The 43,164-nt window shown below is 52.7% G+C and carries 42 protein-coding genes and 1 tRNA gene (1 of these 43 running past the window's edge); 42 read left to right on the forward strand and 1 reads right to left on the reverse strand.

Annotated features, from left to right (window positions below):
* From PHO67_04270 to glnA, 29 genes are all read left to right on the forward strand, one after another.
* A protein-coding gene (locus PHO67_04270; protein ID MDD5546359.1) for a transketolase crosses the window boundary here: on the forward strand, position 1 shows a 1-nt sliver of it. The gene continues 830 nt to the left of window position 1, outside the view; only 1 of the gene's 831 nt is visible here; the start codon falls outside the window, past its left edge; only part of the stop codon is in view: it crosses the left edge, with 1 base visible at position 1.
* Positions 2-943, forward strand: coding sequence for a transketolase family protein (locus PHO67_04275; GenBank protein MDD5546360.1), 942 nt, complete (start codon positions 2-4; stop codon positions 941-943). It begins immediately after the preceding gene.
* Positions 943-1,812: a 4-(cytidine 5'-diphospho)-2-C-methyl-D-erythritol kinase gene (ispE, locus tag PHO67_04280; GenBank protein MDD5546361.1), complete on the forward strand. Its 870-nt coding sequence runs from the start codon at positions 943-945 to the stop codon at positions 1,810-1,812. Before PHO67_04275 ends, ispE begins: the two co-directional genes overlap by 1 nt.
* A gap of 59 nt (positions 1,813-1,871) precedes the next feature.
* Positions 1,872-2,306, forward strand: coding sequence for a septation protein SpoVG family protein (locus tag PHO67_04285; GenBank protein MDD5546362.1), 435 nt, complete (start codon positions 1,872-1,874; stop codon positions 2,304-2,306).
* Between the two features lie 20 nt (positions 2,307-2,326).
* Positions 2,327-2,400, forward strand: a tRNA-Gln gene (locus PHO67_04290).
* 17 nt (positions 2,401-2,417) lie between these two features.
* Positions 2,418-3,674: an ATP-dependent Clp protease ATP-binding subunit ClpX gene (clpX, locus tag PHO67_04295; protein ID MDD5546363.1), complete on the forward strand. Its 1,257-nt coding sequence runs from the start codon at positions 2,418-2,420 to the stop codon at positions 3,672-3,674.
* 16 nt (positions 3,675-3,690) lie between these two features.
* Positions 3,691-4,962, forward strand: a complete 1,272-nt coding sequence (locus PHO67_04300; protein MDD5546364.1) for an NTP transferase domain-containing protein — start codon at positions 3,691-3,693, stop codon at positions 4,960-4,962.
* Positions 4,959-5,915 carry a ribose-phosphate pyrophosphokinase gene (locus PHO67_04305; protein ID MDD5546365.1) on the forward strand — a complete coding sequence of 319 codons (957 nt, stop codon included), beginning with the start codon at positions 4,959-4,961 and terminating at the stop codon, positions 5,913-5,915. Before PHO67_04300 ends, PHO67_04305 begins: the two co-directional genes overlap by 4 nt.
* Before the next feature lie 17 nt (positions 5,916-5,932).
* A complete protein-coding gene (locus tag PHO67_04310; GenBank protein ID MDD5546366.1) occupies positions 5,933-6,634 on the forward strand; it encodes a 50S ribosomal protein L25 in 702 nt (233 codons plus the stop codon).
* An 11-nt stretch (positions 6,635-6,645) separates the two neighbouring features.
* The gene (pth, locus tag PHO67_04315; GenBank protein ID MDD5546367.1) at positions 6,646-7,254 is read left to right on the forward strand and encodes an aminoacyl-tRNA hydrolase; all 609 of its coding nucleotides are present in this window, start codon (positions 6,646-6,648) and stop codon (positions 7,252-7,254) included.
* Positions 7,255-7,545 carry a 30S ribosomal protein S6 gene (rpsF, locus tag PHO67_04320; GenBank protein MDD5546368.1) on the forward strand — a complete coding sequence of 97 codons (291 nt, stop codon included), beginning with the start codon at positions 7,255-7,257 and terminating at the stop codon, positions 7,543-7,545.
* Between the two features lie 11 nt (positions 7,546-7,556).
* Entirely contained in the window at positions 7,557-7,970 is a 414-nt protein-coding gene (locus PHO67_04325) for a single-stranded DNA-binding protein (GenBank protein ID MDD5546369.1), read from the forward strand.
* Positions 7,971-7,998: 28 nt separating this feature from the next.
* Entirely contained in the window at positions 7,999-8,229 is a 231-nt protein-coding gene (gene rpsR / locus PHO67_04330; GenBank protein ID MDD5546370.1) for a 30S ribosomal protein S18, read from the forward strand.
* 28 nt (positions 8,230-8,257) lie between these two features.
* Positions 8,258-8,707, forward strand: coding sequence for a 50S ribosomal protein L9 (rplI, locus tag PHO67_04335; GenBank protein MDD5546371.1), 450 nt, complete (start codon positions 8,258-8,260; stop codon positions 8,705-8,707).
* A gap of 1 nt (position 8,708) precedes the next feature.
* Positions 8,709-10,070 (forward strand): replicative DNA helicase, encoded by a 1,362-nt coding sequence (gene dnaB / locus PHO67_04340; GenBank protein ID MDD5546372.1) that lies wholly within the window; start codon positions 8,709-8,711, stop codon positions 10,068-10,070.
* Positions 10,071-10,180: 110 nt separating this feature from the next.
* A complete protein-coding gene (bamA, locus tag PHO67_04345; GenBank protein ID MDD5546373.1) occupies positions 10,181-12,589 on the forward strand; it encodes an outer membrane protein assembly factor BamA in 2,409 nt (802 codons plus the stop codon).
* An 18-nt stretch (positions 12,590-12,607) separates the two neighbouring features.
* Positions 12,608-13,135, forward strand: coding sequence for an OmpH family outer membrane protein (locus tag PHO67_04350; protein MDD5546374.1), 528 nt, complete (start codon positions 12,608-12,610; stop codon positions 13,133-13,135).
* Positions 13,136-13,138: 3 nt separating this feature from the next.
* Positions 13,139-14,224, forward strand: coding sequence for a UDP-3-O-(3-hydroxymyristoyl)glucosamine N-acyltransferase (gene lpxD / locus PHO67_04355; protein ID MDD5546375.1), 1,086 nt, complete (start codon positions 13,139-13,141; stop codon positions 14,222-14,224).
* Positions 14,190-15,521 carry a bifunctional UDP-3-O-[3-hydroxymyristoyl] N-acetylglucosamine deacetylase/3-hydroxyacyl-ACP dehydratase gene (locus tag PHO67_04360; GenBank protein MDD5546376.1) on the forward strand — a complete coding sequence of 444 codons (1,332 nt, stop codon included), beginning with the start codon at positions 14,190-14,192 and terminating at the stop codon, positions 15,519-15,521. The genes lpxD and PHO67_04360 overlap by 35 nt, the downstream gene beginning before the upstream one ends.
* Before the next feature lie 55 nt (positions 15,522-15,576).
* Entirely contained in the window at positions 15,577-16,347 is a 771-nt protein-coding gene (lpxA, locus tag PHO67_04365) for an acyl-ACP--UDP-N-acetylglucosamine O-acyltransferase (GenBank protein MDD5546377.1), read from the forward strand.
* A gap of 6 nt (positions 16,348-16,353) precedes the next feature.
* Entirely contained in the window at positions 16,354-17,163 is an 810-nt protein-coding gene (gene lpxI / locus PHO67_04370) for a UDP-2,3-diacylglucosamine diphosphatase LpxI (protein ID MDD5546378.1), read from the forward strand.
* Positions 17,160-17,840 carry a response regulator transcription factor gene (locus PHO67_04375; protein MDD5546379.1) on the forward strand — a complete coding sequence of 227 codons (681 nt, stop codon included), beginning with the start codon at positions 17,160-17,162 and terminating at the stop codon, positions 17,838-17,840. Before lpxI ends, PHO67_04375 begins: the two co-directional genes overlap by 4 nt.
* Positions 17,841-18,294: 454 nt before the next feature.
* Positions 18,295-19,086 (forward strand): hypothetical protein, encoded by a 792-nt coding sequence (locus PHO67_04380; GenBank protein ID MDD5546380.1) that lies wholly within the window; start codon positions 18,295-18,297, stop codon positions 19,084-19,086.
* Positions 19,087-19,095: 9 nt separating this feature from the next.
* On the forward strand, positions 19,096-20,463 hold the full coding sequence (locus PHO67_04385; protein MDD5546381.1) for an ammonium transporter: 1,368 nt from the start codon (positions 19,096-19,098) through the stop codon (positions 20,461-20,463).
* 14 nt (positions 20,464-20,477) lie between these two features.
* A complete protein-coding gene (locus tag PHO67_04390) occupies positions 20,478-20,816 on the forward strand; it encodes a P-II family nitrogen regulator (protein ID MDD5546382.1) in 339 nt (112 codons plus the stop codon).
* A gap of 3 nt (positions 20,817-20,819) precedes the next feature.
* The gene (locus PHO67_04395; GenBank protein MDD5546383.1) at positions 20,820-20,999 is read left to right on the forward strand and encodes a helix-turn-helix domain-containing protein; all 180 of its coding nucleotides are present in this window, start codon (positions 20,820-20,822) and stop codon (positions 20,997-20,999) included.
* 62 nt (positions 21,000-21,061) lie between these two features.
* Positions 21,062-22,399 carry an ammonium transporter gene (locus tag PHO67_04400; protein MDD5546384.1) on the forward strand — a complete coding sequence of 446 codons (1,338 nt, stop codon included), beginning with the start codon at positions 21,062-21,064 and terminating at the stop codon, positions 22,397-22,399.
* A gap of 14 nt (positions 22,400-22,413) precedes the next feature.
* Positions 22,414-22,755 carry a P-II family nitrogen regulator gene (locus PHO67_04405; protein ID MDD5546385.1) on the forward strand — a complete coding sequence of 114 codons (342 nt, stop codon included), beginning with the start codon at positions 22,414-22,416 and terminating at the stop codon, positions 22,753-22,755.
* Between the two features lie 287 nt (positions 22,756-23,042).
* Positions 23,043-24,458: a type I glutamate--ammonia ligase gene (gene glnA, locus PHO67_04410; GenBank protein ID MDD5546386.1), complete on the forward strand. Its 1,416-nt coding sequence runs from the start codon at positions 23,043-23,045 to the stop codon at positions 24,456-24,458.
* 28 nt (positions 24,459-24,486) lie between these two features.
* Here the strand turns inward: glnA and PHO67_04415 are convergent, their stop codons facing one another.
* Positions 24,487-25,323, reverse strand: a complete 837-nt coding sequence (locus PHO67_04415) for a hypothetical protein (GenBank protein MDD5546387.1) — start codon at positions 25,321-25,323, stop codon at positions 24,487-24,489.
* A gap of 242 nt (positions 25,324-25,565) precedes the next feature.
* Between PHO67_04415 and PHO67_04420 the strand changes: the two genes are divergently transcribed.
* From PHO67_04420 to PHO67_04480, 13 genes are all read left to right on the forward strand, one after another.
* The gene (locus PHO67_04420) at positions 25,566-27,278 is read left to right on the forward strand and encodes an NAD+ synthase (GenBank protein ID MDD5546388.1); all 1,713 of its coding nucleotides are present in this window, start codon (positions 25,566-25,568) and stop codon (positions 27,276-27,278) included.
* Between the two features lie 15 nt (positions 27,279-27,293).
* The gene (locus PHO67_04425) at positions 27,294-28,634 is read left to right on the forward strand and encodes a glutamine synthetase family protein (GenBank protein ID MDD5546389.1); all 1,341 of its coding nucleotides are present in this window, start codon (positions 27,294-27,296) and stop codon (positions 28,632-28,634) included.
* Complete coding sequence (locus PHO67_04430; protein MDD5546390.1) at positions 28,631-29,362, forward strand: GAF domain-containing protein; 732 nt, start codon at positions 28,631-28,633, stop codon at positions 29,360-29,362. Before PHO67_04425 ends, PHO67_04430 begins: the two co-directional genes overlap by 4 nt.
* Before the next feature lie 93 nt (positions 29,363-29,455).
* On the forward strand, positions 29,456-30,139 hold the full coding sequence (locus tag PHO67_04435; GenBank protein MDD5546391.1) for a carbohydrate binding domain-containing protein: 684 nt from the start codon (positions 29,456-29,458) through the stop codon (positions 30,137-30,139).
* A gap of 6 nt (positions 30,140-30,145) precedes the next feature.
* A complete protein-coding gene (locus PHO67_04440) occupies positions 30,146-32,554 on the forward strand; it encodes a beta-galactosidase (protein MDD5546392.1) in 2,409 nt (802 codons plus the stop codon).
* Positions 32,555-32,565: 11 nt separating this feature from the next.
* Positions 32,566-34,500: a glucoamylase family protein gene (locus tag PHO67_04445; GenBank protein MDD5546393.1), complete on the forward strand. Its 1,935-nt coding sequence runs from the start codon at positions 32,566-32,568 to the stop codon at positions 34,498-34,500.
* 15 nt (positions 34,501-34,515) lie between these two features.
* Positions 34,516-35,751 (forward strand): ROK family transcriptional regulator, encoded by a 1,236-nt coding sequence (locus tag PHO67_04450; protein ID MDD5546394.1) that lies wholly within the window; start codon positions 34,516-34,518, stop codon positions 35,749-35,751.
* A gap of 18 nt (positions 35,752-35,769) precedes the next feature.
* On the forward strand, positions 35,770-37,068 hold the full coding sequence (locus PHO67_04455; GenBank protein MDD5546395.1) for a sugar ABC transporter substrate-binding protein: 1,299 nt from the start codon (positions 35,770-35,772) through the stop codon (positions 37,066-37,068).
* A 9-nt stretch (positions 37,069-37,077) separates the two neighbouring features.
* Positions 37,078-39,447, forward strand: coding sequence for a glycosyl transferase family 36 (locus PHO67_04460; GenBank protein MDD5546396.1), 2,370 nt, complete (start codon positions 37,078-37,080; stop codon positions 39,445-39,447).
* A 10-nt stretch (positions 39,448-39,457) separates the two neighbouring features.
* Complete coding sequence (locus PHO67_04465) at positions 39,458-40,855, forward strand: ABC transporter substrate-binding protein (protein MDD5546397.1); 1,398 nt, start codon at positions 39,458-39,460, stop codon at positions 40,853-40,855.
* Entirely contained in the window at positions 40,852-41,736 is an 885-nt protein-coding gene (locus tag PHO67_04470; GenBank protein MDD5546398.1) for a sugar ABC transporter permease, read from the forward strand. Before PHO67_04465 ends, PHO67_04470 begins: the two co-directional genes overlap by 4 nt.
* A 4-nt stretch (positions 41,737-41,740) precedes the next feature.
* Positions 41,741-42,892 carry a carbohydrate ABC transporter permease gene (locus tag PHO67_04475; GenBank protein MDD5546399.1) on the forward strand — a complete coding sequence of 384 codons (1,152 nt, stop codon included), beginning with the start codon at positions 41,741-41,743 and terminating at the stop codon, positions 42,890-42,892.
* An 80-nt stretch (positions 42,893-42,972) separates the two neighbouring features.
* The coding region (locus tag PHO67_04480; GenBank protein MDD5546400.1) for a hypothetical protein at positions 42,973-43,164 on the forward strand (192 nt) is incomplete at its 3' end.

The raw sequence follows: 43,164 nt of genomic DNA on the forward strand, positions 1-43,164 counted from the left end.
AATGGCTGTAATTAAACCCACGCGCGACGGATTCGGCGAGGCGCTGGTCGAGCTCGGAAAGTCCAACAAGGACGTCGTAGTATTGTCCGCGGATCTTACCGCCTCGGTGCGCGCCAATTGGTTCAGGGATAAATATCCGGAGAGGTTCTTCGATTTCGGGGTAGCCGAGCAGGATATGATATCGACTGCCGCTGGTTTCGCGTTGAGCGGCAAGGTCCCGTTCGCGTGCACGTTCGGCGTCTTCGCTTCGGGCCGCGCCTGGGACCAGATACGGCTTTCGGTCTGCTACATGAACTTAAACGTCAAGATCGCGGGCAGCCACGGCGGGATATCTGTCGGCCCGGACGGCGCCTCGCACCAGGCCCTGGAAGAGATCACATTGATGCGCGTACTGCCGAATATGACGGTTATCGTACCGTGCGATTCGGAAGAGGCGCGCCTCGCGACACTCGCGGCCGCTTCGCATCCCGGGCCGGTATACTTAAGGCTGGGGCGCGAACCTTCCCCGGTAATAACCGATTATAAGGATACTTACAAGATAGGCAAGGCTTTGCGCATGGCCGACGGTTCCGATCTCACTATAATAGGGACCGGTATTATGGTGCATGAAGCGCTGAAGGCGAGGGACGACCTCAAGAAACAGGGAGTGTCGGCCCGAGTAGTAAATCTCCATACGGTAAAGCCGATAGATAAGGAAGAGATAATAAAGGCCGCGAAGGAGACAAGGGCTATCGTCACCGCCGAGGAGCACACGGTCGCAGGCGGGATGGGCAGCGCGGTCGCCGAAGTGCTCGCCGAAAATTACCCGGTCCCGATGCGCATAGTAGGGATGAAGGACCGTTTCGGCGAATCCGGAGAGGCCCTTGAGCTCATGAAGTATTTCGGCCTTACCGCCGAGGGCATCGTGAAAGCGGCGCTTGAACTCCTTAAAACCAAAAAGTAATGCCTGTAATCAACTTAAGACCTCCCGCAAAGATAAACCTGTGCCTTAAGGTCCTGCGCAAGCGGCCCGACGGATATCACGATATAGAGACCGTCTTCGAGCGCATAGACCTCTGCGATGAGCTTACCCTGAAGCCGATACCCGAAGATATTGTGGTAAAATGCGATGACCCACAAGTGCCTTGTGATAAGCGCAACCTGATCTACAAGGCCGCGCAGATGCTCAGGGAAAAATGCGGAGTGTTGGCCGGGGTGGAGATGACCTTAAAGAAGAATATCCCGGTCGCCGCCGGGTTAGGCGGCGCCAGCTCGGATTGCGCCTACGCTTTGCGCGGCCTGAACGAGCTTTGGAACTTAAAACTTAATAAAAGTCAATTATTTGAGATAAGCGGCGCCATAGGGGCTGATGTCGCCTTCTTTTTGCTCGATTCAGGGAGGGCGATAGGCCGCGGGAGAGGCGAAATCCTCGAACCGTGCGGGGCCGGGCAGGAAAAAGACGGTTTTTGGTATCTCCTTGTGAATCCCGGGTTTCCGGTGCTGGCAAAAGAAGCCTATGAGGCCCTAAATTTGGGCTTGACTTCGGCCCCTTCTGATAGTAGAATTAACCCTGTTCGCCTCAAAGAGATAAGATTTGAGGGCCTTAAGGATCTTTTATTTAATAGCTTGGAAGTCCCGGTTGAACGTAAGTTCAGCGCCATCTCCGAGATGAAATCTGCGATAAAAGAAGCGGGGCTCAGGTTTTCGATAATGAGCGGCAGCGGACCTACTGTGTATGGGGTGGCTTCCGGTAAAGAGGAAGCTCTGGAAGCTAAGAGTAGGCTCATACTTAGGAAGGGGTGGCAGGCTTTTGTCGCGCAGACTTTGTGGTAAGCCAGTCATTCCTCGATCCCGCCGGGCGGGACTTCATCTGAGGGGGAAAGGAGCGGCAGATGCAGATCACCGAGGTCAGGGTCTTCATGAAAGAGGGTCAGGACAGGAAGCTTAAGGCTTACGCCACGGTCACTTTCGACAATGCGTTTGTCGTCAGGAATATAAAGGTCATCGAGGGGCAGAAGGGCCTCTTCGTCGCGATGCCGTCGAGGAAGATGAAGGAACCCTGCCCTAAATGCAATTTTAAGAACGTAGTGCGCTCCAAATATTGCAACAACTGCGGTTCCGGCCTGGATTGCATCACCCGTCAGGCGGCGAAGAGCCCGGAGGACGAGGCGAAGGAACGCCAGGCGGAACACAAAGACATAGCCCATCCTATCACGCTCGAATTCAGGGAGCTTATCCAGAAGAAGGTCCTGGATGCCTTTGATGCCGAGAAGAAGAAGGGTCCTGTCCCAGCCAAAGGGGCGGAGTACGCAGAAGAAGAAGACTAACCGCTAGTTTTATTTTCTTCTGCCCGGTAGTGTAAGGGTAGCACACGAGAATTTGGATCTCGGCGTTGAGGTTCGAATCCTCACCGGGCAACCAATGCGAGGCGAATCGGAATGACAGAGAGATGCTCGTTTTGCGGGAAATCCCGCGAAAAGGTCAAAAAATTGTTCTCAGGGCAGGGCGCGTACATCTGCGAGAGTTGCGTCAAGCTTTGCGGACAGATCTTGTCCGGCGATGAGGAAGAGGAGCTTAAGCAGAAACGCGAATCCCGCGTCAAGGACCTTTTAAAACCCGCCGAGATAAAGCGCCAGCTCGACCAATACATCGTCGGGCAGGAGCGCGCCAAGAGGCAGCTTTCCGTTGCCGTTTATAACCATTACAAACGCATAGTCACGCAGGTCCAGAGCCGCGACGTCGAGTTTGAGAAGTCGAATGTCCTGCTTATCGGGCCGACAGGGTCCGGTAAGACGCTTTTGGCGAGGACGCTCGCGAAGGTGCTCGATGTGCCGTTCGCGCTCTGCGACGCCACGCCGCTGACCGAGGCCGGTTACGTGGGAGAGGACGTCGAGAACGTGCTTTTGCGCCTCCTCCAGGCGTGCAATTACGACGTAAAACGCGCGCAATACGGGATAGTATATATCGATGAGATAGATAAGATAGGGAAGACCCAGGAGAACGTCTCGGTCACGAGGGATGTCTCGGGCGAAGGCGTCCAGCAGGCGCTGTTAAAGATCCTGGAAGGGACGACCGCCAATGTCCCGCCCCAGGGCGGCAGGAAGCATCCGCAGCAGGAATACATACAGGTCGATACGACCAACATACTTTTTATTTGCGGAGGGACTTTCTCTACCATCGACAAGATAATAGAGCACAGGATAGGGAAGAAGACTATTGGCTTCAGCACATATCTCGACGAGCCGCAGGCCAGCAAGGCCAAGAAGCTGGGAGACCTCCTTTCCCGCGTCGAGCCCGAGGACCTGTTGAAGTTCGGGATGATCCCGGAATTCGTCGGGCGCCTTCCGGTCGTCGCGACGCTCAACCCGCTTGACGAAAAGGACCTCGTTGAAGTCCTCATCAAGCCGAAGAATTCGCTGGTAAAGCAATATACGAAATTTTTCGAGATGGAGAACGTGAAACTTACGATCCCCGAGGATTCGCTTGTAGCGATCGCGAAAGAGGCCATGCATAAAGGCACCGGAGCGCGCGGCCTGCGTTCGATACTCGAAGAGATAATGTTCGAAGTGATGTATGATATTCCGTCGCAGAACGAGATCGCGGAGTGCGTAATCACGCCCGAATGCGTCACGCGCAAGACCATGCCCATACTCATCTCGCGCGGCGAAGACAAAGACAAACGTAAAATAGCTTAAGGGATAAGAGCACAAATTGAGCGGCTTCGGTTGTGTGGTCCTTGCCGCCGGCAAGGGAACGCGTTTCTATTCCGATATACCGAAAGTCCTGCATGACCTGCACGGGAAACCCGTCCTTCAGCATGTCCTGGACGCGGCGTCGGCATGCGGGTTCGAAAAACCGGCCGTCGTGATAGGCCGCGGGGCCGGAGAGATCGGGCGTTTCCTTAAAGGTAAGGCCAGGCCCGTCGTCCAGGAGAGGCAGCTCGGCACGGCGGACGCGGTAAAGTCCGCGAAGAAAGAATTATCGCGGTTTGATGATGTCGCGGTCCTTTACGGCGATGTTCCTCTCGTAAAAAAAGAGACCTTACGGTCTTTGGTAAAGCAGCATAAGGCTTTCGCGTCTTCCTGTACGGTCCTGACCGTCGAGATGGAAGACCCGTCCGGATACGGCAGGATCATCCGCGGGATATCAGGCGGCGTGGAGGCTATAGTTGAGGATAAGGAGGCGACGGCGGAAGAGAAGCGGGTCCGCGAGATAAACGTCGGGCTCTATTGTTTCGACCGCAAAGACCTTTTTGAAGCCATTGACAAGGTGCAGAGATCGAAGGTCAAGAAGGAATTCTACCTGACCGACGTGATCGCTATCCTTTTGGAAGACGGCAAGAAAGTCGGCGCATTCAAGACCGGCGATCCCGATGAGTCCATCGGGATCAACTCGAGGGCTGATTTGGCTAAGGCATATTCGATATTGAACCAAAGGAAGATAAAGGAACTTACCGGCGGGTCGGTCACCGTATTGGACCCGACGACGACATTCATATCGCCGGAGGCGAAGATCGGCAGGGACACGGTAATATATCCCTTTACCTTTATCGAGAAGAATGTGGTCATAGGCAAGCGCTGCTCGATAGGGCCGTTCTGCAGGTTAAGGCCCGGCACGGCCATCGGTGACGGCGCCGAGATCGGGAATTTTGTCGAGATCGTCCGTTCGAAGATCGGCTCCAAGTCGAAGGCCAAGCACCTGACCTACCTCGGCGATACCGTCGTCGGCAAAGGCGCTAACGTGGGATGCGGCACGATAACGGCCAACTACGACGGGAAGAGGAAGAGCGGGACCGTGATAGGGGATAAGGCTTTTATCGGGAGCGGCACGATACTGGTCGCCCCGGTCAAGATCGGGAACGGCGCCGCAACAGGCGCGGGAAGCGTTGTCTTAAAAAATAAAAACATCCCGGCCGGAGCTGTCGTCGTGGGAGTGCCGGCGAGGATATTGGATAAATCCAAAAAGGCAAAGGGCAAAAGATGAAGAACAATAAGGAGATACTGGTATTTTCCGGCAACGCGAATCGCGACCTGGCGAAGAAGATCTGTAATTACCTTAAAGTCCAGTTAGGCAATGCCCAGGTCGACAGGTTCAACGACGGCGAGGTAAGGATAAGGATCGCCGAGGACGTGAGGGGCCGGGACGTCTTTATCGTTCAGCCGACCTGCAATCCGGTAAACGATAATCTAATGGAATTGTTGATAATGACAGATGCCATAAGGCGCTCATCGGCGCGGCGCATCACCGCGGTCATGCCTTATTACGGGTACAGCAGGCAGGACAGGAAAGACCGGCCGCGCGTCCCGATCACGGCGAAGCTGGTCGCCAACCTCATAACCGTCGCCGGCGCGAACCGTGTCCTTACGATGGACCTGCACGCGGGCCAGATACAGGGATTTTTCGACATACCGCTCGATAACCTCTTCGCGGTAAACACTTTCATGAAATATTTCGAGAAGATGCACCTTCCCAACCTCGTCGTCGTCTCGCCGGACGTCGGCGGGATGAAGATGGCGCGCGCTTACGCTAAAAAATTCAAGGCAGGACTGGCCGTCGTGGATAAAAGGCGGATAAACGACAAGGAAGCCGAGGTAATGAACATAATGGGCGAGGTCAAGGGCAAGAACGTTTGCCTTATCGATGACCTTGTCGCTACGGCAGGGACCCTCGTCGAGGCGGTCGCTGCGCTCAAGAACGCGGGGGCAAGGAAGGTCTTTGCCGCGGCCACGCACGCCGTTTTATCAGGGCCGGCCATAGAGAGGATAGAAAATTCCGAACTGGAGGAATTGATAGTGACCGACACGATACCCATACCCAGGGAGAAGATGATCCCGCGAATAAAAGTGTTATCGGTCGGGCCGCTTTTGGGACAGGCGATAGAGAGGATACACTACGAGAAATCGATAAGCACGCTATTCGATAAAGTGTACCAATAAAAGGAGAAAGAAGTTAAATGGAACAGGTAAAACTGGAAGCTAAAGCAAGGAAGGAACTCGGTAAAGAAGTAGTAAAGCGCGAACGCGTAAAGGGGATAATCCCCGCCGTCGTCTACAGGAAGGGCGAGAAATCCATGCCGCTTTTCCTCGACAGGAAAGCGATGGATAAGGCGCTCCATACCTCGGCTGGAGAGAACGCCCTCATCAACCTCAAGATCGAGGGCGATGAGAAGGCGAAAGCCAAGACCTGCATCATAAAAGAGATCCAGCATGACCCGCTGAGCGGCCACATATTGCACGTCGATTTCAACGAGATCTCGCTTACCGAGGAGATCAAGGTGAACGTGCCTCTCGCCTCGAAGGGCGAGGCCGCCGGCGTCAAGCAGGACGGAGGCGTGCTCGAGCATCTCCTCTGGGAGATCCAGGTCGAGTGTTTGCCTACCGATATCCCGCAGAAACTTGAGGTCGATGTCAGCAACATGAAGATAGGCGATGCGCTTTTTATCAAGGATATAGTCGCGCCTAAGGGCGTCAAGATACTCAATGACCCCGAGGTCAGGATCTTCGCGGTTGAGAAACCGGTAGAGATCGTGCCTGAGGAAGTCGCTGCCGCTGCAGAAACCGCCCCGGCCGAACCCGAAGTCCTGAAGCAGAAGAAACCCGAAGAGATAGCTGCGGAAGAAGCAGCGAAGGCTAAGGAGAAAGAGAAGAAGGAATAACGGTCAACGAGATGAAAGTGATCATCGGCCTAGGGAATCCCGGGAAGAGATACGAAAAGACCCGGCACAACGTGGGTTTCATGGTCGCGTCCACGCTGGCCGGCAGCCACGGCATAAGGTTAAATACGAAGGCGTTCAATTCGCTCATTGGAAGAGGCAGGATGTTAGGGGAGGAAGTGACCATAGCGCTTCCCCAGACCTATATGAACAGGTCCGGAGAGGCTGTCAGGGCGATACTCTCGCGCAGGAAGACCGAACTTTGCGACCTGCTCGTTATCTGCGATGACGTCAACCTCTCTCTCGGGATCACGCGCATAAGGGCCGACGGCTCTGCCGGAGGCCACAACGGCCTCGCTTCAATAATAGAGCACCTCGGAAGCGGCGATTTCGCGAGGCTTAAGGTCGGCATAGGCAAGCCCCGCTCTTGCATGCAAGAGCGGAACACGGATACAGAAAGCTCCGGCCTGAGCGGATATGTCCTCTCGACTTTCAAGAAGTCCGAAGAAGCGATCCTAGGCGAAGCAATGGAAACTTCCGTCGATTGTTGCGAAACATGGCTCAAGGGCGGCGTAGAACGCGCCGCGACTCGGTTCAATCTGAAGAATAGAAAGGAAGGGTAGATGAAGAAATACGAAGGGCTTTTCATACTCAAACCTAACTTAAGCGACGAAGAATACGGGAAGCTGACCGCCGCAGTCGTAGAGGTCATCACCAAGAACGGCGGGAAGGTCGATGCTAAAGAGGAATTAGGGATCAGAGACCTCGCCTATCCCATAAAGAAAGAGAAGAAGGGCCGCTACCTTTTGGCGTATTTTACCGCCGAGCCGCAGTCGATTGTGGCGATGGAGAGGGTCTATAAGATAAACGAATCTGTCCTCAGGGCCGTCATCTTCATCCACGAGGCCCAATAAGAGAGGTATCTATGGCCAACCTTAACAAGGTATTTCTGATCGGTAATCTGACGCGGGATCCCGAACTGAGGTATATCCCGAGCGGGAGCGCGGTCACGACATTCACCGTCGCGGTCAACCGCGTCTATACGCAGCAGGGAGAGAAGAAGGAAGAGGTCTCTTTTATTAAAGTGGTCGTCTGGGCCAAGATGGCGGAGACGTGCGGCGAGTATCTTTCTAAAGGCAGCCCGGTCTTCGTCGAGGGAAGGATCCAGAGCCGCAGCTGGGAAACGCCCCAGGGCGAAAAACGCTCCGCGGTTGAGGTCATCGCCGAACGGGTGCAATTCCTGGGACGGGCCAAAGGAACCAAACAGGAGGGCGGCCCGGAGGCCGAGCCTGCCGATACGCAAACCAACGCGCCATCCGGAGAAGATGCGCCGTTTTAACCGACAGTAAGGAGAGAACAGGCAGAAGATGGAAAGAAGAGAGAAGAGGGTATACAGGAAGAAGGTCTGCAAATTCTGCGGGGAGAAGGTAAAAGCGATAGATTACAAAGACACGATGAGGATCGCGAAATTTGTGACGGAAAGGGGCAAGATCATACCGTCGCGGATATCCGGAAATTGCGCGAAACACCAGCGCATGCTCGCGAAGGCCATAAAGAAGGCCCGCCTCGCCGCGTTCATACCTTATACCTCGGTCTAAGTTTTCCAAAATATAGAGAGGGCGTTCAATGGCGACAAAATTGATATTGTTGAAGGATGTCGATAACCTCGGGAAATCCGGCGATATAATATCCGCGAGCGAAGGCTACGCCAGGAACTTCCTTTTACCGCGCGGCCTGGCCCTGGCGGCTACCGAGCAGAATATAAAGACTGCCGAAGCCAACAAGAAACAGAAGGCCGAGGCGATGGAGAAGGAGAGGCAGGAAGCGGCCAGGCTCGCCGATGCCATCTCAAAAGTCTCCTGCACCATAGCCGTAGAGGCGGGAAAGGACGACAAGTTGTTCGGTTCGGTCACGAACATCGACATACAGAAAGCGCTGGAGGCCGAGGGCATAACTGTCGACAAGAAGAGGATAGAGATCAAAGACCATATAACCCAGATAGGGATATTCCAGATCCCGATAAAACTGCACCAGGATATCACCGCTAACCTGAAACTATGGGTGGTCAAGAAATAACATGGCCCAGGTCAAAGAAGGCAAGGATATATCCCTAGAGAAACTCCCGCCGCAGGACCTCGATGCCGAGATGGCTGTCCTATGCTCTATGATGATAGAGGAAGAGGCGATATCGCATGCCGTCGAGCTGCTGAAAGAAGACGTTTTTTACAAACTGGCTCACAGGATAATATTCAACGCCATCGTAGGGCTTTACAGCAACAATAAGGCCGTCGACCTCATAACGCTAGTCGACGAACTGAAGAAGAAGGGCGAGCTCGAAGAGGCCGGCGGCATAAGCTACCTCACTTCCCTTACTACTTTCGTTCCGACCGCCGCCAACATCAGCCATTACGCGAAGATAGTAAAAGACAAGAGCATGCTCCGCAGCCTGATCACGAGCGCCACCACCATACTTTCGGCAGCATACGACGCCCAGGACGAGGCGAAAGAGATACTCGACAAGGCCGAGCGGATGATATTCGAGATAACCTCCAGGAAGGTCGAAGGGGGGTTCGTCTCGCTCAAAGAGATAATAAAAGATTCCATAGAGACCATAGATTCGCTCTACCAGAGGAAGACGAACGTGACCGGCCTGGCGACCGGGTTCGACGATTTCGACAAGATGACCTCCGGCTTGCATGAAGGCGAACTTGTAGTGGTCGCAGGAAGGCCGTCGATGGGCAAGAGCGCCCTGGCCTGCTGCATCGCCGAACACGTAGGCATAGTGCTAAAACAGGGAGTGGCTGTCTTCAGCCTGGAAATGTCAAAGGAACAGCTCGCACAGAGGATGCTTTGCTCTCACGCGAGGGTCGACGCCAGCAAGGTGAGGACCGGCTTCCTTTCCCAGACCGACTGGCCGCGCCTCGTAAACGCGGCAGGAAAATTCTCGGAAGCGCCCATATTTATAGACGATTCCTCGGCGCTTTCGGTCCTGGAGCTGAGAGGGAAGGCCAGAAGGCTTAAATCTATGCATGACATCAAGCTTATAATAGTAGACTACCTGCAGCTGCTCGAGAGCCCGTCGTTCCGGTCCGAGGGCAGGCAGCAGGAGATATCCGACATATCTCGTTCGCTGAAAGCTTTGTCCAAGGAGTTGGGTGTCCCGCTTATCGCGGTAAGCCAGCTTTCGAGGAAGCCGGAAGGAAGGGATGATAAGCGCCCGCAGCTGGCGGACTTGCGCGAATCCGGCGCTATCGAGCAGGACGCGGACCTGGTGCTTTTGTTGTTCCGCGAGGAATTTTATAACCCCACCGAAGAGAACAGGGGCATCGCGGAAGTGATGATAGCCAAGCAGCGCAACGGCCCGACCGGCCCGACGAAACTCGCGTTCCTGAAAGAATTTACGAGATTTGAGAACCTGTCAGTAAGGCAGGATATCTAATCCTAAAAGACGGACCTTCCTTTGTCATTATGGGAGGGGTCCACAATTAGCTTTACATTGTTTTTAGTGTATGTTAAATTAAACATTTAATGAGGATTCCTTATATACCTATGAAGATCTTTCCCGGGGTTATTTTCCTATCGGCCCTTTTGATCCTAAGCCTTAAACCGGTTTTTTCCGAGGAGATGGTTGCGCCCGAGCAACAGGCGCCAGCCGCAGCCGCAGAGGCGCTGGTGGGATCCGTCCCGGAATCGCCTGAAAATCCCTCCCTTGAGAATCCCGTCCCGGTCCTGGCCGCGCAGGAAAAGACGGTCGGGGGCGTATATATCACGGGAAATAAGGCGGTCTCTTCGTCCTTGATACTTTCTAAGGTAAAGAGCAAACAGGGCGAGGCGTATAAGAAGGCCACGGTCGATGAAGATATAAAGCGCATCTACGGCCTCGGATATTTCTCCGATGTGAAGGCCGAGGTGAAGGAATTTGAAAACAGCCTTGATATCACCTTTACGGTGACCGAGAAACCGCCGATAGGCCAGATAATTTTCGCCGGCAACAAGACATTCAGGGATGAAAGGCTCAAGAAAGAGCTCAAGATAAAACAGGACGAGATCCTTGACGAGCGTCAGCTCAAAGAGAGCACGAAGGTCATCAGGGAGATGTATTATAAGAAGGGGTTTACCCACGCCAAGGTGGATTACGCGATAAGGCTTGATCCTGTGACCAATAAGGCGGTCGTCACGATCCTGATAGACGAGGAGAAAAGGGTAAAGATAAACAGGATAACATTCGAGGGTAATAAGGCGTTCAAGTCAGACCAGCTCACCAGGCTTATGTCCACGAAGACGGCGTGGTGGTTCTTCAGGTCCGGCACTTTTAACGAGGATGCTTTCGAGAGCGATCTCGAAAAGATAAAAGCGTTTTATGAAAACAACGGTTACCTTGACATCAAGCTGGAACCCGACCTCAAGTACAGCGAACAGGGCGGATCCCTCTGGATCAACATAAAGGTCGATGAGGGCAAGAAATATCTCGTCAATACGCTGACGATAACCGGCCAAGCCGTCATCGCGGAGAAAGACCTGAGGAAGCCCCTTAAGATGACGGCGGGAAAGGCCTTCAGCCAGGAGGCGATGCGCAACGACGCCGACGCGATGCAGGGCCTTTACTTTGAGAAAGGGTATATATACGCTACCATAAAGCCGGAGAGTTCGCTTAATCCCGAGACTAACAATATTGACGTCAAGTACGTCATCATAGAGAACGAGCTTACATTTGTCGGCAGGATAGAGATCAAAGGTAATGTCCGTACGAAGGACAAGGTCATCAGGAGGGAGCTAAGGCTGCGTCCCGGACAGGCTTTTGACGGGAAGAAGCTCCAGCGTTCCAAGGAGAGGCTTTACAATCTCGGTTATTTTGAGGATATAACTTTCGATACAGAGAAGAGCGCTGAGCCGAACAAGGCGAACCTCATCGTGGATGTCAAGGAGACTAAGACAGGAGAGTTCTCGTTCGGCGGCGGTTTCTCGACCGTAGATAAATTGGTCGGCTTCATCCAGGTTACGCAGCGTAATTTCGACCTGTTTAATTTCCCGACCTTTACCGGCGGCGGGCAGCAACTCGCCGTTAGGGCGGAGATAGGTACCGTAAGAAGGGATTACCAGTTGAGTTTTACCGAACCCTGGGTATTCGATTATCCGTATCTTTTCGGGTTCGACCTATACCAAAACACCCACTTAAAGGCGGCGGACATAGGTTATGGTTATAGCGAGCAGAGGCAAGGAGGGGACTTAAGGCTGGGCAAAGAATTCGACGATAACGACAGGGCCGATATGATGTACAGGCTGGAGAGCGTAAAGATCTCGGATGTCGACTCAACCGCGTTGGCCGACCTCCAGAAGGAACAGGGTACCAACGTCATCTCGAGCCTGACCCTGGGATTGACGAGAGACCTGAGGGATTCGACGTTATCTCCGACCAAAGGATATGTTTTGTTCGGTTCGGTCCAGGGCGCCGGCGGACCTATCGGCGGCGACAAGAATTTTGTGAAATACTACGGTTCGTCGAGTTTTTATTTTTCGTTCATCGAAAGACAGGTTTTGCAATTGACCGCGAGAGCGGGCGCAGTAGGCGCGTTCGGGAACACCGACAGTGTCCCCATCTATGAAAGGTTTTTCATCGGAGGCGCCGATACTGTCCGCGGCTACAAAGAAAGAAGCATAGGTCCAAAAGACCCGGTCACGAACAGCCCGTTAGGAGGCAACGCCATGCTTGTCGGGAACGCCGAATATGTCTTTCCCATAGTGGAGTTTCTCAAGGGCGCGGTCTTCATGGATGCAGGCAACGTCTGGCAGAGGGAAGGCGATTTCGGCAAGGGCGGCGTTATGTATTCTGCCGGCACCGGTATCAGGGTAAAAACGCCGGTCGGGCCTGTAAAGCTGGATTATGGTTATCCGCTTAAAACCGACCCGGGCGAGAAGAAGGTTGGAAGGTTCCACTTTAGCCTGAGCAGGGCTTTTTAACACGGAAGGAGAAGAAAGATGAAGGCAATGTCCAAGTTGGTCATTTTGGCGTTTTTATTTTCGTTATCCATGGCGTCCGTAAATATGGCGCTCGCAGCCGGAGATAAGATAGGCTATATGGATCTCGGCAAGGTCTTCGATGAATACAATAAGACAAAAGACCTTGACAAGCAACTCGAGTCAAAAAGCAGCGGCAAACAGGGTGAAAGGGACAAGTTGGTTGCCGAAATAAAGAAGATGAAGGACGATCTCGACCTCGCCAAGGAATCGGATAAGGCGAAGAAGACCTCGGCGGTACAGGAGAAGTTGAATAAACTCCAGGATTTCGATAAAGAATCAAGGGACACCCTCAGGAAAGACCGCGATGACATGGCAAGGGTGATACTTAAGGAGATAAAGGATACCATAGACAATATCGGCAAGAAGGAAGGTTATAAGTATATATTCGACAGCCGGGCCGTCTTGTTCGGAAGCGACACGGACAACCTGACTAGCAGGATCCTTAAGATATTGAACGATCAATACGCCGCAAAGGGAAAGAGATAGTAAGTGCCTGAAGCGGGTTCTTCAATACATAAGACCCTCAAAGAGATCGCGCAATTAATAGACGGCGAGGTTATAGGCGACGGGAATGTCGTCATAACCGGGATAAGCGGGATAAGGGAAGCGGAAGAAGGGGACCTGACATTCCTCGCTAACCCGCGCTATGCTCCTCTGATGGATACGACTAGGGCGTCGGCGATCATAACCTCCCGGGAGACGAAGACCGCTCCCAGGCCGATGATCCGCGCGGATAACCCCTCTATGGCGTTTGCCAAGGTGATCTCCATCCTTATGCCGAACGACCAGAAGTATCCCGTCGGTATACATCCTGCCGCGGTGGTCGGGAAGAACGTAAAACTCGGGCAGGATGTCGCGCTCCAGCCGTACGTCGTGATCGACGACGACGCCGCTATAGGGGACAGGACTATAATTTACGCCGGCAGTTATATCGGCAATCGCGCGAAGATAGGAAGCGACTGCCTGATCTATCCGAACGTCGCGATACGCGATAAGGTCGAGATAGGGAACAGGGTGATAATCCATTCCGGCACGGTCATAGGCAGCGACGGGTTCGGGTTCGCGACGGTCGGCGGAGAGCATCACAAAATACCCCAGATCGGAACGGTCCTTATCGAGGACGACGTAGAGATAGGCGCCAATGTCACTATCGACAGGGCGCGGTTCGGGAAGACTGTGATAGGGAAGGGCACCAAGGTAGACAACCTTGTCCAGATAGCCCATAACGTCATAGTCGGAGAGAATTCCATAATAATAGCGCAGGCCGGAATATCCGGTTCGACGGTCATAGGCAAGAACGTCACGATCGCCGGCCAGGCGGGCCTGGTCGGACATATAACGATCGGGGATAATGCCGTGCTGGCTGCGCAGGCCGGTGTCACGAAGTCGGTCCCGGCGAATACATGTGTCTCGGGATACCCCGCAAGGCGGCACGATGAGGCGAAGAGGCTGAATGCCTTTGTCACGCGCCTGCCGCAGATCGTCGATGAACTGAAAAAACTCGAAGAAAAATTTCAACAGTTGGAGAAGAAGATAGCAGATGGAACAACAGCTGACAATAAAAAACGCGGTTGAAACCGAAGGGACCGGCCTGCATACAGGGACGAAGGTGAAAATGCGCCTTTTGCCCGCCGAACCTAATTCCGGCATAAGCTTTATCCGCGTAGACCTTCCGGATTCGCCGGTGATAAAAGCGAATACCGCCAATGTCATGGAATCCAGCCGCAAACTGAGGAGGACATCGCTTTCATGCAACGGCGTAGAAGTCCATACGGTGGAGCACCTGCTGTCGGCGCTCAGCGGGATGATGATAGACAATATCAAGGTCGAGATAAACGGCCCCGAGCTTCCCGGTTTCGACGGTTCCGCGATGCCGTTTGTCGAGCTGATAAAGAAAGCAGGCGCGCAGTCGCAGCCGGAACAGAAAAGGACCTTTACGGTAAAAGACCCGATCTGGCTCGAGGAGAACGATACGGTCCTGGCCATACTTCCCGATTCCGAATTAAAGATATCTTATATGTTGAGCTACGACCACCCGTTGCTCAGGTCCCAGTACGTCTCGGTCGTGATAACGCCTGAGACTTATGAGAAAGAGATAGCCCCGACGAGGACATTCTGCCTGGAGGCCGAGGCCGAGGAGCTGAGACGGCAGGGGCTGGGCAAAGGCGCGAACTTCGAAAACACCCTCGTTGTCGGCAAGGACGGCGTCATAAAGAATAAATTAAGGTTTAGCGATGAGTTCGCGCGCCACAAAGTCTCGGACCTTATGGGAGACCTTTACCTTTTGGGCATGCCCTTAAAAGGCCATGTGATAGCCGTAAAATCCGGGCATCCGCTCAACGTCAGGCTTTTACAGAAGATAAGGCAGCAGCAGGAGCGCATGCGCGCCGGCGCCATGGAAAGCAAAGGCCCCGGCATCGTTGGCACTCCCCTCGATATCAACGATATAAAGAAGATACTGCCTCACCGTTACCCGTTCCTGTTGGTTGACAGGGTCATAGAACTCGAGGACGACAAGAGAGCGGTGGGCATAAAGAACGTCACGATGAACGAATTTTATTTCCCGGGTCATTTTCCGAACATGCCGATAATGCCCGGAGTGCTCATAATGGAAGCGCTGGCGCAGGTCGCCGGCGTGATGATGCTCAACAAAAGGGAAAATCTCGGGAAATACGCTTTCTTCATGTCGATGGACAAGGTAAAATTCCGTAAAGCGGTCGTGCCCGGGGACCAGCTTGTCCTTGAGACCGAGGTGCTGAAACTGCGCTCCAAGACCGTCCAGGTGAAGGCTGTCGCGAGCGTCGACGGGAAAATTGTGGCCGAAGGCGAATTCATGTTCGCCCTGGTCGGCGGTGAAGAGGCTTCGGAATAAGGGGATGAACCCCGCATATACGTGTGGGGTATCAATAGAAAAGTGAAGGTGCAGGGTGCAAATCCACTCTACAGCGATCGTAGATAAAAAGGCAGAGTTGGCCGACGGAGTTGAAGTCGGCCCTTATTGTATAATCGGTCCGGACGTCAAGATCGGCAGCGGAACCGTAATAGGCGCGCACGCCGTGATCGACGGGCACACGACTATCGGCCGCGATAACAGGATATTCACCGGGGCCGTGATAGGCTCCATCACGCAGGACCTGAAATTCAAGGGCGAAAAAAGTTACGTCAAGATAGGCGACAACAATATCATTCGCGAATACGTTACCGTAAATATGGGAACGAACAAAGAGTCCTCCACCGTGATAGGCAATAAGGTCCTTTTGATGGCATATTGCCATGTGGCGCACGACTGCGTCATAAAAGACGGGGCAATCATCGCCAATTGCGGCACGTTCGCCGGTTATGTCACCGTCGAGGAGAAGGCCGATATCGGGGGCCTTACCGGCGTCCACCAGTTCGTTCGCATAGGAAAGCTCGCTATCATAGGCGGCTGTTCGAAAGTCACGCAGGACGTGGTGCCTTATTCGATGAGCGACGGCCATCCGCTGAAAGTATACGGCCTCAATACCGTCGGGCTCGAAAGGGCCGACGTCCCCCAGGCATCGCGGAATTCCCTTAAAAAAGCTTTCAAGATACTCTTTAATTCGGGGCTTACCGTCCCTCATGCGCTGGACGAGATAAAGTCGGAAGTCCCGGAATGCCCCGAAGTAGACTACCTTATAGATTTCACGGCTGCCTCTGAACGGGGCATCTCAAGATAAAATAATATGGACACCATAGGACTTATCGCGGGTAAAAGCGATTTTCCGCTGCTTTTCGCCAAAGCAGCGAGATCGAAAGGCGTGAAGGTTATCGCCGTGGGCATCGAGGGCGAGACCAGGCCCGAGGTGGAAAAGCTCGTCGACAAATTTTACTGGGTAAAACTCGGCGAACTCTCCAAGGTGCTCGAGGTCTTCAAGGCCGAAGGCGTCAAAAAAGCCGTGATGGCCGGCGGGGTCACTAAATCCAGGATATTCAACGAAGCGCTGAAGATCGACGGGTTGATGAAATCGATCCTTGTCAGGGCTCTGGACAAAAAAGACGATACCCTGTTATCGATGATCACCGCAACGCTGAAATCGGCCGGCATAGACCTGCTGGATTCGACGCTTTTCCTCGAGGACCTGCTGCCGGCAGAAGGCGTGCCGACGAAGGCGAAACCGGCACTTTCGCAAGAGGAGGATATCAGGTTCGGCGCGAGGGTCGCGAGGGAAGTGGCCGGCCTGGATATAGGGCTTTCGATATTCGTAAAAGATAAGGCCGTAATAGCGGTCGAGGATATTGAGGGGACCGACGCTATGATAAGACGCGGCGGACGGCTTGCCGGCGCGGGCGGAGTCATAATAAAAGTCGCGCGACCGAAGCAGAATATGAAATTCGACATCCCGGTCATAGGGCCTCAGACTATACGTTCGATGGTTGAGGTGAAGGCGGCCTGCCTCGCGATAGAGGCAAAGAAGACGCTTATAATAGATAAAGAAGAAACGATCGCTCTCGCGGACAATAATGGTATTTCCATAATAGCGGTAAAAATGTGAGCGGTATCCTTATATTAGGCATAGAGGACGAAGGCCTTAAGCGCGCCAAAAAAGCGCTGAAAGACGCTGATCACCAGGTCTATTCCTGCGATGAGGCCGATATAAAACCGGTCTACGAAGAGACGCTGAAGAGGCGGCCGGATGTCATAGTCCTCGATTTCGCCTCCCCCAAGAATTTCGATGCGCAGGCTGTCCTGCGCGCCTTCAAGAAAGACAGGTTCCTGAAAGATACTCCTGTCTTTGCCGTCCTGCCTGAAGACGGGATGCGGCTTCTCGATAACCTTTCAGGCATCGGCGATTTCATAATTGCCCCGTTTAACGGCGCAGAGCTTGTAGCGCGCGTCAAGGCGCTCCTCAAAAAAGTCATACCGACCGATTCCGATGACATGATAAAGATAAGCGACCTAATCATAGATGTATCAAGATACGAAGTGTCATTGAACGGCAGCAAGGTGGAGCTCACGTTCAAAGAATACGAACTCCTTAAATTCCTCGCCTCAAACAAAGGCCGCGTCTATTCCCGGGACCAGCTGCTCGACAAGATCTGGGGATACGATTACTACGGCGGTACCCGCACGGTGGATGTCCATATCCGCCGCCTCCGCAGCAAGATAGAGGACCGGAAGCATACCTTTATCGAGACCATCCGCAACATCGGCTACAAATTCATCGCTTAATCCCGTAACCTGCTTTTTACCTTGAAATTTAAGCCTCGCTCGGCCTTTCTTTATTACTCGCCTCTGCCAAATATCTACTGCGTCATAAACCGGCTCTTTGCGAGGCGTTAAATTTCAAGGCATGACACCCGCATGCAAGATTAACCAAGATTTAACGCGCATGTAATACGGATTTAACATTCGCCCGTATACTTACGGGTATGAAGATCAAAGAAGATGATCTTGAGCGGAAGTACAGGTGCGCAAAGTGCGGCTACTTAACGCAGCGGCAGGCGCCCCCCAGGAGCTGTCCGATATGCAGGGCCGGCTCCGAAGCTTTTGACGACATCGGTGTCGACAGGTCAACGGAGAAAAGGGCGGTCTTTAATCCAAGATTAATATAGGGTTAATCTGTTTGTAACATTGATAGTTATACTTGTTTGGTGAGAACATTGGGAGAAAGAGAGAAGATCAGATGTTCCGTCAAAACGTTTGGCTGGTCATATGTATCATAGGCGCGCTTTCCTTAATTACCCCCGCGGCCTGTTTCGCGACCGCAACCACCCACATCTGGGCGCCATCCACTGACGTCCAGGCGTACGGAGTCGTCCACATAACCCCGGGAGACGTGTATATTCCCGTAAACAAGGACAAATTCGGGAACAGGGTCAACGTAATAACTAACGAAGGGCTCACAGTCGGTGTTTTGCCTTTCGAGAAATTCAACATTGAGGTAGGTTTCGACAACAAGACAGGGTACGGGGAGCTGGACAATTACCCGATATATTTTAACGCAAAAGGTGGGATACCTGAAGGTGCGTTCGGTGAATGGTTCCCCGCCCTGGCTGTTGGCGCTTATGATATAGGGACGAAGGCTGACAAGACCAATAGCAACGTGCTCTACTTCAAAGGCGCAAAGACATTCAAAATTAATGATTTCAACCTCGGCCGTCTCTCAGTCGGATATTTTAACGGCAACGGCAAATTGTTACGGGGTCCGAACGGCGGAAAAGACAACGCCGACGTCTTCGGCGCCTGGGAGCGCACGATGTCAGAGATATCGGACAAGCTCTGGCTTTGCGTTGAATACCAGGGGACGAAGAGCTCCTACGGTTGCTGGAATTTCGGCGGGTCATGGAAATTCTCGGATAATGTCTCGCTGCTCGTAGGGTTCGATCATTACAACAACAGAAACTTTGCTGATACGGTTACAGTACAAGTCGATATAGATTTCGACGCGTTCAGCAATCTGTTCAAGAAGAAATAGAGGTGACCCATGTTTAAGAAAATAACGGCTTTTCTCGCGATATTCACGATAACGATAGGAGTGTCCTGCCTGGCGTTTGCCCAGGATCCCAGCGGCGCGGAGACGCTGGCGCAGAACCCGAACTCTCCGGTCGATTACGTATGGGTGCTCGTCTGCGGCTTCCTGGTATTCTTCATGCAGGCCGGGTTTGCGATGGTGGAGGCCGGTTTCTGCAGGGCCAAGAACGCCACAAACCTCATGGCAAAGAACACTATAGACTTTGTCACTGCGTCGCTTATTTTCATGGCTTTTGGCTTCGCCTTCATGATGGGAAATGACTACAACGGCATCATAGGTACTTCCGGATGGTTTCTTCACGGCCCGAACTATGATGTCGGAAGATACCTCCTGTTCTTCTGGCAGTTGGTATTTGCCGGGACCGCAGCTACGATAGTCTCCGGAGCTATCGCGGAAAGGCTGAAATTTAAAGCCTATTTCCTTTACAGTATCATGGTCACGGCCGTTATATATCCAATATATGGGCATTGGGTATGGGGTGGAGGATGGCTTTCCAAACTGCCTTTTGGGATCGGTCATGTTGATTTTGCCGGCTCCGGAGTTGTCCATGCGATAGGCGGTTTTGTAGGTCTTGCGGGTGCCATGGTCCTCGGGCCGCGTTTCGGAAAATTCAACAAGGAAAGAAAGCCAAGGGCTATACCGGGCCACAGCATAACCCTCGCCGCGCTAGGCACTTTTATCCTCTGGTTCGGATGGTTTGGGTTCAATCCCGGATCGACTTTTTCCGCTCACCAGCTCAGGATAGCGGTGATAGCCGTCAACACCAATCTCGCCGCAGCGGCCGGCGCGGCAGTTGCAATATTGCTTGTTTTCATGAAGACGAAGAAATGGGATGTCGGCATGATGCTTAACGGTTGCCTTGCAGGCCTTGTCGCTGTTACCGCACCCTGCGCTTGGATCGAGGCGTGGGCCGCGGTTGTCATAGGTGCCATCGCCGGAACGATTGTAGTCGTCGGCGTCTATTTCTGGGAGAACCGCGGTGTGGATGATCCGGTAGGCGCTGTCAGCGTCCACGGGTTAAACGGTGTCTGGGGCTTGATAAGCGTCGGGCTGTTTGCCGACGGAACATACGGTCTGGGTTCTACTTCAGCGCCTTTCGTAAAGGGCCTGTTCTATGGTGGCGGGTACGGCCAGCTGATAGCCCAGCTGATAGGCGCTGCCGTATGCGTTTCATGGGCGTTCATATTGGGCTTTATCGGGTTCAAATTGATGGATAGGTTATTCGGCATAAGAGTTTCGCCGCAGGAGGAACTCAAGGGCTTGGATATTCCTGAGCACGGGACGCCCGCTTATCCCAATTTCTATACGTATAGTAATTAGAGAGGGACAAAAAGATGAAGAAGATAGAAGCGGTTGTCCGCATAGAAAAACTGGAAGAGATCACTGAGGCCCTGGATAAGTTCGGTTATCCCGGAATGATGGTCACTCATATAGAGGGGCATGGCCGCCAGAAAGGGCTCGCGGAGCAGTTCAGGGGAAGGGAGTATAAGGTAAATTTCCTTCCTAAGATAAAGATCGAGATCGTGGTCAAGGATTCCGATGTCGAGAAGCTGGTCAAGGCGATAACCGGTATCGCGAGGACCGGCGAGATCGGAGACGGAAAGATATTCATATATGCCGTCGAAGATACAGTCAGGATACGCACCGGTGAAAAAGGCGAAAGCGCTATATAGGCCATGGTTGATAAAGAATTGATAGAGAAGATCCGCAGGCTGAAGGAGGACAGGGGCTATACTCTCTATGATCTGGCGAAAAGGGTCGACATTCAGCCGTCGACCCTTGAGCGCTGGTTCAAGACAAACCGCATAAACAGGATTTATGCCGAGACGGTAAGGGTGAGGCTGGGGATCAAGTAATTTTTTGTCGCTATTATCCCAATTGGTTACTCAGTTTGCTAAGCAAAAGAGAGGAGACGAAAATGGTAAAAATTATGAAGAGCCTGCCGTTCTGGTTCTTCGCCGCTTTCCTGTTTTTTACAGTGATCGCGACAGTTGTCGCGGCCGAGGAAGTAGCGCCTGCGGTGAAAGTCGACTCGGGCGATACGGCGTGGCTCCTTATGTCAGCTGCGCTGGTATTATTGATGACACCTGCCCTGGCATTTTTCTACGGCGGCCTCGTGCGAAGGAAGAATGTGCTTTCGATCCTGATGCAGTGTTTTATGGTGATGTGCCTGATAACAATCCAGTGGGTACTTTTTGGCTATAGCCTCGCATTCGGTCCGGATGTCAAAGGCGTCATCGGGAGCCTGGCGTGGTTCGGGTTAAAAGGCGTGGGCCTCGACCCCAATCCGGCGTATGCCGCCACGGTCCCCCACCAGGCGTTCATGATATTCCAGGGTATGTTCGCTATCATCACACCTGCCTTGATATTGGGCGCGTTCGCCGAGAGGATGAAGTTCTCGACGTTCTGCGTATTTGCGCTTGTATGGGCGACTCTTGTATATGATCCGGTCTGCCATTGGATCTGGGGTGTCGGCGGTTTCCTGAGGGCCGACGGGGCGCTTGATTTCGCGGGAGGCACGGTCGTCCACATCAATGCCGGCGTCGCAGCCCTGGCGAGCGCCCTGGTATTGGGAAAACGCAAAGGATACCCGGACAAGATATCGCCTCCGCATAACCTTCCGTTCGCGGTATTGGGCGCGGGGTTATTGTGGTTCGGGTGGTTCGGGTTCAACTCAGGCAGTGCCTTAGGCTCGGGCAGCCTGGCGACTAGCGCTTTCGTGGTTACCCACATAGGAGCCGCCTCGGCCGGACTTACGTGGGCGCTTCTGGATTGGATATTCAGTTCCCGTTCGACGGTATTGGGTATTATTACCGGCGCCGTCGCCGGACTTGTCGCGATAACCCCGGCTTCGGGTTTTGTGAACCCGGTCGGAGCGATATGGATAGGCATCGGCGTATCGGTCTTTTGCTATATGGCCGTCGCATTACTCAAGGTGAAATTCGGTTACGACGATTCCCTTGACGCTTTCGGTGTCCACGGGATCGGCGGCATGTGGGGAGCCCTGGCGACAGGCCTCTGGGCAACGAAGGCCGTAAACGCGTCCGGGAATAACGGGTTCTTCTACGGGAACCCGGCGCAATTCTTGATACAGTTCAAGGCTGTTATTATTACCGCGGTCTATTCGTTCGTCATGACCTTTGTGATACTTAAGGCGCTTAACGCGGTGATGGGCGTGCGCGCCTCCGAGCAGGATGAGCGCATCGGCCTGGACCTCACACAACATCGCGAAGCCGGATATACGGTATTGGACTAACAGGGAGAATGAAAATGAAATATATTATCGCGATAATCCAGCCTGACAGGCTCGATGAGGTACTGGCAAAGTTGGAAGAAAAAGAGATACACCTGGTCACCGTGACCGGAGTTATGGGCCGCGGCCGCCAAAAAGGCATCTCCGAGGTCTACAGGAGCCATAAGGAGGCGGGAAGCCTGCTTAAAAAGGTCAAGCTCGAGATAGCCGTAAACGACGATTTCGTCAAGCCCGCGGTGGAAGCGATAAAGTCCGGCGCCCACACCGGCCACATCGGGGACGGGAAGATATTTATTCTCGATTTGCCGGAATGTATTCGGATACGTACAGGCGAGAAAGGAAATCCCGCAATCGGATAGGTTTAAGCGGGTGACTGCCGACGGAGCCCTTGGCCCTGTTGCCCGAAGCAACAGGGACGAGGTGCTCGGCAGGCAGGACCCGCCCTAGCGAACCGATTGTTCGGGAGAGATTAAGATTTAACATTTGCGTAATATGGATTTAACATTCATTTTGTATACTTTTGGCATAAAAATAAGGGAGGTAAGCCAGCATGAAAGGGAAAGCAGTAAAGAAGGAGATAGTGGAAGTGAAGACGAAGAATCCGCTCGCGAACGGCTCGTTTGACGACAAGGCCGCGCGAGATGTGATGAAACTCATCAAAGACAAGAAGATCGATATTATCGACCTGAAGTTCAACGACCTGCCGGGGCTGTGGCAGCATTTCTCGATACCGGCATCCGAACTGCTCGAGATGGACGATATTACCCGTTCCATCTGGGTCGACGGCATCGGGTTTGACGGTTCTTCGATCCGCGGTTTCCAGAAGATACAGGAATCGGACATGATCATGATACCGGACCCGGCTACGGCGGTCATAGACCCGGTATGCGAAGTCCCGACCTTAAGCATCATCTGCGACATCTATGACCCGTTGACGCGCAAACCGTACAGCCGCGATCCACGTTATATCGCGAAGAAGGCGGAGAAATATTTGAAGGAGACCGGCATTGCCGATTCCGTATATTTCGGGCCCGAAGCCGAATTCTTCATCTTTAACGATATCCGCTTCGACCAGAACGAGAATTCGGGCTACTATTTCATCGACTCGGTCGAGGGCGACTGGAACACCGGCAAGAAAGAAGACCCGAACCTTGGGTACAAGATACGCTACAAGGAAGGGTATTTCCCTGTCCCGCCGCACGATTCGCTCCAGGACTTAAGGAGCCGCATAATCCTCAAGATGAAGGAAGCGGGAGTGAACATTGAAGTCCATCATCATGAAGTCGCCACAGCCGGCCAGTGTGAGATCGACATAAAGTTCGACAAGCTGACCAAAATGGCCGACAGCCTATTGATGTACAAATACATCATAAAGAACATGGCAAAAAAAGCCGGTATGGTCGCGACGTTCATGCCGAAACCGCTCTTCGCGGATAACGGCTCAGGCATGCATTGCCACCAGAGCCTTTGGAAGAACGGCACGAACCTTTTCTTTGACAAGAACGGCTACGCGCTCTTAAGCCAGACCGCCAAATATTATATCGGCGGACTTTTAAAGCACGCGAACAGCCTCATGGCCTTCTGCGCACCGACGACAAACTCGTACAAGAGGCTCGTCCCGGGCTACGAAGCGCCTGTCAACCTCGTCTATTCTGCGCGCAACCGTTCGGCAGCTGTCCGCATCCCGATGTACAGCGACAGCCCGAAATCCAAGAGGATCGAGTTCAGGCCTCCTGACCCGTCATGCAACGGCTACATCGCCTTCAGCGCAATGCTCATGGCCGGGTTGGACGGTATCATCAACAAGATAGACCCGGGCAAGCCGAACGACAAGGACCTCTTCGAATTAAGCGAAGAGGAAATGGCTAAAATACCCACGGTCCCGTCGTCTTTGCGCAGGGCTATCGACGCTTTGGAAGCGGACCACGAGTACCTGCTTAGAGGCGGGGTATTCACCAAGGATGTCATAGACATTTGGCTTGAATACAAGAGGAAGAAAGAGATAGATGCCGTGAGAATGCGTCCGCATCCTTACGAGTTCTACCTGTATTTCGATATTTAAGTTTATAGTAGAGGGGATCCTCTACCAGTTATTCGAGAGGCGGTTTATAAGTAGGGGCGGTTCCTAAAGGATTGGCTGGCTGCCCACCCCCAATGTTGGGCGCAGGAGCTGCCCCTTCTTCTTTTTTTGAAAATGCCAGATAACCCATCGTGAAGAGCCCTACGACGGGAATGACCGTAATAATCCCGATCCATCCTTCCTTGCCGCGCGCCAAGGCGATCTTGTACCAGAGGAGACCGAAGAGGAATAGGTAGCATAACGGCCCTAACGGCGGTATTAATCCGGAAAGGAGCAGCAACAGCCAGGTATACCGCACATTCCCGATATTGCATGCCAGGAATAAGTTTGCGATGGGTATCCAGGCCATCCATCCATTTTGGGTATCCGTTTTCCCTGCGATAACCTGAAGGCATACGGCCAAGTAGATGTAATAGATCAGGGAACCGGTTATTATGACGCCGAGAAATGCCATTAGAAACGCTATTATGACGGCTAACAAAGCCTTGCTTTCTTTATCTGATAGTTTGTTTTCAGGGTTTTTTCCTGAAGGGCCCGATATCTTTTCTTCCTGCGGCCCGCTTGGCGGCGTCGCCATCGATCCGGTCACAGGATTTGCCGCCGCCGGGACGATTTCAGCCGGAGGCACGGCAGGCTTAAATTCCACTGCCTGCCCGTTTATCTCCTGTATCTCGGAGAGGTCGTATGTCATTTCGGTAACGCCGTAAATATCGACGGTTATGGTATCGTTGGTTATCGCCTTAATATTCCCCTCGATCTTCTTTCCGGACCTGAAAGTTACCGTATCCGCCCAAGCGCTCACCGCGAACAATACGACCGCCGCGCATATGATCAACGCCTTTTTCATTACTGCCTCCTGTATGGTTAAATTGTATCCAAACTTCCCCTTGAAGGCAAGCACTTTTACTGGTATACCCTGCAATTTAACGTCTCGCGAAGAGCCGGTTTATGACGCAGTATGCTATAACTCGCTGCGAGTAATAAAGAAAGGCCGAGAGAGACTTAAATTGCAGGAAAAAGGGGCAAAATTCTTTTCTTGCATTTTTGGAAAAATTTGATATAATAAGGGGCTAAATTAGCGAGGTGAAAATGGATCCGATCCGCTTTGGCATAGCCCAAATGAACTCCACCGTGGGTGACCTTCAGGGCAACAAAGAGAAGATAATAAAATTCATAAGTGACGCAAGATCATTGGGTTGCGACATAGTAATCCTCCCGGAGCTCGCCATAACCGGTTATCCGCCCGAAGACCTCCTCCTTAAGCCCCAGTTTGCGGATGACGCCGTGAAAGCGCTTAACGAAATAGTCCACAAGACCGATAATATAATAGTTATAGTGGGTTGCCTCGACAAAGCCAAGGATGGGCTGTACAATTCAGCCGCTCTTATTCGCGACAAGGAACTTATCCACATATACCATAAGATACTCCTCCCGAATTATGGCGTATTTGACGAAAAACGCTATTTCAAGCCCGGAAACGAGTCTTTTGCCTTCAAGTTCGAAGGCCTCAAGATCGGGCTGAATATCTGCGAGGACATATGGGAATGTTGCGGCCCCGCGAGCTTTGAGGCGGTCGACATGGGCGCGCAGGTCATGATCAATATTTCGGCATCGCCTTACCACGCCGGCAAGATACAGGCGCGCGAGAAGATGCTTGTGGAGAGGGCCCAGCAGACCGCCGCTATCGTGATCTACGATAACATGGTGGGCGGCCAGGATGAGCTCGTCTTCGATGGCGGGAGCATGGTTATAGGATGGAAAGGCAGCGTTTTAACGCGCGGAAAGCAGTTCGAAGAGGATATCGCGCTCTTCGACCTCAATCCCGAAGAATATCTTAAATACAGGAAGGTCCCAAAGAGGAAGCCGGCGGTAAATAATTACAGGGTAAAGGAGTTATCGCTGAAGAGGTGCGAGGTAAAGATAAGGCCGCCTTTCCCGCCGCGCCGCCTCGAAAAATTAGGCAGCATAGAGGAGATATACAAGGCGCTTGTCCTGGGCACCAGGGATTATATGACGAAGAATGGCTTCAAGAAAGCGGTCGTCGGCGTAAGCGGGGGGATAGATTCGGCCTTGACCGCGTGCATAGCCGTCGACGCGCTCGGAAAGGATAACGTCGCCGCGGTCACGATGCCGTCCATGCATACAAAGGAAGAGACGCGCGTGGACGCCATAGCCGTCGCGAAGAATTTAGGCCTAAAGACGGCGGCCATACCCATAAATACCATCTACCAGGCATATATGCGTATGCTTAAGAAGGAATTCAAGGACGCCAAGACAGATATAACCGAAGAGAACCTGCAGGCGAGGATCCGCGGCAACATCCTCATGGCGCTTTCGAATAAATTCAACTGGCTCGTCCTGACGACCGGGAACAAGAGCGAGATGTCGACGGGTTATTGCACCCTCTACGGCGATATGGCCGGGGGATTTGCGGTCATAAAAGATGTATTAAAGACCGTCGTTTACCAGTTGGCAGAATACAGGAACGCGGTAGCCGGCAAGGAGGTCATACCGGTCACGACGATAAAGAGGGCGCCGACCGCCGAATTGAAACCCAACCAGAAAGACCAGGATACGCTTCCTCCTTACCACGTGCTGGACGATATCCTGAAGTTATATGTCGAAGAAGACAGGTCGGCGAGCGAGATCATCGCCCAGCGTTTCGACGCGAAGACGGTCAAGAAGGTCATCTCGAGGGTCGACAAGAACGAATATAAGAGGCGCCAGAGCCCGCCAGGGGTCAAGATAACCCCGAAGGCATTCGGCAAGGACCGCAGGGTCCCAATAACGAACAGATATTAACGAAAGGAGATGCAGATGGCAGCCAGATCGGTCAAAGATAAAGAATATGTATTGAAGATGGCCAAAGAGGCCAACGTCAAGTTCATCAGGTTGTGGTTTGCCGACATCCTCGGTTTCGTAAAATCCTTCGCGATAACCGTCGAGGAGCTCGAAGGAGCTCTCGAAGAGGGGATGGGATTTGACGGTTCCTCTATAGAGGGTTTCGCTCGCATAGACGAGTCGGACATGATGGCGCGGCCGGACCCGAACACATTCTGCCTACTCCCGTGGAGGCCTAAGGACGAATTCGCGGTCGCGAGGATGTTCTGCGATATCGTCCGGCCGGACGGAAGCCCGTTCGAAGGCGACCCCAGGTATATATTGAAGCAAAACCTGAAGCGCGCGGCCAAACTCGGCTTCACTTTTTATGTCGGTCCCGAGCTCGAGTTCTTCTATTTCAAGGACAATAAAGGGACCGAGCCGCTCGATGCCGGAGGGTATTTCGACCTTATACCGCCTGACCCGGCATCTGACCTCAGGAGGGATACGGTGCTTATGTTGGAGGCGATGGGAATAGGCGTCGAATACAGCCACCACGAGGTCGCGCCGAGCCAGCACGAGATAGACCTGAGATATACGGACGCGCTCACGATGGCCGACGCGGCGATGACATACCGCGTCGTAGTAAAAGAGGTCGCGCAGCGCTACGGGTTCTATGCGACATTCATGCCGAAGCCGGTCTACGGGGTAAACGGCTCGGGTATGCACGTCCACCAGTCGCTCTTCAAGGGTGACAAGAACGCCTTCTTCGAGGCGAAGGACAAGTACCATCTCTCGAAGATCGCGAAGAACTATATCGCCGGACTGCTTAAACATTCCCGCGAGATAACCTCGGTCACAAGCCAGTGGGTCAACTCATATAAGAGGCTCGTCCCGGGCTACGAGGCACCGGTCTACATCGCCTGGGCGAAGAGGAACCGGTCCACGCTTGTAAGGATACCCGAATACAAGCCCGGAAAAGAGAAGGCGACGCGCATCGAGTACCGTTCGCCGGACCCGGCATGCAACCCGTACCTGGCTTTCAGCGTCATGCTCGCGGCAGGACTTGAGGGTATCGAGAAGAATTACGAACTCATCCCGCCGACCGAAGAGAACGTCTTTGAATTGACTCCCGAAGAGAGGACGAAGCGCGGGATAAGGCCGTTGCCCGGCGACCTCTATGAGGCTATATGTGAAACAGAGAAGAGCTCTGTCGTAAGGAAAGCCCTCGGCGAACACGCTTTCCGCTCATTTATCGAGAACAAGAAGATCGAGTGGGATAAGTACAGGGCCCGGGTCACCGACTATGAGATAAAGGAATACCTCGCGATACTATGATGCGTAAACCCGCGGCTAAAAGAGCGAGATCGCGCCCGGCATACGAGAAACAAATAGAGGCGTTATCAAAGATAAGCCAGACGATAACATCCAACCTCTATTTAGAGGATGTCCTGCGCCTTATCGTAATGGTGACGGCCGAGGTGATGAATTCCAATATCTGCTCATTGATGCTCGTTGATGAGGAAAAGGGCGAATTGGTCATCCGCGCCACGCAGAGCGTCAGTGAGGCTTACAACAAAAAGACCAACATGAAGATAGGCACCGGGATAGCCGGTAAAGTTGCCAAGGAAGGCAAACCCATCCAGGTGCCGGACGTCCGGGAGGACCCGCATTATCTGAACAGGGCGATAGCCAAAAGCGAGAAGCTCTGCTCGCTCCTCTCGATGCCGATGATAGTAAAAGGGAAGGTCATAGGCGTCCTGAACGTCTACACGTCGACTCCCCACAGCTTTACACGGAACGAGATAAACGTACTTACCTCGGTTGCCAACCAGGCCGCCGTGGCGATAGAGAACGCCCAGCTGATGGTCAAATCCAAGATAATACAGGAAGAGCTCGAGACCCGGAAAATGGTAGAGAGGGCCAAGGGGATACTTATGCGCAGGGGCCTGGCCGAGGAAGACGCCTTCAGGAAGATACAAAAACAGGCGATGAGCCTGCGCAAGACGATGAAGCAGATCGCCGAGGCGATAATACTGACTAACGAGCTGGAACGGGGCAAGTAGCCCTATTGACTTTAATAAGATTTTATAATATAATCGAAAAAAGATTTTTACAATTAAGCCAAAGATTTTACCCGTAATACAAAGGAGATTGACATGAGAAGAGTTCTTTTTGTCTTGGGAATTTTGTTTTTATCCGCTATATGTTTGCCTGCGTGCGGCCAGAAAAAGGCAGCTGCTCCGGAAAGAACAGAAGTCACCCCGGTCCCGGCACCGGCCCCGGCGCCGGCTGTCGAAGCGCCTAAGGCGAAAGCCAAACCGGAGATCAAGGAAATCATCTTAGCCGATTTCAACACAGGCGAGAAGCCCAACAATTTCGGCGGCAATTTCGGCGCATGGAACAAGGACCCGGACGACACGACCCAGGGCTGCAAGGAGTCCTTTACTTCCGATGAGAGATACGGGAAAAAGGGCTTCTCTCTCCAGCTCGATTATGATGTCGATTCCCCGAATCCCGCATTTAACGGCTTCTGGATGAAATTGGACAATTTCGACGCGACGCCTTACAATAAGCTGGTTTTTTACGTAAAAGGCGACGCGACGATAGGATACCCCCCGAGATTTAAGATAGAGCTTAAGAACGCGAACGGCGAAGTCGGCAAATACTACGTGACGCAGATAAGCCCGACATGGGCGCCGGTCGAAGTACCGTTCCGGAGTTTCGGCGGAATAAAGGATTTCAGTAAATTGACCGAGTTCACCGTCGTCTTTGAGGATTCCGCATCGAGGCCGAAGACCGGCAGGATCTACATGGATAACATCGGCTTCGCGAAAGACTAAATACCCATGGATTTCAAAATTACCGAAGACAACTTCAAGTTAAGCGGGCAGGATTTTTACGTATTTTCGGGAGAGGTCCATTATTTCAGGATAAGGCCGGAGAACTGGGCCGCCCACCTCAAGAAGGCCAAGGCCGCCAACCTAAATACTATAAGCACTTATATCCCCTGGGATTGGCACGAATACGAAGAAGGTAAGTTCGACTTCTCCGGCCACACGAACCCCCAGAGGAACCTCCTCGGCTTCATAGAGCTATGCAAGAAGAACGGGCTTTATCTAATAGTCAAGCCGGGACCTTACATCCTCGCCGAATACTTAGACCACGGCATACCGCAGTGGCTCCTCTCCTCGCACCCGGAGATACTCGCGCTCAACAGGGAAGGCAAGACTTTCGGCCATGCCCGCGTGACGCTGATGCACCCGGTATACCTGAAGTATGCCAGGTTATGGTATGACAAGGTCCTCGCGGTAATAAAAGACAATTTGATAACAAAATCCGGCGGGATAATACTCTCGATGCAGTTGTGTAACGAGATAGGGGTGTTTACCTGGCTTGATAAAGAGGCCGATTATAACCCGGTCTCGCTGGACCATTACAGGAAATTCCTCTCCGAAAAATACAAGAAGATAAACCGCCTGAATGTCCTCTATAAGGCCAAATACAAGAGCTTCTCCTCGGTCGTCCCGCCGCAGGAAAACCCGGCTAAATTGACCGAGCTTGCCGCCGACCTCGATTGGCACCTCTTCTGGCGCCGGTATTACGCGGCGTACGTGGAACATCTTTTAAAGGAAGTCACCAAGAGCGGGATCAATATACCGTTCACGCATAACCTGCCCGGATGGGTAGGGGGCCGCGCGGTCGAGTACCCCCTGAATATAACCATGTACCAGGATGTGGCCAAGCTCTATCCGAAAGTCATGCTTGCTGTCGATCATATACCGGAGAATACCTCTTACAGGAATTTCCACGACGCGGCTATAATACAACAGTTCACCAGGGCGATCCAGGGGAACCGCGGCCCGACCTTCGTCGCCGAGATGCAGGCGGGGACAAGGGAGCATAACGTCGTCACTTATCCCGATGAACTGGAGCTTTTTTACAAATCCGCCTTAGCCTACGGCGCGGCAGGTATGAATTTCTACATGTTCTCGCAGGGGAAAAATCCAAAAGGTAAATCCGCGGTTGGCCCTACTTTCTACTGGCAGACGCCCTTGGATTACGACGGCAAGGAGACCGCGCTCTACCCGGTCGTCAGGCGTTTCGGCAAGCTCGCCTCGGCATTCGGCGCGCTCGCCTCCAGGGCGAAAGCCGACTCGAAAGTGGCACTGCTCTTCTATAAGCCTTATTACTACACCGAACTTACGCATTATTACGACCTTGAAAAAATGGGCCTGAGCTATAACCCGAAGACGATAAGGGACAGCATTTTTTACGAGGGGATGGCGAAGATCCTCAGGATGTTGAATTGCGATTACGATATCCTGGATATGGAGCTTACCAAGCCTAAGGACCTGGCAAAGTACAAGCAGGCGTGGATCGTCTCGCTCGAATATATGGACGCGGAATCGCAGAAACTGCTGGCGAATTATGTCGGGAACGGAGGGCATCTGGTCATCCTGCCAAGGGTCCCGAAATACGACCTCTCGCTCAAACCGTGCGAGGTGCTTAGGCAATTCCTGAAAATAGGAGAGACCGAAGAGGTCGCCCCGCGCGCCCCGACGATAGATTTTTTTGACGTCAAGGAGATATCGGTCTTTAACCCGGTTGAGGTCTTTAACGAGCCCAACGCCGAACCGATGGCGCTCCTTCCGGACGGCAGCACCTGCGGGTTCGTCAAGCATTTCGGCGGCGGATGGGCGCTGGTCCTGGGGACCGCGTTCGGATATTCCACGGAAGAAAGCATAGACGCGTATTCGCGCATATTGAAGATGGATGATATCCGCGGAAACGCGTCCCCGACGAACGGCAGGATGGTTGCCCAGGAATTCTTCGATGAAGACCGCGCCCTCCTCTTCGTCGCGAATTATTACAGGACATCGGAATCGGGCCATATAATTTTCGCGGACCCGGTGACGAAAGAGGAGAAGAAGATGCCTTACGGAGCGCCGCTCACACTCGCGGGATTGACCGGCCTTATCATACCGGTGAATTTCCCGATACACGGCAGCGCCGCGAGGATAATATTCTCGACGTCGCAGATATTGAACGCCTTCGAGAAAGGCGGTTCCATATTCGTGGAATTGCACGGCCAGCCCGGATCCGGCGGCGAATTGACGGTGGCCATCAAAAAGAGGCCCAAGCAGGTCTTTGCCGACGGCAGGAAGCTCGAGTTTTCCTACAGGTCAGGCGAGGCGATAATACCCTTCAAACACAGTGATGAAGGCCCTGTCCTGATGAAGATCAATCTAAATTAAAGGAGATAGAGGTGGCGAGGAGATTACCCGCATTTTTTGTCCTTTCTTTTGCTTTTCTTTTTCCGCTTCTTTGTAACGCCCAGGAAGATGTCGTTGTCAGGATACCCCCGCATTCGGATATAAAAGTCGCGGCGGATTTCGACAGTGGCAAGGACCCCAACAGCATAGGCGGGTTCCCTTCCGTGAGTTTCAAAAAACCCTCTTTCCTCCAGTCGGCATACAGCAAAAAAGAAAAACACGGCGAAAAAGGCTATTCGCTCGAGATCGAATATTACGTCCCCAAAGGCGAGGACGCGATCTGGTCGACCGACCTCAACGAACTCGATATCAGCGCGGCAAAAGGCGTATCATTCTGGATAAAGTGCACGGAAGGTTCCGAAAAGTTCTGGCTGGCGCTGGAAGATAAGGCCGGCAATAGGAATGAGGTCAACCTCGCAGGGTCTATCAAGCCCGTGACCGACTGGCAGGAGATAAAAGTGCCGGTAGGGAAGTTCCCGTCCATCGACACGAACAAGATGGGAAAGTTCAGCCTGGACTTCAAGGGCGAACCCAGCGTGATAAGCGGGAAGATCTACCTGGACGATATATCTTTCTACGGCGATCCGGAACTCTTCTTCCTTGGGTTGAAGGATAATACGGCCTATTATCCCGAAAAGGTCCTCGCGAACGAGCGCAAGAGGGACCTGCTTACGAGCTCGGACAACCAGATGCTTATGGGTATAGCGCAGGATACGTGGGGATTTTTCAAGAACGTCGTCGATAAGAGAAGTCACCTTCCGCTCGACTGGATAGGGATGGCGCCGGAGAGGGCGATGGGCGATTACACCTCCCCAACGAATACAGGCCTCTATTTCATAAATATAGTGGCGGCCTTCGACCTTAAGTTCATAACGAGGGAAGAGGCGGTTAAAAGGATATCGGATACGCTCGACGTGATGGAGAAGATGCCGCGGTGGCGCGGGTTATGGGACAATTACCACTCTACGACGAACCTGCAGGTAACGCGCCGCTATATCTCATCGGTCGATAACGGCTGGTTTGCCGGAGGCCTCATCATAGCAAGGCAGGCGTTCGACAAAGAGCTCGGAAAGCGCTGCTCGAAACTCCTGGATGAGATGGATTTCTCGGCCCTTTATAATAAAGAGCTTGGCCAGCTCAACCTCGGCTATGACGGGGATACAGAAAAATATTCGCCTTATAATTACGGCCAACTGAACGGCGAGGCAAGGTTCACGAGCCTGGTCGCCATAGGGAAAGGGAACGTCCCGCAGGAGCACTGGTATAAGATGGCAAGGACTTTCCCTCCGGAGATAGACTGGCAGTCGCAGAAACCCGAGGGTAAATGGGTCAAGAAATCAGGTGTCAAATATTTCCAGGGTTATTACACCCATAACGGAGAAAAGATCGTCCCGAGCTGGGGCGGGAGTCTTTTCGAATTCCTGATGCCTTCGCTTATGGTAAAAGAGAAAGAGCTGGCGCCTAACGGGTTTGGACTGAACGACTTGAAAGGCGTAAACGCCCATATCGCCATGGCTAAGATGAAGGGATATAATGCCTGGGGGTTCTCGCCGTGCTCGACGCCTGACGGCAGTTACGGCGGCTATACCGAATTCGGCGTCGCCGGGATAGGCTTCAAGGGATATAAAGACGAAGGCGTGGTAACGCCCCACGTGGTATTCCTGTCCCTTACTTTCGCGCCGGAAGAGGCCATCTCGGATATCAGGAGGCTTCTCTATTATTACAATATATACGGCGAGTTCGGGATGTATGACGCCGTAAACGTGAAGAACGGCAGGGTCTCGTATAAATATCTAGCGCTCGACCAGGGCATGATACTCCCTTCAATAGATAATTACCTAAATAACGGCGCAATAAGGGAACGTTTCCACAAGGATCCGGTAGCCAGAAAGACCGAAAAACTCTTAAACGAGAATTTTTTCGAATAGAAAGAGGACCGAGCCATGAGGACCACCAAGGCGAACGGCATATTGTCGACGGACAGGCTCCTGTCGGACAAACAGAGGAAGAACCTCTCCATACTCGAGCTTGTCGTCAAGCATGGCCCCATATCGAGAACCGAGATCTCGCGCCAGACCGGCCTCAATATCGTCACGATCTCCAATTACATAAATGAATTCATAGAAGGCGGGTTGGCAGTCGAAAAGGGTTTTGACGTCTCTACCGGCGGACGCCGTCCGACGCTCGTCGAGCTCAACCCGAAATTCGGCTACATGATCGGCGTGGGGTTGACGGCGTTGAACATCGTCGGCATCCTGGTAGATCCCAAGATGCAGGTCATCTGCGAGGTAAAGAAAGAGCGCCCGGCCGATAACAGCGAGGCGATAATCGGAAAACTCGTCGAGACGGTCGAGGAGGTCCTCGCGAAATCGAAGATCGAGCCTGAGAAGATAAAGGGGCTTGGCATAGGCATACCCGGCGTCATCGATGTCGAGGGCCAGACGATAAGGTGGCTCGGTGCGATGGGCCTTTCGATGGTATCCATATCAGGGGTATCTCTCAAGGATATATTTGAAAAGGAATTCGATATACCGACCCTGGTCGAGCATGACGCGGCGTGCGCCGTCTTCGGTGAGCGCTGGTTCGGCTTCGAGTCGGAGATCAAAGACATGATATACATGTACACCGGCGTCGGCTGCGGGCTGATAATAAACGGGCAGATATACCGCGGGTCGAACGGCTCGGCCGGGGAAGTGGGTATTTTCAATACATCCGTGCCGGACCCGGAAGCGAGGAGGCGCGAGTCCCTCTCACTCGGCACGTGGGAGCTCGACCTCGGCATCGGATATTACGCCAGGGAAGCGATGAAGAAGGGCTCGAAATCTAGGATATTCGAATTGGCCGGGAATGATCCCGGCAAGATAAGCCTTAACGCGGTGATAGAGGCGTCCAAGGCGGGTGACAAGTTCGCCAACGAGCTGTTGGAGAATGCCGGAGGTCAGCTCGGCAAGAAGATAGCGTTCCTCGTAAATCTCCTCAATCCGGAGGTGGTAGTGATCGGAGGGGGAGTCGAGCAGGCCGGCTCGGTATTTATGGATTCGGCGAAGAGGACCGTCCATTCCTGGGCGCGTGAAGAGAATATAAGGAATTTAAAAATAGTGCCTGCAAGGCTCGGGGGAAATGCCGTCGCGATGGGCGCGGCCTGCCTCGTATTGCAGAGGATATTCATGAATGCCTAAAACGCGGGAGGCGCGGAGATGAAAAGGTTTAACGGATTTTTGGCGTTTATTGTCATCCTGGTTTTCGCGTTGCAGATAACGGGCTGCGGGCCCGGGGAAGGGACGGGAAAACCCAAGAAAGTGCCGGTGAAGGTCGCTTTCTGGGGAAGCCCGGAAGAGATAGGGATAATCACCGAGATGCTAAAGAACTGGCAGAAGACCCACCCGGAGATCCAGGTAAAATTGGAGCATATACCTTTCGGGAGCTATGTCAGCAAGATACTGACCGAGATCGCAGGGCGGTCGGCGCCGGATATCATAGCCTCGGAAGTGAACATGTTCGTATCTTTCGCCGATAAGGACGTCTTCCTTGACCTCAAACCTTTTGTGGATAAGGACAAATCGTTCAATCTCGGGGACTTCTTCCCCGAGGTCGTGGACAGGTACACTGTCGACGGCAAAATCCTCGGCATCCCGAGGGATACCGCGCCGTTCGCGTGCGTTTATTATAATAAGAAACTTTTCGATGAAGCGGGTCTGCCTTATCCCACGGATGACTGGGACTGGAACGATCTCCTGGACAAGGCGAAGAAGCTGACCAAGGTGGATAAAGACGGAAAGGTGGTCCAATACGGTTTTTACAGCGATATGTGGCCTAACTTCATCCTTTCGGAAGGCGGAAGGATCGTTGATAACGTGAAGCATCCCACCAAATGCCTGATGAATTCCCCGGAATCGATGGAGGGATTGCAGTTCCTGGTCGACCTCTCACACAAATACAAGGTTTCGCCCACATCTAACACGTTCCGCAACCTCGGCCTCGGCGTCATCCAGATGTTCATGATGCAGAGGGTCGCGATGTTCCATTCGGGGATATGGGAGACGCCTATTGTCAGGAAGGTGAAGGATTTTGACTGGGATGTCGCGATGTTCCCCAAGAGCCCGAAGGGGATAAGGAAATTTGCGACCGGCGGGACCGCATACGGCATACTCAAGACGACCAAATATCCGGAGCAGGCATGGGAAGTCCTGAAGGCGTTAAGCGGCGATGAAGGCCAGATAATGCTTGCCGAGTCAGGGCTGGCCCAGCCGGCAAACAAGAAGATAGCGGAGGGCGAACATTTCGCCGGCAGCAACAAGCCTCCGCTCAACAAGAAGATGCTCATCGAAGCGGTTAAATACTGCGTATACGACCCGTTTAACTTCAAGTGGCGGGAGATCCGCGAGAAGTATATAAATCCGGAGTTCGACCTCGTTTTTAACGGCCTTAAGCCGGTAAAGGAAGCGGTGAACGCGATAGTGCCTAAGGCCAACGAGCTATTAAAAGAAGGAAGATAGAAGGACGAGATGAAATTCCAGACTGACTATGGTTATTTCACCGATGACGGCAAGGAATATGTCATAACCAGGCCCGATACCCCGCGTCCGTGGGTTAACGTTATCTCCAACGGCTCATATTCACTGGTGATATCCCAGACCGGTTCGGGTTTCTCGTGGTGGGAGAACTCGAATCTCGCCAGGCTGACACGGTGGGAACAGGACCTGGTAAAAGACGAGTGGGGAAAATACCTCTATATAAAAGACAGGGATAGCGGGGACTTCTGGTCCTTGGGGTGGAAGCCGGTCTGTCGCGATTTCGACAGTTACGAATGCCGGCACGGCATAGGCTATACCATCCTTTCGAATAAATACAAGGGCATAGCCTCCTCAATGACCGTTTTTGTCCCGCGCAATGAGCCGGTCGAGATATGGAAGGTCACTTTAAAGAACGAATCCGGCGCCATAAGGCCGTTATCGCTTTTTTCGTATTTCGAATGGCTTCTAGGCAATAAGGACGATACTCACCGGGAGTTCCATAAGACCTTTATAGGCACTTCGTATGAGAAGGGCCTACACGCCCTTTACGGCGAAAAGAGAAAACAGCCGATGCTGCCAGGTTCGATAATCGGCGAGTACCCGTGCACGGCATTCTTCGCCTCGTCGGTCGAGCCCGAGTTCTGCGAAGGCGAGAAGGAGAATTTTATCGGGATGTACAGGAGCCTTGCCGACCCGCTCTCGGTCGAAAAAGGCATTCTTACCAATACCACCGGCAGGTGGAATGACTCGATAGCCAGCCTACATCTAAACGTGAGCTTAAACCCCGGCGAGAGCAAGGATATCATCTTCATTCTCGGCCTCAGCCAGGGCAAGGCCAAAGACGCGAAAATAATAAAGAAATATTTTGACGTCAATAACGTGAATATTGCGCTAACCGAGGTCAAGAAATACTGGGCCAGCATGCTCTCCGGCCTTACGGTAAAGACGCCGGACGACGCGCTTAACCTGATGACGAATACGTGGCTTAAATATCAGGCGATATCAGGCAGGATCTGGGCCCGCTGCGGCTACTACCAGTCGAGCGGCGCGTACGGTTTCAGGGACCAGCTTCAGGACAGCCAGATATTCCTTCCCTTGGACACTTCGCTCACGAAGAAACAGATACTTTTGCACGCGGCGCACCAGTTCAAGGACGGCACGGTATATCACTGGTGGCATACGCTCGCCGAATGGGGCCCTAAGACGAACAAGGTAGACGACCTGCTCTGGCTCGTATTCGTGACCATAAGTTATATAGAAGAGACCGCGGACTTCGGCATCCTGAAACAGAAGGTCAAATTCGTGGACGGCGGAAACGCGACCCTGCTTGAACATTGCGAACGCTCGATAAAGAAGGTCCTGTCGAGGTTCTCGAAGCGCGGGCTTCCTCTCATCGGCGAGGGAGACTGGAACGACGGCATGAACTTCGTAGGCGTGAAATTTAAAGGCGAATCGATCTGGATGGCGCATTTCTTCGCGGATATCCTGAAGAAGTGGTCGGAGGAAGTCCTTTCCGATAAGAAGGTCAACAGGAAGGCCGATGCGAAGAAATATGCCAGGAAATTCGAAGACCTGAAAAAGGCGATCAACAAATACGCCTGGGACGGCGAATGGTACTGGCGCGCGACCTGCGACGACGGTTCTCTGGTGGGGAGCTCCAAATGCAAAGAAGGGAAGATCTTCCTTAATGCGCAGGCCTGGGCCGTCATCGCCGGCACAGGCACCGAAGAACGGATAAAGAAGGCCCTGGCTTCCTGCTCGAAATATATTTACAGGGACTACGGCGCCATACTCCTTTATCCCGCGTTCTCCGAGCCGAACCAGAAGATAGGTTATATCAGCCGCTACGCGGCCGGAGCTAGGGAGAACGGAGGGGTCTATACCCACGCCGCGACCTGGGCTGTCATCGCCGAATGTTTGCGCAAGAACGCGGATACCGCATATGACCTTTACAGTAAGATATGCCCTCCCAACAGGAGTAAAGATATCGACCATTACAAGGCTGAGCCGTATGTCACGCCGGGCAACACCGACGGACCCGATTCCGTAAATTACGGAAGGGGAAGCTGGACATGGTATACCGGTTCGGCGTCCTGGCTTTGCAGGGTCGCGACAAACTGGCTTCTCGGCGTCAGGCCGGTCCCCGAAGGGCTGCTTATAGACCCGTGCATTCCCAAGGAATGGAACGGGTTCGATATGACGCGCAAGTTCAGGGGAGCCGTCTATAAGATCATCGTTTCCAACGCGGCGCATGTCTCGCACGGCGTAAAAGAGATAAAGCTGGACGGCAAAAAGCTGGACGGCAATATCGTGCCGCCCCTCAAAGACAATAAGGTCCACCTAGTGGAAGTGACTCTTTAAGAGAGAGTTAATGAAAAAACTTGTTGTTTTCCTGTTCGCCACGTTTTTAGCCTTCCAATCGGCCGGTTGCGCCGACAAAGAACAAAATTCCGACACGGTAAAAGTGACTTATTGGGAAAAGTGGTCCGGCTTTGAGGCGGACGCGATGCAGGCAGTCATCGACCTTTTTAATTCCAGGAAATTCAGGAATAAAGACGGAAAGATGATCAGGGTGGAGATGAGCACGGTAAGCGAGATCGACAGGCGATTGCTTACCGCCGTGGCCGGGGGCAACCCGCCTGATGTCGCAGGGGTCTGGACCTGGATCGTCACTACTTACGCCGAAAAAGGGGCGCTCCTTCCTATAGATGATCATTTGCGCGAGGCCGCTATAACAGAGGATCGTTATATTCCTGTCTTCTGGGAGATTTGCAGGTATAAGGGAAAGATGTGGGGCCTCCCGTCTACTCCGGCTTCAGTCGCGCTGCACTGGAACAAAAGGCTTTTCAGGGAAGCCGGCCTGGACCCCAACACGCCCCCCCTATCGATCCAGGAATTCGACGAGATGGCGGAGAAGCTTACGCTCATCAAGCTGCCGGGCCAGGATAAAGCCATATCATTTTATGAGTTAAAGACCAGGACGAATTATAAGAATCTTCTTGGCCAGGGCATGATCATACAAATGGGTTTCCTTCCCTCCGAGCCCGGATGGTGGCCATGGTCGTGGGGCTATTGGTTCGGGGGGAAGCTGTGGGACGGCAAAGAGAAGGTTACCGCGGACGGGCCGGGGAATGTCAAGGCCTACGAATGGATAAGGTCCTATTCCGAGAAATACGGCGTAGAAAACATAAAGAGATTTTCAAGCAGCTTCGGCGCATTCGCTTCGCCTCAGAACGCTTTCCTTTCTTCAAAAGTCGCGATGGTAAGGGAGGGAGTATGGATGTATAATTTTATCGACAAATACGCGACAGGGATGGATTGGGCCGCGGCGCCGTTCCCCTCGGACGGAGGAAAGCTGAAAGACGTCACTTATGCCGAAGCCGACATCCTCGTTATACCGAGGGGCGCGAGGCATCCGGGCGAAGCGTTTAAATTTATAAGTTTTGTAAATACGCAGGAGGCGATGGAATTGCTGTGCGAGGGGCAGAGGAAATTTACGCCGCTTAAGAATGTAAGCGAAGATTTCTACGCCAGGCATAAAAACCCGTATATACGCGTCTTCAGGGCACTGGCCGAAAGCCCGAACGCATTCATTACACCGAAGATGGTCATATGGCAGGAGTATCTGCGCGAGCTGAATTTTGCGTATGAGATGACAAGGGACCTGAAGGCCGAGCCGAAGAAAATCCTTTCGGACGTCAATAAAACAATGCAGAAAAGGCTGGAGAGAGAGCTCGAGATGTCAAAGAGGTCCGGGGAGAAGAGATGACCAAAGAAGAAAAAAGGGAATTCATAAAAGGTATTCTTTTTACCTCCCCTTGGCTTATCGGTTTCTCGATATTTGTCATATATCCGGTCGTGGCGTCCTTTTGTTACAGTTTTTGTTATTATTCGGTGATCCAGCCTCCGCGCTTCATCGGCCTGCTCAATTATAAAGACCTTTTGACCGATCCGATATTCTGGAAATCCCTGTGGAACACATTTTATTTTGTCATATTCATGATACCGCTCGGTTTTGTGGCGTCGCTTTCGTTGGCGATGCTGCTCAACACGAAAGTAAGGGGGATGGCTTTTTACAGGATGATATTCTTTGTGCCGTCGCTCGTCCCCATGGTCGCCGGTTCGATACTCTGGATGTGGATATTTAACGGCGAGTATGGGCTCCTTAATAATTTCCTGATAAAAATGGGGATCCCGAACCCCCCGAACTGGCTTATGGACGTGAACTTCGCTAAACCGGCCATCATAATCATGAGCCTCTGGGGGCTCGGCCAAACGATAGTCATATATCTTGCCGGCCTGCAGGACGTGCCGGTCGCGCTTATCGAGGCGGCAGACCTCGACGGGGCGAATTGGTTCGATAAACTTTGGAATATAACGATACCGATGATATCGCCCGTTATATATTTTAACGTGATAATGGCCATCATAGGGGGTTTCCAGATATTTTCACAGGCTTATATAATGACAGGCGGCGGGCCGCAGCGTTCGACGACTTTTTATGCGTTATACCTTTATCAGACGGCCTTCGAGGACCTGCGCATGGGTTATGCTAGCGCGATGGCATGGATATTGTTCGTTGTGATACTTATATTGACGATGCTCGTGCAGCGCATCTCCAAAGAGAGCGTCTATTACCACGGAGGTTGACGGCATGCCCCAAGGTAAAGGCATAAAGTTTATTACGTACCTGGCTTTGACCGCCTGCTCGGTCGTTTTCGCGCTGCCTTTTGCGTGGGTTATAGTCACGTCCCTCAAGCCGGTAGAGCAGACGATGACTATGCCGCCCACCTGGATACCCAAAACCTATTATATAGAGAGCGCCGGGAAAAAACTTGAAGTAAAAAAGGGTATCGTAACGCATGAGGCCGGCGCGATCTTAACCGTAGAAGAGGGGCCGAGGGAAGGGGAGCGTTTATTCGTTCCTAACTCGCAGCTAAAAGACGGCAAAGCCCTCCTTCAGGTCCAGATAGCCGACAAGGTCGTCCAGGGTTATTATCCCGTCGATATCGAAAAGGAAGTGCAGCCCGGATGGATACAGGTCATAGAAAAGCTGCCGGCTCAATACGAGAAGACCGAACCGTACTGGACTTTCGTCCCGCCGGGGAAGATAGTCGAGAAGGTAAAATTTTGGCTCAGGAATTACCTAGATGTCTTTGTTAAGATCCCGTTCCTGAACTATGCGAAGAACACGCTTATAGTGTGCATATTAGGCGTGATAGGGACGACATTTACCAGCGCCCTTGTCGCTTACGGTTTCGCCAGGATACGCTGGAAAGGAAGGGATTTCATATTCATGCTCACGCTTTCATCGATGATGATACCTTTTGCCGTTGTAATGGTCCCCCTTTACGGCGTATTCAAGGCATTCGGGTGGATAGGCACTTTGCAGCCGCTTTGGTTCCCGTATGTATTCGGCACCGCGTTCAATATATTCCTGCTGAAGCAATTTTTCATGACGATACCGCGCGACCTTACCGATGCCGCGAGGGTGGACGGGTGTAACGAATTTGAGATCTTCTGGCGCATAATACTTCCGCTCTCGAAGCCCGCCCTGACGGTCGTGGCCCTGTTCCATTTCCTTTATGCCTGGAACGACTTTATGGGGCCGTTGATATTCCTCACCAACAAGGATACGTATACGCTCTCACTGGGGTTGCAGGTATTCCAGAGCCAGCATGGCGGGACGGAATGGCACTTGCTGATGGCCGCCTCGGCGATGGTCATATTGCCCATATTGGTCATGTTCTTCTTCGCGCAGAAGACATTCATACAGGGAGTGGCTCTGACGGGGCTGAAGGAATAGGGAAGCCGTATTTAGGCTTGAAATGGGTGTATGCTTAGTGTAGAATCTAACGATATAAGAAAGGAAAGGAGGAAGTTCAGATGAAGAAGGTGTGTTTAGCGTTAACCGCGATGGCGATAGTGTTGCTTTTTGCGGGGCAGGTCTTCGCTGCAACCCTCGTCATAGCCGACTTTGACTCAGGTGACAAGCCCAATAGCATAGGCGGGGATTTCGGCGCCTGGAACAAGGACGAAGCCGATATGACCCAGGGCTGCAAGATGGACTTCGATTCG

This window comes from Candidatus Omnitrophota bacterium (assembly GCA_028716565.1).
Taxonomy (GTDB): Bacteria; Omnitrophota; Gorgyraeia; order Pluralincolimonadales; family Pluralincolimonadaceae; genus Pluralincolimonas.

Bases quoted from the DNA above. Each gene is read 5' to 3' on its own strand.
- PHO67_04275 (MDD5546360.1), top strand. From the start codon at position 2: ATGGCTGTAATTAAACCCACGCGCGACGGATTCGGCGAGGCGCTGGTC.
- ispE (MDD5546361.1), top strand. From the start codon at position 943: ATGCCTGTAATCAACTTAAGACCTCCCGCAAAGATAAACCTGTGCCTT.
- PHO67_04285 (MDD5546362.1), top strand. From the start codon at position 1,872: ATGCAGATCACCGAGGTCAGGGTCTTCATGAAAGAGGGTCAGGACAGG.
- clpX (MDD5546363.1), top strand. From the start codon at position 2,418: ATGACAGAGAGATGCTCGTTTTGCGGGAAATCCCGCGAAAAGGTCAAA.
- PHO67_04305 (MDD5546365.1), top strand. From the start codon at position 4,959: ATGAAGAACAATAAGGAGATACTGGTATTTTCCGGCAACGCGAATCGC.
- PHO67_04310 (MDD5546366.1), top strand. From the start codon at position 5,933: ATGGAACAGGTAAAACTGGAAGCTAAAGCAAGGAAGGAACTCGGTAAA.
- pth (MDD5546367.1), top strand. From the start codon at position 6,646: ATGAAAGTGATCATCGGCCTAGGGAATCCCGGGAAGAGATACGAAAAG.
- rpsF (MDD5546368.1), top strand. From the start codon at position 7,255: ATGAAGAAATACGAAGGGCTTTTCATACTCAAACCTAACTTAAGCGAC.
- PHO67_04325 (MDD5546369.1), top strand. From the start codon at position 7,557: ATGGCCAACCTTAACAAGGTATTTCTGATCGGTAATCTGACGCGGGAT.
- rpsR (MDD5546370.1), top strand. From the start codon at position 7,999: ATGGAAAGAAGAGAGAAGAGGGTATACAGGAAGAAGGTCTGCAAATTC.
- rplI (MDD5546371.1), top strand. From the start codon at position 8,258: ATGGCGACAAAATTGATATTGTTGAAGGATGTCGATAACCTCGGGAAA.
- dnaB (MDD5546372.1), top strand. From the start codon at position 8,709: ATGGCCCAGGTCAAAGAAGGCAAGGATATATCCCTAGAGAAACTCCCG.
- bamA (MDD5546373.1), top strand. From the start codon at position 10,181: ATGAAGATCTTTCCCGGGGTTATTTTCCTATCGGCCCTTTTGATCCTA.
- PHO67_04350 (MDD5546374.1), top strand. From the start codon at position 12,608: ATGAAGGCAATGTCCAAGTTGGTCATTTTGGCGTTTTTATTTTCGTTA.
- PHO67_04360 (MDD5546376.1), top strand. From the start codon at position 14,190: ATGGAACAACAGCTGACAATAAAAAACGCGGTTGAAACCGAAGGGACC.
- lpxI (MDD5546378.1), top strand. From the start codon at position 16,354: ATGGACACCATAGGACTTATCGCGGGTAAAAGCGATTTTCCGCTGCTT.
- PHO67_04380 (MDD5546380.1), top strand. From the start codon at position 18,295: ATGTTCCGTCAAAACGTTTGGCTGGTCATATGTATCATAGGCGCGCTT.
- PHO67_04385 (MDD5546381.1), top strand. From the start codon at position 19,096: ATGTTTAAGAAAATAACGGCTTTTCTCGCGATATTCACGATAACGATA.
- PHO67_04390 (MDD5546382.1), top strand. From the start codon at position 20,478: ATGAAGAAGATAGAAGCGGTTGTCCGCATAGAAAAACTGGAAGAGATC.
- PHO67_04395 (MDD5546383.1), top strand. From the start codon at position 20,820: ATGGTTGATAAAGAATTGATAGAGAAGATCCGCAGGCTGAAGGAGGAC.
- PHO67_04400 (MDD5546384.1), top strand. From the start codon at position 21,062: ATGGTAAAAATTATGAAGAGCCTGCCGTTCTGGTTCTTCGCCGCTTTC.
- PHO67_04405 (MDD5546385.1), top strand. From the start codon at position 22,414: ATGAAATATATTATCGCGATAATCCAGCCTGACAGGCTCGATGAGGTA.
- glnA (MDD5546386.1), top strand. From the start codon at position 23,043: ATGAAACTCATCAAAGACAAGAAGATCGATATTATCGACCTGAAGTTC.
- PHO67_04415 (MDD5546387.1), bottom strand. From the start codon at position 25,323: ATGAAAAAGGCGTTGATCATATGCGCGGCGGTCGTATTGTTCGCGGTG.
- PHO67_04420 (MDD5546388.1), top strand. From the start codon at position 25,566: ATGGATCCGATCCGCTTTGGCATAGCCCAAATGAACTCCACCGTGGGT.
- PHO67_04425 (MDD5546389.1), top strand. From the start codon at position 27,294: ATGGCAGCCAGATCGGTCAAAGATAAAGAATATGTATTGAAGATGGCC.
- PHO67_04430 (MDD5546390.1), top strand. From the start codon at position 28,631: ATGATGCGTAAACCCGCGGCTAAAAGAGCGAGATCGCGCCCGGCATAC.
- PHO67_04435 (MDD5546391.1), top strand. From the start codon at position 29,456: ATGAGAAGAGTTCTTTTTGTCTTGGGAATTTTGTTTTTATCCGCTATA.
- PHO67_04440 (MDD5546392.1), top strand. From the start codon at position 30,146: ATGGATTTCAAAATTACCGAAGACAACTTCAAGTTAAGCGGGCAGGAT.
- PHO67_04450 (MDD5546394.1), top strand. From the start codon at position 34,516: ATGAGGACCACCAAGGCGAACGGCATATTGTCGACGGACAGGCTCCTG.
- PHO67_04455 (MDD5546395.1), top strand. From the start codon at position 35,770: ATGAAAAGGTTTAACGGATTTTTGGCGTTTATTGTCATCCTGGTTTTC.
- PHO67_04460 (MDD5546396.1), top strand. From the start codon at position 37,078: ATGAAATTCCAGACTGACTATGGTTATTTCACCGATGACGGCAAGGAA.
- PHO67_04465 (MDD5546397.1), top strand. From the start codon at position 39,458: ATGAAAAAACTTGTTGTTTTCCTGTTCGCCACGTTTTTAGCCTTCCAA.
- PHO67_04470 (MDD5546398.1), top strand. From the start codon at position 40,852: ATGACCAAAGAAGAAAAAAGGGAATTCATAAAAGGTATTCTTTTTACC.
- PHO67_04475 (MDD5546399.1), top strand. From the start codon at position 41,741: ATGCCCCAAGGTAAAGGCATAAAGTTTATTACGTACCTGGCTTTGACC.